The organism is Kitasatospora sp. NPDC001119, assembly GCF_053598475.1.
This window is the reverse complement of sequence record NZ_JBSFKI010000001.1, coordinates 56669-114339: the sequence shown is the minus strand read 5'-3', so window position 1 is coordinate 114339 and position 57671 is coordinate 56669. Positions and strand designations below refer to the sequence as shown.

General features: G+C 73.2%; 46 protein-coding genes, 1 tRNA gene, 1 pseudogene and 2 riboswitches (2 of these 50 running past the window's edge). Of the genes and pseudogenes, 26 read left to right on the top strand and 22 right to left on the bottom strand.

Annotation, left to right across the window (positions count from 1 at the left end; all coding sequences use genetic code 11):
* Both ACWDD9_RS00490 and ACWDD9_RS00485 read right to left on the bottom strand, forming a co-directional pair.
* Positions 1 to 615 carry the 5' end (the start) of a recombinase family protein gene (locus ACWDD9_RS00490; RefSeq protein WP_387969616.1) on the bottom strand. Its footprint begins 981 nt before the window's first position, so 615 of the gene's 1596 nt are visible here — the first part of the coding sequence; its start codon is at positions 613 to 615; its stop codon lies beyond the left edge, outside the window.
* A gap of 64 nt (positions 616 to 679) precedes the next feature.
* Positions 680 to 1027 (bottom strand): annotated as a pseudogene (locus ACWDD9_RS00485) (GTP cyclohydrolase); the annotation flags it as partial.
* 331 nt (positions 1028 to 1358) lie between these two features.
* On the opposite strand from ACWDD9_RS00485, the gene gdhA reads away from it, so the two are divergent.
* The 3 genes from gdhA to ACWDD9_RS00470 all read left to right on the top strand — a co-directional run bounded on the left by gdhA (position 1359) and on the right by ACWDD9_RS00470 (position 4804).
* Complete coding sequence (gene gdhA / locus ACWDD9_RS00480) at positions 1359 to 2753, top strand: NADP-specific glutamate dehydrogenase (RefSeq protein WP_049659022.1); 1395 nt, start codon at positions 1359 to 1361, stop codon at positions 2751 to 2753.
* Positions 2754 to 2924: 171 nt separating this feature from the next.
* Positions 2925 to 3800 carry an AraC family transcriptional regulator gene (locus tag ACWDD9_RS00475; RefSeq protein WP_449810392.1) on the top strand — a complete coding sequence of 292 codons (876 nt, stop codon included), beginning with the start codon at positions 2925 to 2927 and terminating at the stop codon, positions 3798 to 3800.
* Between the two features lie 239 nt (positions 3801 to 4039).
* Entirely contained in the window at positions 4040 to 4804 is a 765-nt protein-coding gene (locus ACWDD9_RS00470; protein WP_449810391.1) for a VOC family protein, read from the top strand.
* On the opposite strand, the gene lnt is transcribed toward ACWDD9_RS00470, so the two are convergent.
* The 3 genes from lnt to ACWDD9_RS00455 form a co-directional block, all read right to left on the bottom strand.
* On the bottom strand, positions 4780 to 6378 hold the full coding sequence (gene lnt, locus ACWDD9_RS00465) for an apolipoprotein N-acyltransferase (RefSeq protein WP_449810390.1): 1599 nt from the start codon (positions 6376 to 6378) through the stop codon (positions 4780 to 4782). The two genes, ACWDD9_RS00470 and lnt, sit on opposite strands and share 25 nt — an antisense overlap.
* 221 nt (positions 6379 to 6599) lie before the next feature.
* Positions 6600 to 10223 carry a cobaltochelatase subunit CobN gene (gene cobN / locus ACWDD9_RS00460; protein ID WP_049657984.1) on the bottom strand — a complete coding sequence of 1208 codons (3624 nt, stop codon included), beginning with the start codon at positions 10221 to 10223 and terminating at the stop codon, positions 6600 to 6602.
* On the bottom strand, positions 10220 to 10480 hold the full coding sequence (locus tag ACWDD9_RS00455) for a hypothetical protein (protein WP_147409322.1): 261 nt from the start codon (positions 10478 to 10480) through the stop codon (positions 10220 to 10222). The genes cobN and ACWDD9_RS00455 overlap by 4 nt, the downstream gene beginning before the upstream one ends.
* Before the next feature lie 47 nt (positions 10481 to 10527).
* A riboswitch (cobalamin riboswitch) is annotated at positions 10528 to 10613 on the bottom strand.
* 226 nt (positions 10614 to 10839) lie between these two features.
* Between ACWDD9_RS00455 and ACWDD9_RS00450 the strand changes: the two genes are divergently transcribed.
* From ACWDD9_RS00450 to ACWDD9_RS00440, 3 genes are read left to right on the top strand one after another with little or no spacing between them, the layout of a single operon-like run.
* Positions 10840 to 12159 carry a hypothetical protein gene (locus tag ACWDD9_RS00450; RefSeq protein ID WP_449810389.1) on the top strand — a complete coding sequence of 440 codons (1320 nt, stop codon included), beginning with the start codon at positions 10840 to 10842 and terminating at the stop codon, positions 12157 to 12159.
* Positions 12156 to 12782, top strand: coding sequence for a precorrin-8X methylmutase (locus ACWDD9_RS00445; RefSeq protein ID WP_449810388.1), 627 nt, complete (start codon positions 12156 to 12158; stop codon positions 12780 to 12782). Before ACWDD9_RS00450 ends, ACWDD9_RS00445 begins: the two co-directional genes overlap by 4 nt.
* Complete coding sequence (locus ACWDD9_RS00440; protein ID WP_449810387.1) at positions 12779 to 14296, top strand: precorrin-2 C(20)-methyltransferase; 1518 nt, start codon at positions 12779 to 12781, stop codon at positions 14294 to 14296. Before ACWDD9_RS00445 ends, ACWDD9_RS00440 begins: the two co-directional genes overlap by 4 nt.
* Positions 14297 to 14393: 97 nt before the next feature.
* On the opposite strand, the gene ACWDD9_RS00435 is transcribed toward ACWDD9_RS00440, so the two are convergent.
* Entirely contained in the window at positions 14394 to 16133 is a 1740-nt protein-coding gene (locus ACWDD9_RS00435) for a TIGR03767 family metallophosphoesterase (RefSeq protein WP_449810386.1), read from the bottom strand.
* Positions 16134 to 16468: 335 nt separating this feature from the next.
* Here ACWDD9_RS00435 and ACWDD9_RS00430 point away from each other — a divergent pair, with 335 nt between their 5' ends.
* Complete coding sequence (locus tag ACWDD9_RS00430) at positions 16469 to 17689, top strand: cobalt-precorrin-5B (C(1))-methyltransferase (protein WP_380738652.1); 1221 nt, start codon at positions 16469 to 16471, stop codon at positions 17687 to 17689.
* A gap of 147 nt (positions 17690 to 17836) precedes the next feature.
* A complete protein-coding gene (locus ACWDD9_RS00425) occupies positions 17837 to 19366 on the top strand; it encodes a UDP-N-acetylglucosamine 1-carboxyvinyltransferase (protein WP_049649821.1) in 1530 nt (509 codons plus the stop codon).
* A 158-nt stretch (positions 19367 to 19524) separates the two neighbouring features.
* Here ACWDD9_RS00425 and ACWDD9_RS00420 read toward each other — a convergent pair whose 3' ends face one another.
* The 5 genes from ACWDD9_RS00420 to ACWDD9_RS00400 all read right to left on the bottom strand — a co-directional run bounded on the left by ACWDD9_RS00420 (position 19525) and on the right by ACWDD9_RS00400 (position 23366).
* Positions 19525 to 20028 (bottom strand): DinB family protein, encoded by a 504-nt coding sequence (locus tag ACWDD9_RS00420; RefSeq protein WP_449810385.1) that lies wholly within the window; start codon positions 20026 to 20028, stop codon positions 19525 to 19527.
* Between the two features lie 51 nt (positions 20029 to 20079).
* A complete protein-coding gene (locus ACWDD9_RS00415; RefSeq protein WP_049649819.1) occupies positions 20080 to 20817 on the bottom strand; it encodes a cobalt-precorrin-6A reductase in 738 nt (245 codons plus the stop codon).
* Positions 20817 to 21578, bottom strand: coding sequence for a precorrin-4 C(11)-methyltransferase (gene cobM, locus ACWDD9_RS00410; RefSeq protein WP_074004354.1), 762 nt, complete (start codon positions 21576 to 21578; stop codon positions 20817 to 20819). Before cobM ends, ACWDD9_RS00415 begins: the two co-directional genes overlap by 1 nt.
* The gene (gene cbiE / locus ACWDD9_RS00405) at positions 21575 to 22861 is read right to left on the bottom strand and encodes a precorrin-6y C5,15-methyltransferase (decarboxylating) subunit CbiE (RefSeq protein ID WP_449810384.1); all 1287 of its coding nucleotides are present in this window, start codon (positions 22859 to 22861) and stop codon (positions 21575 to 21577) included. Before cbiE ends, cobM begins: the two co-directional genes overlap by 4 nt.
* Positions 22862 to 22922: 61 nt before the next feature.
* Positions 22923 to 23366 carry a gamma-glutamylcyclotransferase family protein gene (locus ACWDD9_RS00400; protein WP_079272471.1) on the bottom strand — a complete coding sequence of 148 codons (444 nt, stop codon included), beginning with the start codon at positions 23364 to 23366 and terminating at the stop codon, positions 22923 to 22925.
* Between the two features lie 132 nt (positions 23367 to 23498).
* Between ACWDD9_RS00400 and ACWDD9_RS00395 the strand changes: the two genes are divergently transcribed.
* Complete coding sequence (locus ACWDD9_RS00395) at positions 23499 to 24611, top strand: EamA family transporter (protein WP_449810383.1); 1113 nt, start codon at positions 23499 to 23501, stop codon at positions 24609 to 24611.
* Positions 24612 to 24698: 87 nt separating this feature from the next.
* Here ACWDD9_RS00395 and ACWDD9_RS00390 read toward each other — a convergent pair whose 3' ends face one another.
* The 5 genes from ACWDD9_RS00390 to ACWDD9_RS00370 form a co-directional block, all read right to left on the bottom strand.
* Positions 24699 to 25262, bottom strand: coding sequence for an EF-hand domain-containing protein (locus tag ACWDD9_RS00390; protein WP_049649817.1), 564 nt, complete (start codon positions 25260 to 25262; stop codon positions 24699 to 24701).
* 136 nt (positions 25263 to 25398) lie between these two features.
* On the bottom strand, positions 25399 to 27114 hold the full coding sequence (locus ACWDD9_RS00385; RefSeq protein ID WP_449810382.1) for a dipeptide ABC transporter ATP-binding protein: 1716 nt from the start codon (positions 27112 to 27114) through the stop codon (positions 25399 to 25401).
* 14 nt (positions 27115 to 27128) lie between these two features.
* Positions 27129 to 28121: an ABC transporter permease gene (locus ACWDD9_RS00380; protein WP_049649815.1), complete on the bottom strand. Its 993-nt coding sequence runs from the start codon at positions 28119 to 28121 to the stop codon at positions 27129 to 27131.
* A gap of 121 nt (positions 28122 to 28242) precedes the next feature.
* Positions 28243 to 30000, bottom strand: a complete 1758-nt coding sequence (locus tag ACWDD9_RS00375; RefSeq protein WP_449810381.1) for an ABC transporter substrate-binding protein — start codon at positions 29998 to 30000, stop codon at positions 28243 to 28245.
* Positions 30001 to 30117: 117 nt separating this feature from the next.
* Entirely contained in the window at positions 30118 to 31098 is a 981-nt protein-coding gene (locus ACWDD9_RS00370; protein ID WP_049649813.1) for an ABC transporter permease, read from the bottom strand.
* A gap of 304 nt (positions 31099 to 31402) precedes the next feature.
* Positions 31403 to 31499, top strand: a riboswitch (ZMP/ZTP riboswitch).
* Positions 31500 to 31518: 19 nt separating this feature from the next.
* Between ACWDD9_RS00370 and ACWDD9_RS00365 the strand changes: the two genes are divergently transcribed.
* Complete coding sequence (locus ACWDD9_RS00365) at positions 31519 to 32976, top strand: glycine hydroxymethyltransferase (protein ID WP_449810380.1); 1458 nt, start codon at positions 31519 to 31521, stop codon at positions 32974 to 32976.
* Between the two features lie 132 nt (positions 32977 to 33108).
* Here the strand turns inward: ACWDD9_RS00365 and ACWDD9_RS00360 are convergent, their stop codons facing one another.
* The 4 genes from ACWDD9_RS00360 to ACWDD9_RS00345 all read right to left on the bottom strand — a co-directional run bounded on the left by ACWDD9_RS00360 (position 33109) and on the right by ACWDD9_RS00345 (position 37494).
* The gene (locus tag ACWDD9_RS00360) at positions 33109 to 34536 is read right to left on the bottom strand and encodes an aldehyde dehydrogenase family protein (protein WP_049649811.1); all 1428 of its coding nucleotides are present in this window, start codon (positions 34534 to 34536) and stop codon (positions 33109 to 33111) included.
* Between the two features lie 107 nt (positions 34537 to 34643).
* Positions 34644 to 35108, bottom strand: coding sequence for a DUF6624 domain-containing protein (locus ACWDD9_RS00355; protein WP_449810597.1), 465 nt, complete (start codon positions 35106 to 35108; stop codon positions 34644 to 34646).
* Positions 35109 to 35455: 347 nt separating this feature from the next.
* Positions 35456 to 37093, bottom strand: a complete 1638-nt coding sequence (locus ACWDD9_RS00350) for an APC family permease (protein ID WP_117492546.1) — start codon at positions 37091 to 37093, stop codon at positions 35456 to 35458.
* A gap of 316 nt (positions 37094 to 37409) precedes the next feature.
* A tRNA-Leu gene (locus tag ACWDD9_RS00345) sits at positions 37410 to 37494 on the bottom strand.
* Positions 37495 to 37887: 393 nt separating this feature from the next.
* On the opposite strand from ACWDD9_RS00345, the gene ACWDD9_RS00340 reads away from it, so the two are divergent.
* A complete protein-coding gene (locus ACWDD9_RS00340) occupies positions 37888 to 38406 on the top strand; it encodes an ATP-binding protein (RefSeq protein ID WP_449810379.1) in 519 nt (172 codons plus the stop codon).
* A 126-nt stretch (positions 38407 to 38532) separates the two neighbouring features.
* On the opposite strand, the gene idi is transcribed toward ACWDD9_RS00340, so the two are convergent.
* Positions 38533 to 39186 (bottom strand): isopentenyl-diphosphate Delta-isomerase, encoded by a 654-nt coding sequence (gene idi / locus ACWDD9_RS00335; RefSeq protein ID WP_079272473.1) that lies wholly within the window; start codon positions 39184 to 39186, stop codon positions 38533 to 38535.
* Between the two features lie 589 nt (positions 39187 to 39775).
* Here idi and ACWDD9_RS00330 point away from each other — a divergent pair.
* From ACWDD9_RS00330 to ACWDD9_RS00260, 15 genes are all read left to right on the top strand, one after another.
* Positions 39776 to 40531 (top strand): phosphocholine cytidylyltransferase family protein, encoded by a 756-nt coding sequence (locus ACWDD9_RS00330; RefSeq protein ID WP_049649809.1) that lies wholly within the window; start codon positions 39776 to 39778, stop codon positions 40529 to 40531.
* On the top strand, positions 40519 to 41580 hold the full coding sequence (locus ACWDD9_RS00325) for an iron-containing alcohol dehydrogenase family protein (RefSeq protein ID WP_049649808.1): 1062 nt from the start codon (positions 40519 to 40521) through the stop codon (positions 41578 to 41580). The genes ACWDD9_RS00330 and ACWDD9_RS00325 overlap by 13 nt, the downstream gene beginning before the upstream one ends.
* Positions 41581 to 41671: 91 nt before the next feature.
* Positions 41672 to 42409, top strand: coding sequence for a CDP-alcohol phosphatidyltransferase family protein (locus tag ACWDD9_RS00320; protein WP_049649827.1), 738 nt, complete (start codon positions 41672 to 41674; stop codon positions 42407 to 42409).
* Positions 42406 to 43305, top strand: coding sequence for a glycosyltransferase family 2 protein (locus ACWDD9_RS00315; RefSeq protein ID WP_074004362.1), 900 nt, complete (start codon positions 42406 to 42408; stop codon positions 43303 to 43305). Before ACWDD9_RS00320 ends, ACWDD9_RS00315 begins: the two co-directional genes overlap by 4 nt.
* A 155-nt stretch (positions 43306 to 43460) precedes the next feature.
* On the top strand, positions 43461 to 44402 hold the full coding sequence (locus ACWDD9_RS00310; protein ID WP_049649806.1) for an ABC transporter permease: 942 nt from the start codon (positions 43461 to 43463) through the stop codon (positions 44400 to 44402).
* Positions 44395 to 45204, top strand: coding sequence for an ABC transporter ATP-binding protein (locus ACWDD9_RS00305; RefSeq protein ID WP_234348229.1), 810 nt, complete (start codon positions 44395 to 44397; stop codon positions 45202 to 45204). The genes ACWDD9_RS00310 and ACWDD9_RS00305 overlap by 8 nt, the downstream gene beginning before the upstream one ends.
* A gap of 272 nt (positions 45205 to 45476) precedes the next feature.
* A complete protein-coding gene (hpnC, locus tag ACWDD9_RS00300) occupies positions 45477 to 46442 on the top strand; it encodes a squalene synthase HpnC (protein WP_117492544.1) in 966 nt (321 codons plus the stop codon).
* Positions 46443 to 46483: 41 nt separating this feature from the next.
* Positions 46484 to 47341 carry a presqualene diphosphate synthase HpnD gene (gene hpnD, locus ACWDD9_RS00295; protein WP_375876312.1) on the top strand — a complete coding sequence of 286 codons (858 nt, stop codon included), beginning with the start codon at positions 46484 to 46486 and terminating at the stop codon, positions 47339 to 47341.
* A gap of 127 nt (positions 47342 to 47468) precedes the next feature.
* Positions 47469 to 48902, top strand: coding sequence for a hydroxysqualene dehydroxylase HpnE (hpnE, locus tag ACWDD9_RS00290; RefSeq protein WP_449810378.1), 1434 nt, complete (start codon positions 47469 to 47471; stop codon positions 48900 to 48902).
* A gap of 209 nt (positions 48903 to 49111) precedes the next feature.
* Complete coding sequence (locus ACWDD9_RS00285) at positions 49112 to 50200, top strand: polyprenyl synthetase family protein (RefSeq protein WP_063780402.1); 1089 nt, start codon at positions 49112 to 49114, stop codon at positions 50198 to 50200.
* Positions 50201 to 50264: 64 nt separating this feature from the next.
* The gene (gene shc, locus ACWDD9_RS00280) at positions 50265 to 52289 is read left to right on the top strand and encodes a squalene--hopene cyclase (RefSeq protein ID WP_049659813.1); all 2025 of its coding nucleotides are present in this window, start codon (positions 50265 to 50267) and stop codon (positions 52287 to 52289) included.
* Positions 52286 to 52966: a 5'-methylthioadenosine/S-adenosylhomocysteine nucleosidase family protein gene (locus ACWDD9_RS00275; protein ID WP_449810377.1), complete on the top strand. Its 681-nt coding sequence runs from the start codon at positions 52286 to 52288 to the stop codon at positions 52964 to 52966. The genes shc and ACWDD9_RS00275 overlap by 4 nt, the downstream gene beginning before the upstream one ends.
* A gap of 2 nt (positions 52967 to 52968) precedes the next feature.
* A complete protein-coding gene (hpnH, locus tag ACWDD9_RS00270; RefSeq protein WP_049649487.1) occupies positions 52969 to 53997 on the top strand; it encodes an adenosyl-hopene transferase HpnH in 1029 nt (342 codons plus the stop codon).
* A 138-nt stretch (positions 53998 to 54135) separates the two neighbouring features.
* Positions 54136 to 56046, top strand: coding sequence for a 1-deoxy-D-xylulose-5-phosphate synthase (gene dxs, locus ACWDD9_RS00265; RefSeq protein WP_049649488.1), 1911 nt, complete (start codon positions 54136 to 54138; stop codon positions 56044 to 56046).
* Positions 56036 to 57436 (top strand): aspartate aminotransferase family protein, encoded by a 1401-nt coding sequence (locus ACWDD9_RS00260; RefSeq protein ID WP_449810376.1) that lies wholly within the window; start codon positions 56036 to 56038, stop codon positions 57434 to 57436. The genes dxs and ACWDD9_RS00260 overlap by 11 nt, the downstream gene beginning before the upstream one ends.
* A gap of 109 nt (positions 57437 to 57545) precedes the next feature.
* On the opposite strand, the gene ACWDD9_RS00255 is transcribed toward ACWDD9_RS00260, so the two are convergent.
* Positions 57546 to 57671, bottom strand: partial view of a DUF6343 family protein gene (locus ACWDD9_RS00255; protein WP_416873001.1) — the 3' end only. Its footprint extends 147 nt past the window's final position; only the last 126 of its 273 coding nucleotides appear in the window; the start codon falls outside the window, past its right edge — the gene reads right to left on this strand; its stop codon occupies positions 57546 to 57548.

Sequence of the window (57671 nt, the reverse complement as noted above, 5' to 3'; positions counted from 1 at the left end):
GGCCGCGATCTTCCGCTGCGACTTCCCTTGGGCCGCCTCGTTGTGGATGCGCTCAACGACCGGCCACCACTTGTCGCCCTTGAGCTTCCGCTTCTTTGTGACCTTGAGCCCGTACGGCACGGTGGCGAGCCACTTGCCCGCGTCGCGCTGTTCGGCCTTGGTGTCCCGTACCTTCTCGGACAGGACGCGGCTGTATTCACGGTCGCGCTCGGCGTCTTCAATGATCCGGCGACGGTCCTCGGGACGCTCGGTGTCGAGGCCGTTGATATCGAAGACCAGCCGCTTGCCGGGGCTGTCCAGGATCTTCAGCACGTCGCCCGCGCCCTTGCGGCTGTACCGCGAGGAGTCGTAGGCCCAGAGGCAGTGCGATTCACCTTCGAGCAGCGCGTGAACCGCATCATCGAAGTCCGGCCGCTTCACGCCCGGCTTGTAGGCGGACAGGTTCTCGCGGTAGATCCGGCGGATCGTGTAGCCGTTGCGCTTACCCCAGGCGCGGCCCCGGGTCTCCTGGGACTTCAGGGACAGGATGTCGCGGGCTGCCGTCCCTCGGACGATCTGCGACTTCCGCAGGAGAAGGTCCAGGTAGCGGACCTGATCGTCTGCCGTGCGCGCCATGCTCTCACTCTCCGGTCAGCGGCGCGCACCCGCACCCGGGGAGGTGGCAGTCTGGTTACGCGCTCTGGAGGGCGTAGGCGTCCAGCTTGTTGTAGAGCCCGATGCCGCGGCCCTCCTGCCGCAGGTAGAGCAGGTACCCGCCGGCCTCGCTGATCCGCTCCACCGACTCGCGCAGCTGCGGCCCGCAGTCGCAGCGGTCCGAGCCGAAGACGTCGCCGGTCAGGCACTCGGAGTGCAGTCGCACCAGGGGCGTGCCGCCCTCGGGGACCGTGCCGAGCGCGAGCGCCAGGTGCTCGGCGCCGTCGGTGAGGCCGTGGAAGGTGGAGACCTCCGCGTCGGCGCGGTAGCCGTCGGGGAAGGTCAGCGGGATGCGCACACGCGAGCGCACCGTGGCGGCGCCGGGCTGCGGCATGGGTGGGCCTCCGTGGATCGGGGGTGGGCCGGGCCGGTTCGGCGCGGACCGGGGTGGACGCGGTCGGACCCGGACGGGTCGTGGTGCGTCGGAGGTCGACCGTACTAGGTAGTTCCAATTTGAACAACTGGCGGCCGCTGGGGCCCGGCTCGACCACCGGGGCGCACAACACCCCATCAGCCCCGGCTGTTCCCACCAGGGCTTCCAGCATGTGGATGGTGCGGGACCCGCGGTGTGGACACTGCGAGACTGGCGCCGTTTCCTGGGCACGTCCCTCAGGCCCGTCGGGACACTGCGCACGCCCATCGACGACCACGGAAGGGTCCTGAAGATGTCGACGACCCCTGCCACCCCCCACACCTCCGCCCCGGGCTCCTTCGAAGCCGAGCAGCGCGCGATAGAGGCGCTCTACGCGGACGTGGTCCGCCGCAACCGGGGCGAGGACGAGTTCCACCAGGCCGTCCACGAGGTGCTGGAGACCCTGGCGCCGGTGCTCGCCCACCGCCCCGAACTCCTCGACGCCCGGATCATCGAGCGGATCTGCGAGCCCGAGCGGCAGCTCATGTTCCGGGTGCCGTGGACGGACGACTCCGGTGACATCCACGTCAACCGCGGCTTCCGGGTGGAGTTCAGCAGCGCCCTCGGCCCGTACAAGGGCGGGCTGCGCTTCCACCCCTCGGTGAACCTCGGGATCGTCAAGTTCCTCGGTTTCGAGCAGATCTTCAAGAACGCGCTCACCGGCCTGCCCATCGGCGGCGGCAAGGGCGGCTCCGACTTCGACCCCAAGGGCCGTTCGGACGCCGAGATCATGCGGTTCTGTCAGTCCTTCATGACCGAGCTGTACCGCCACCTCGGCGAGTACACGGACGTGCCGGCCGGGGACATCGGCGTCGGCGGCCGGGAGATCGGCTACCTCTTCGGCCAGTACAAGCGGATCACCAACCGGTACGAGAGCGGCGTGCTCACCGGGAAGGGCCTCGGCTGGGGCGGTGCGCAGGTCCGTACCGAGGCCACCGGCTACGGCTGCGTCATGTTCACCTCCGAGATGCTGCACAGCCGCGGCGAGAGCCTGGACGGGCGCCGGGTGGTCGTCTCCGGCTCCGGCAACGTCGCCGTCTACGCCATCGAGAAGGCGCAGCAGCTCGGCGCGACCGTGCTCACCTGCTCCGACTCCTCCGGCTACGTGGTGGACGAGAAGGGCATCGACCTCGACCTGCTCAAGGAGGTCAAGGAGGTCCGGCGCGGCCGGGTCTCCGACTACGCCCGACTGCGCGGCGGCCACGTCCGGTTCGTCGAGGGCCCGGGCGTGTGGGGCGTGCCCTGTGACGTCGCGCTGCCCTGTGCCACCCAGAACGAGCTGGTCGAGGCCGACGCGCTGGCGCTGGTGCGCAACGGGGTGCTGGCCGTCGCCGAGGGCGCGAACATGCCCACCACCCCGGAGGCGGTGCGGGTGTTCCAGGAGGCCGGGGTGGCCTTCGGTCCGGGCAAGGCGGCGAACGCGGGCGGCGTCGCGACCAGCGCCCTGGAGATGCAGCAGAACGCCTCGCGCGACTCCTGGACCTTCGAGCACACCGAGGAGCGGCTGGCCGGGATCATGAAGCACGTCCACGACTCCTGCTTCACCACCGCCGAGCGCTACGGCCACCCGGGCAACTACGTGGTCGGCGCGAACATCGCCGGCTTCGAGCTGGTCGCGGACGCGATGCTGGCCCAGGGCCTGATCTGAGCCGCTGACGGCCGTCGCCCGGCGATCGGTCAGGCACCAGGCACCAGGCACCAGGTACCAGGCACCCGGCGATCGGAGCCCGGCACCCGACCGGAGCGGGCACCGATTGTCGGGTGCGGCAGGGTGGGTCCTTCCTACGGTGAAGGTCAGCAAGGGAAGGACGGGGTTGGCGTGCTGGAGCACCTGAACCGGGCGATGGACCGGATCGAACACGACCTGGACCGCGAGGTCGACGTGGCCGAGCTGGCGCGGATCGCGATGACGTCGGAGTACCACTTCCGGCGGCTGTTCTCGATGCTCGCCGGGATGCCGCTGTCGGAGTACGTCCGGCGTCGGCGGCTGACCGTCGCCGGGGCCGAAGTCCTGGACGGCGAGCGGACGTTGCTCGACATCGCGGTCCGGTACGGGTACTCCTCGGGGGAGGCGTTCGCCCGGGCGTTCCGGGCCATGCACGGAGTCGGGCCGGGCGAGGCCCGGCGCGACGGCGCGGTGCTCGTCTCCCAGCCCCGGATGTCCTTCCGACTCATCGTGGAGGGAAGCAGCAGTATGGAATACCGGATCGTCGAGAAGCCGGACTTCCGGGTCGTCGGCAGGAAGGCCAGGGTCACCCTGATCTACCTGGGGATCAACCCGGGGATCGCCGAGTTCATCAAGGGCCTCGGCAAGGAGACGGTCGAACGGATCGCGGAGCTGTCCGGGGACGACCCGGCCGGGATCCTGTCGGTGAGCGACGACTTCTCGCCGAACCGCGAGGAGGGCTCCGAACTCGACTACTGGCACGCGGTGGTGGCGCGCGACGGGGCCGCCGTCCCGGCGGACCTGGATGTGCTCGACGTCCCGGCCGGCACCTGGGCGGTGTTCACCAACTCCGGGCCGTTCCCGCAGGCCCTGCAGGAGATGTGGGCGGACGTGGCCGGCCAGTGGTTCCCGTCCAACCCGTACGAGGCCCGGCCGGGTCCGGAGATCCTGCGGGTCAGCCCGGTTCCGGGCACGGCCGACGCCGAGGCGGAGCTGTGGATCCCGGTGGCGAGGGCCGTGCGCGGCTGACGGGCGAAGGCTGACAGCCGACAGCTAACGGATAACAGCGAACAGATAACAGATGACAGCTGACAGATTTCGAAATCTGTCAGCTGTCATCTGTCATGTGTTCGCCCGCCCGCCTCGCCGCCCGTTCGGCCCACCCCGCCCGCCAAGCTCCGCCCCGCCCCGCATGCTGGGCCTGGAGGTGCGGGGGCCGAGGCGCCGAAAACCCGGGAGTTCCCGAGCAAGCTGCGAGGACAGACGCCATGAAGCAGACCTCCGTGACCACCAACGCCCCCTGCTGGACCGAGCTGGGCACCTCCGATCCGGCCGCCGCCCGGGCCTTCTACACCGAGCTCTTCGGCTGGCAGGCGGACGACACGGCCCGCCCCGGGGAGGGCGACTACACCCAGATGCTGGTCCGGGGCGTCCCGGCCGCCGCCATCACCCCGCGCTACGCCCCGCAGCAGCCGATCGCGTGGACGGTCTGCATCGCGGTCGCCGACGCCGACGCCACCGCCGCGAGGATCAAGGAGTGCGGCGGCCTGGTCCGGAAGGACCCCGGCGACGTCTTCGACTTCGGCCGGTTCTCGGTGGCCGCCGACCCGTCCGGCGCGGTGTTCATCCTCTGGCAGGCCCGCGCCTTCCGGGGCGCCGGGGTGTTCAACGAGCCCGGTGCGCTCGGCTGGGTGGAACTGCTCACCCGCGACCCGTCCGGCGCGCTCGCCTTCTACCCGGAGGTCTTCGGCTGGTCCGTCGCCCCGTCCGAGCACTACCCCCAGTGGGGCCTGGATGGACGGGACTTCGGCGGCATGCTGACGATGGACGACCGCTTCCCGTCCGAGGCGCCGCCGCACTGGCTGCCGTACTTCGCGGCCGCCGACGTGGACGGCACCGTCGGCCGGGCGGTGGCGCTCGGCGGGGACGTGCTGACGCCCGCTACCGGCATGCCGGGCGGCCGGCGGATCGCGGTGCTGCGCGACCCCCAGGGCGCCGCGTTCGGCGTCTACACCGCCGGCACCGAGGGCTGACCGGCACGCCGCAGGGCGCGCGAGCGCCGCCACCCGGCGACGCCCGCGCCCGCCGCCCCCGCCGTGACCAGCAGCGCCCCCAGCGGCACCACGTCGCCGATCCGGTCGTACCAGGTCAGCGTCCCGGGCGCGGTGAGCGGCAGTCGGACGGTCAGCACGCCGGTGCCGTCGGTGCCGAGCCGGGCGAGCTCCCGGCCCTGGGCGTCGAAGGCGGCCGAGACCCCGGTCAGCGAGGCCTGGACGGCCGGTCGGCCGGTCTCGGCGGCCCGGATCGCGGCCAGCGAGACGTGTTGCTCGGGCGCCCAGGTGCGCTGGAAGGTCGAGGTCGAGGACTGGTAGACCAGCACCCGGGCGCCGTCCCGGGCGGCGGTGCGGGCCATGTCGGGGAAGGCCGACTCGAAGCAGATCAGCGCCCCGACCGGCAGCGGCGCGCCCGCCCGGTCGGTGGCGGGCAGGACGTGGAAGGACGTGCCGGGCGCCCGGTTCTCGCCCGCGGCCCGGCTGACCCCGGCGATCCAGCCGAGCACCGGCCGCAGCGGGATGTACTCGCCGAACGGCACCAGCCGGATCTTGCGGTAGCGGTCCACCACGCCGGCGGGGGAGACCAGCACCGCGTCCTTGGAGATCCGCCCGTCCGCCTTGCGCGCGTCCTCCCCGGCGACGACCTCGGCGCCGGTGGTCGCGGCGAGCCGGCGCAGGGTGTCCAGCGCGGCCGGGTCGCGGTCCAGGTCGGCGGTGGTGCTGCTCTCGCCCCACACGACCAGGTCCACCGGCTGTCCGACCAGTCCGGCCGTGATCCGCGCGCTCGCCTCGAAGCGGGCCTGGGGGTCCTCCACGATGCCGGGCTGGACCAGTGCCACGGTCACGGCCCCGTCCGCGGTGGGTGCCTCGCGCAGCGCGAACAGCAGCGGACCGGAGGCCAGGACCAGCACGACGGTCCCGGCCGCGACGGCCCGCGGCCGCCGGTGCACCGCGGTCAGCGCGATCAGCGCCCCGGTGTTCACCGCCGCCACCGCCGCGCTGACCAGCCAGATCCCGCCGGCCGAGGCCAGCCCGAGGACCGCCGGGTGCTGCCACTGGGTGGCGCCGAGCAGCGCCCACGGCCCGCCGAGCGCGGGCCAGGACCGCGCGTACTCGGTCGTCACCCAGACGGCCGGTACGACCAGCAGTGCGAGCAGGGCCCGACGGGCGGTCAGCCGGGGGTGCAGCAGCCGGTGCACGGTGTACCCGACGGCGCTCTGGAGCGCCCCGAACAGCACCGCGATCACCGGCAGCCCCGGCCCGACGGACGGGACCAGCCAGTACATCGCGGTCAGGATGAACCCCGCGCCGAACCACCAGCCGCGCACCGCCGCCTCCCGGCCCGACGGCGCCCGCTGCATCAGCAGCAGTCCGGGGACGAGCGCGACCCAGGCCAGCCAGGCCTGTCCGGGCGCGGGGAAGGCGAGCACCGGAACCGCTCCGGCCGCCAGCGCACCGGTTCGCGCGCGGTACCGGTGCGGCGCGTGCGGCTCCCGTTCCTTGGCGGCGGTCGTGCGCAGGGTCGGGCTGGCGGGAGCGGAGCGACGCGACATGACCCGTATTGTCCGCTTGACGGGCGTACACCACCAGTACGCCGTTCAGCCGAACGGGTGACAAGAGCCCCATGTTCGGAACCAGTGGTCCCGGCCGTACCAGTGGCCTTGCCAGAACGGGCGATCGGAGGGGTGGCCCCAAGGAGGAGCGGCCCCGAGGAGGGCTGCCCCAAGGAAGTGCGGCCCCGAGGGGGCCCGCCCCTCCGATCACCGTGCGCGGCCTACTCCTCGCCGCCCTCCAGGTCCCCCTCGGTCTCCAGGAACGCGGCCTGCAGCTGCTCGATCAGCTCCGGGTCCGGCTGCTCCCACAGCCCGCGGCTCGCCGCCTCCAGCAGCCGCTCGCTGATCCCGTGCAGCGCCCACGGGTTGGCGCCCGCGAGGAACTCCCGGTTGACCGGGTCGAGGACGTACTCCTGGGTCAGCTTCTCGTACATCCAGTCCGCGACCACGCCCGTGGTGGCGTCGTAGCCGAACAGGTAGTCCACCGTCGCGGCCATCTCGAAGGCGCCCTTGTAGCCGTGGCGGCGCATCGCCTCGATCCAGCGCGGGTTGACCACCCGGGCGCGGAAGACCCGGGCGGCCTCCTCGGTCAGGGTGCGGGTGCGGACCGTCTCCGGCCGGGTCGAGTCGCCGATGTAGGCGGTCGGCGCCTTGCCGGTGAGGGCCCGTACGGTGGCCACCATGCCGCCGTGGTACTGGAAGTAGTCGTCCGAGTCGGCGATGTCGTGCTCGCGGGTGTCGGTGTTCTTCGCGGCGACGGTGATCCGCTTGTACGCGGTCTCCATCTCCTCGCGGGCCGGGCGGCCGTCCAGCCCGCGGCCGTACGCGTAGCCGCCCCAGACCGTGTACACCTCGGCCAGGTCGGCGTCGGTGCGCCAGTCCCGGCTGTCGATCAGCTGGAGCAGGCCCGCGCCGTAGGTGCCCGGGCGGGAGCCGAAGACGCGGACGGTGGCCTTGCGCTCGTCGCCGTGCACGGCGAGGTCGGCCTGGACGTGGGCGCGCACGTAGTTCGACTCCGGGGCCTCCTCCTGGGCGGCGGCCAGGCGCACCGCGTCGTCCAGCAGGGCGACCACGTGCGGGAAGGCGTCCCGGAAGAAGCCGGAGATGCGCAGCGTGACGTCGATGCGCGGGCGGCCCAGCTCGTCCAGCGGGATCGGCTCCAGGCCGGTGACCCGGCGCGAGGCGTCGTCCCAGACCGGGCGGACGCCGAGCAGGGCGAAGGCCTCGGCGATGTCGTCGCCGGCGGTGCGCATCGCGCTGGTGCCCCAGAGCGAGAGCCCGACCGAGGGCGGGTACGCGCCGTCGTTGTCCGAGCGGTAGCGCTCGACCAGCGAGGAGGCGAGCGCCTGGCCGGTCTCCCAGGCGAGCTTGCTGGGGACGGCCTTCGGGTCGACGGAGTAGAAGTTGCGGCCGGTGGGCAGCACGTTGACCAGGCCGCGCAGCGGCGAGCCGGACGGGCCGGCCGGGACGAAGCCGCCCTGGAGCGCGTGCAGCACGGCGTCCAGCTCGTCGGTGGTGGCCGCGAGCCGCGGCACCACCTGGGCGGCGGCGAAGTCCAGCACCGCGCGGACGGCCTCCTGGACGGCCTCCGGCAGTTCGGCGGTCACCTTCTCGACCGCCTCGGGCGCCCAGTCCTCCGCCTCCATCGCCTCGACCAGGGCGCGGGCCCGGGCCTCGGCCGCGTCGGTGGCGCCCAGGGTCAGCGCCGCCTCGTCCAGGCCGAGCGCCTCGCGCAGGCCGGGCAGGGCGCTGACGCCGCCCCAGATCTGCCGGGCGCGCAGGATGGCGAGCACGATGTTGACCCGGTCGGTGCCGGTCGGCGCCTGGCCGAGGACGTGCAGACCGTCACGGATCTGGGCGTCCTTGACCTCGCAGAGCCAGCCGTCGACGTGCAGCAGGAAGTCGTCGAAGCCGTCGTCCTCGGGGCGCTCGTCCAGGCCGAGGTCGTGGTCGAGCCGGGCGGCCTGGATCAGGGTCCAGATCTGGGCGCGGATCGCCGGCAGCTTGGCCGGGTCCATCGCGGCGATGTTGGAGTGCTCGTCCAGCAGCTGCTCCAGGCGCGCGATGTCGCCGTAGGAGTCGGCGCGGGCCATCGGCGGGACGAGGTGGTCGACGAGCGTGGCGTGGGCGCGGCGCTTGGCCTGGGTGCCCTCGCCCGGGTCGTTGACCAGGAAGGGGTAGACCAGCGGCAGGTCGCCGAGGACGGCGTCCGGGCCGCACTCCGCGGACAGCGCGGCGGTCTTGCCCGGCAGCCACTCCAGGTTGCCGTGCTTGCCGAGGTGGATCACCGCGTGGGCGCCGAAGCCGCCGTCCTCCTGGGCGGCCTGGATCCAGCGGTAGGCGGCCAGGTAGTGGTGGCTCGGCGGCAGGTCGGGGTCGTGGTAGATGGCGACCGGGTTCTCGCCGAAGCCGCGCGGCGGCTGGATCAGCACGAGCAGGTTCCCGGAGCGGATCGCGGCCAGCACGATGTCGCCGTCCGGGTTCTGCGAGCGGTCGACGTACAGCTCGCCGGGGGCCGGGCCCCAGTGCTCCTCGACCTGCTCGCGCAGGCCCTGCGGGAGGGTGGCGTACCAGCGGCGGTAGTCGGCGGCGGGGATGCGGACCGGGTTGCGGGCCAGCTGCTCCTCGGTGAGCCAGTCCTGGTCGTAGCCGCCGGCCGCGATCAGGGCGTGGATCAGCGGGTCGCCCTCGTGGCCGCCCTCGCCGTCGTCGAACGCGGGGAGGTCGTCCCCGAGGTCCATGCCCTCCGCGCGCAGCCGCTCCAGCAGCCGCACCGCGCTGGCCGGGGTGTCCAGGCCGACGGCGTTGCCGACCCGGGCGTGCTTGGTCGGGTACGCGGACAGCACCAGGGCGAGGCGGCGCTCGGCGGCCGGGACGTGCCGCAGCCGGGCGTGCTTGACGGCGGTGCCGGCGACGCGGGCGGCGCGCTCCGGGTCGGCGGCGTAGACGGTCAGGCCGTCCTCGTCCAGCTCCTTGAAGGAGAACGGGACGGTGATCAGGCGGCCGTCGAACTCCGGGACGGCGATCTGGGTGGCGGTGTCCAGCGGGGACAGGCCGTCGTCGCTGGCCTCCCACTGGGCGCGCGACCAGGTGAGGCAGAGCGCCTGGAGGATCGGGCGGTCGAGCGCGGCCAGCGCGCCCGCGTCCCAGGCCTCCTCGTCCCCGCCGGCCTGGGCGTCGGCCGGGCGGGTGCCGCCGGCGGCGAGCACGGTGGTGACGATCGCGTCCGCCTCGCCGAGCGCGGCCAGCAGCTCGGGCTCGGCGCCGCGCAGCGAGGCGCAGTAGTAGGCCCTGGCCCGGGCGCCCTGGTCCTCGACGGCCCGGCAGAGCGTCTCCACGAAGGCGGTGTTGCCGCTCATGTGGTGGGCGCGGTAGTAGAGCACCGCCACCGTCGGACCCTCGGACGTACGGGCCTCGCGCTCCAGCGGGCCCCAGGCCGGGGCGGAGGCGGGCGGGGCGAAGCCGTGGCCGGTCAGCAGCACGGTGTCGGAGAGGAAGGCACCCAGCTCGGCCAGGTTGGCGGCGCCGCCGTGGGCCAGGTAGGCGTGCGCCTCGGCGGCGATGCCGGCCGGGACGGTGGACAGCTCCATCAGCTGGGCGTCGGGGGCCTGCTCGCCCGTCAGCACCACCACCGGGCGGGGGCCGGCCAGCAGCGCGTCCAGGCCCTCCTGCCAGGCGCGGCGCCCGCCGAGCAGGCGGACCACGACGAGCTCGGTGCCCTCCAGCAGCGCGGGCAGGTCCTCGGGGGTGAGCCGGGCCGGGTTGCCGAGGCGGTAGCGCACCGGCCCCTCGGAGGCGCGGGCGCTGAGCAGGTCGGTGTCGGACGTCGACAGCAGCAGGATCATGTGAAGGCCCTCCCGGCCTCGTCGGTGGCCGGGGTGGCCGGGATCTGGGCCGGGGCGGCCGCTGGGGTGGCACGGACGGCCGCGCGGTCGACCGGGGTGGTCGCGGCGCGGGCCGGGGCGGTCGCACGGTCGACCGGGGTGGTCGTGGCGGCGGCCGGAACGGGCATGACGGCGGTCGGGACAGCCGCGGTGGCGGTCGGGACGGCCGTGGTGGCGGCCGGGGACGCGGGCGCGGGCATGCGACAGCGCTGGAACATTTCTGCCTTCCTCGGGGTCCGCGCCCCGGGCCGGTGGAGGACGGCAGGAGTTCCTGGCTCCCGCGGCCGACCGGTCTACCGGTGAACCGCGGTCACAGTGGCGGGACCGCACCGGGTTCGCACCGGTTTCCTCCCCTGCGCCGTCGCTGGCGTGCGGACGGTCCGTGAGGGACCGCCCGCCAGCATCGTACGGGGTGCGGCTGACCTGGGGGAGGGTGAGCTTTCGGACGTCCGGCCGACGGGGCTCGGATGTCCGGCGGACGGGGGCTCGGGGTGTCCGGCAGGTGCGGCGGGGGCGGGGCCGGGGTGTGATGCAGCGGACGGAGGCAAGCGATCGGATCATCTGTATGCTCGCCGCCATGCCACCGACACCCGACGCCACCGCGCCGGGCGCCGCAGGACCCGACCGGGAGGTGCCCGACCGGGGGCGTGCGGACGCCTGTCCCGGAGCGCTTCGTCTGCATACGGCCGACGATGGCGCCCTCGCCCGGATCCGCCTGCCCGGCGGCCTGCTGACGGACCGTCAGGCTCTCGCGCTGGCCGAGGCCGCCGAGGCCCTCGGCGACGGCGAGCTGGAGACCACCTCGCGCGGCAACGTCCAGCTGCGCGGCCTGGCCCCGCACTGCGCGGCCGAGCTCGCCGACCGGCTGCGCGCCGTCGGGCTGCTGCCCTCGGACACCCACGAGCGGGTCCGCAACATCGTCGCCTCGCCGACGGCCGGACTGGACACCACTGCCGAGGGAGCCGTCGGCAACGCCGATGTGCAGTCCTGGGTACGGGAGTTGGACGCGCGGCTGTGCGCCGCCGACTGGGCGGCCGGGCTGTCCGGCAAGTTCCTGTTCGCACTGGACGACGGGCGGGGCGACGTCGCCGCGCTCGACGCCGATGTGACATTGGTCGCAGGCCCGGACGGCACGCGGCTGCTGCGCCTCGGACGCGACGGACGCGGACACCCGGTCGAGGCCGGGCGGGAGGTCACGGCCGTGCTGGACGCGGCCCGCTCCTTCCTGGCGGCGCTGCGGACGCATGGGCGCAAGGCCTGGCACCTGCGCGAGGTCCCCGAACTGCTGCCGGCCGGCACGGTGCCGCTGCCCGCCTTCGCCGGCAGCGCGCCCGCCGTCGGCGCGCTGCGCGGCGGGCTCTCGGTGGGGCTGCGGTTCGGCCGGGCGAGCGCCGGGCAGTGGCGGACGCTGGTCGCCGCCTCGGCCGGTGAGCTGCGGCTGACCCCCTGGCGCGGGGCGGTGCTGCCCGGCGCCCCGGCCGACCGGCTGCCAGGGCTCGCCGCGGCCGGCTTCCGCACCGAGCCCGGCTCGGCCTGGGAGCGGGCCACCGCCTGCACCGGGCTGCCGGGCTGCGCCAAGTCGCTGGCCGACGTCCGTACGGACGCGGCTCGGGCGCTGGACGCCGGTGCCGCGGTGAGGACCGGTGCCGGCCCCGATGGTCTGCTGCCCGTCCACTGGTCGGGCTGTGAACGGCGCTGCGGCCATCCGGCCGGGCGGTGGGTGGACGTGCTCGCCACGGGGCGCGGCTACCGGGTGACGGTGAACGGGGCGAACGCCGACGTGCCGGGGCCCGATGCGGCGAAGGCCCATGAGATGAACGCCGTTGTGACGAACGCCGTTGTGACGAACGAGGAGATGGCCGAGGCGGTCGCCGAGGCCAGGAGGACCACGAAGTGATCGAGTACGAGAAGGACGGCGCGTCCATCTACCGCCAGTCCTTTGCCACCATCCGCGCGGAGGCCGATCTGGCCGCCCTCCCGGCGTACGTCTCCCAGGTCGCGGTGCGGATGATCCACGCCTGCGGGATGGTCGACCTGGTCGAGGACCTGGTGTACTCGCCCGGTGTGGTCGCCTCCGCGCGCGCCGCGCTGCACGCGGGTGCGCCCATCCTCTGCGACGTCAACATGGTCGCGAGCGGCGTCACCCGTCGGCGGCTGCCGGCCGACAACGAGGTGATCTGCACCCTCACCGACCCCTCGGTGCCCGAACTCGCCCGCACGATGGGCAACACCCGCAGCGCCGCGGCCATGGAGCTGTGGCTGCCCCGGCTGGAGGGCGCGGTGGTCGCCGTCGGCAACGCCCCGACCTCGCTGTTCCGGCTGCTGGAGATGATCGAGGCGGGCGCACCGCGACCGGCCGCGGTGATCGGCGTCCCGGTCGGCTTCATCGGCGCCGCCGAGTCCAAGCAGGCCCTGGCCGAGCACCCGTCCGGCCTGGAGCACCTGGTGGTGCGCGGTCGGCGCGGCGGCAGCGCGATGGCCGCCGCCGCCATCAACGCGATTGCGAGCGAAGAAGAGTGACGGACCCTCAGATCACCACGGGTCGGCTGTACGGCGTCGGGCTCGGCCCGGGCGACCCGTCGCTGGTGACCGTCCGCGCCGCCGAACTCATCGGCAAGGCCGACGTGGTGGCCTACCACAGCGCCCGGCACGGCCGGTCCATCGCACGGTCGATCGCCGAACGGTATCTGACGGACGGTCAGATCGAGGAGAAGCTGGTCTACCCGCTCACCGTCGAGACCACCGACCATCCGGGCGGCTACCGCGGCGCGTTGGACGACTTCTACGAGGAGGCCGCCGCCCGGCTGGCCGCCCACCTGGACGCCGGGCGCGACGTGGTCGTCCTCGCCGAGGGCGACCCGCTCTTCTACGGCTCCTACCAGCACATGCACAAGCGGCTCGCGCACCGCTACCCGACCGAGGTGGTGCCGGGCGTGACCTCGCTCAGCGCGGCCGCGGCCCGGCTCGGGCAGCCGCTGACCGAGGCCGAGGAGACGCTCACCGTCATCCCCGGCACGCTGCCCGAGGAGGAGCTGACGGCGCGGATCGCGGCCGCCGACTCGGCCGTGATCATGAAGCTGGGGCGCACCTTCCCGACCGTCCGCCGGGCCCTGGAGCGGGCCGGGCGGCTGGCGGACGCGCAGTACGTGGAGCGGGCCTTCATGGCGGGGGAGCGGATCGCGCCGCTCGCCGAGGTCGACGGCGACACGGTGCCGTACTTCTCGGTCGCGGTGCTGCCGAGCAAGGTCGCGCCGCTGGAGCCGGAGGTCCGGCTGTCGGACGGCGTCGGCAGCGTGACCGTGGTCGGCACCGGGCCGGCCGGGCCGCTCTGGCTGACCGCCGAGGCGCGCGGCGCGCTCTCCGAGGCCACCGACCTGGTCGGCTACACCACCTACCTGGACCGGGTGCCGGAGCGGCCGGGGCAGCGGCGGCACGGCTCGGACAACAAGGTGGAGTCGGAGCGCGCCGAGTTCGCCCTGGAGCTCGCCCGGCGCGGGCACCGCGTCGCGGTGGTGTCCTCGGGTGACCCGGGGGTGTTCGCGATGGCCACCGCCGTGCTGGAGGTCGCCTGCGAGGAGGCCTACCGGGACGTCCCGGTGCGGGTGCTCCCCGGGATGACCGCCGCCCACGCGGCCGCCTCCCGGGCCGGCGCCCCGCTCGGGCACGACTACGCGACGGTGTCGCTCTCGGACCGGCTCAAGCCGTGGGACGTGGTGGCGAAGCGGCTGCGGGCCGCGGCCGAGGCGGACCTGGTGCTCGCCCTGTACAACCCGGGCTCGAAGTCCCGGACCACCCAGGTCGGGCTCGCCCGGGACCTGCTGCTGGAGTACCGGGCGCCGGAGACCCCGGTGGTGATGGCCCGCGACGTCGGCGGCCCGACCGAGCGGGTGCGGATCGTCCGACTGGGCGAGCTGGACCCGGCGCTGGTCGACATGCGGACCATCCTGCTGATCGGCTCCTCGCAGACCCGGGCGGTCGAGCGGGGCGGCGGCGTGGAGGTCGTCTGGACGCCGCGGCGGTACCCGGAGGAGTGACAGGTGACAGATGACAGCGAACAGATTTCATCATCTGTTCGCTGTCATCTGTTCTCTGTTCGCTGGTATCCGTTCCCTGTTCTCCGGCTGCCGACCGCTACCGGGTCGGCTTGGTGAGCAGCAGCTCCGTGTTGTGGTCCCCGCCCGCGCCCAGCAGCGCCGCCGGGCGGCCGTTCGGGTCGTTGTACGACAGCTCGCGGTAGAGCGCCGCGAGGTTGGCGTCCGAGGTGCCGCCGAAGTCCGTCCCGTACGGGGCGGAGGACTCGATCAGCGTGGTGAACAGCGAGAGCGTGCCGTCCCCGTTGTCCGCGATCTCGATGATCCGCCCGTGCTGCGGGTAGTCGATGTGCGAGGCGGTGTTGATCTCCCAGAACGCCCGCTCCGGCACCGCGTGGCCATGCGGCGTGATCTTGTTCATGTGGGTGTGCCCGTTCACCCACGCGACCACGTTCGGGTAGCGCTGGAGCAGCGCGACCAGCTCGTTGCCGTCGTGCCGCCCCTCGAAGATGTTGCGCGGGTCCGGCAGCAGGTTGCCCATCGTGCCGCTGGTGTGGTGGCTGAAGAGCAGGATCAGCTCGTCCGTGCTCCCGCCGGTCACCTTGCGCCCGTCGGCGTCGTACCAGTGCCCGCTGTGCGCCTGCAACTGCTGCTCCAGCCAGCGCAGTTGCGCGGTGCCCAGCGAACCGTCGGCGAACCCGGCCTGGTTGGTGGTGTCCAGGCTGATGCCGACCACCTTCTCCGAGATGCGGAAGGTGTAGTAGAGCTTGCCGCTGTTCGCCATGTCCGAGGTGAAGCCGTGCCCGTACGGGCCGGCGCCGGTGACCGCCGGGTTCAGGTGGGCCTTGGCGAAATCCTTGAGCGTGAACGGCCGGCGGCGCTCGTCCGGGGTGACCTTGCGGACCAGGTCGCCACTGGCGATCAGCTTCGCCAGCAGCAGCACGGCGCCCGCCGGGTCGCGGCGCAGCGAGTCCGTCAGCTGGGCGGCCGTGGCGTCGTCGCAGCCCTCCAGCTTGTACTGGCCGGTGTACAGGTCGTTCAGCAGCCCGAGGTCCGGCAGCGAGCCCTCGATGCTGTCGTCGTGGTTGCCGACCGTGGTGTACCAGGGCGTGCGCAGGCCCGGCGCGTCGAAGGGGCGGCCGGCGGCGGACAGGAAGCCGGCTATCTGCGGGAAGCCCTTCGCCTTGTAGCCGTCGTTGTAGGAGAGTTCGGGGTTCCAGTAGGCGGCGTTGCCGGAGTTCTGCACGCCCTCGTAGCGGCTGAGGTCACCGGTGTTCTGGGCCAGCCGTCCACCGCCCATGACCTTGAGGTACCAGTCGAGTTCGGCGAGCTCGTGGTTGTCGGTGTTGTCGCCGGTGGCCATCACCATGCTGAACGGCATCCCGGTGTAGGGGCCGCCGGCGAGCGAGTTGACCCGCTCGACGAGGGCCGAGACACCGCGGGCGTTCAGGGCCTCCTGCGGCCGGTACGCGCTGCCGTTGAGCTTGGCCAGGTACTCGAAGCGCACCGGGGACTCGGTGTCCACCAGGTGCAGGTCGCTGAACTGGACGAAGCTGGCCAGCCCGGTCCGGCGGTCGTCCCGCCCGGTGGTCGCCGACGCCAGGTCGCCGCGCACCACCAGCGGCCAGCCCGGCCCGGCCGTCAGCCGCTTGTAGCCGCCGGTGCCGACCGGCGTGGCCACCTGCTCCAGCGTGGTCCCGGTGACCCTGACCGCCCGCGCGGCCGTCGTCGCCAGGGCCTGGTCGCGCGCCGCGGCCGAGGCGAACTGCGCGCCGCCCAACGACAAGGCCGACCAGGCGGCGGCCACCGACGTACCGGTGAGGAACGTACGCCGACTCATCCCTGCCACAAAAACCCCCACATGCTGGTGGCCCGGCGGGGCAGTCGACCCCGGCCGGGCCCACGTCTGTCATGAACCCGCTTCTGGCGGACCGCCAGATTACTCACTGGTAGCCGCGGCGGGCGAGGCCCGTGCGGAGAACTCTTCGGGAACGCGGGACGGCGCGACCCTCCGCAACTCGTGCACGAGGGGTTCCACCGAGCGGGGCGAGGCGCGGCCGCCGCCACCCCGGTCGGGCCCCACCAGGGCCGGTGGGGGAAAATCGGCGACGGCGTCCGGTGCGGCCGCCGGAGCGGAGCAAGGACGGCGCGGGCGCCGTCGGAAACGGGGCGCAGGTGGCCGCAGCGGGATCCGAGGCGGGAGCCGGGGTCGGCGCCGGAGCGGGCGGCCGGGCCGGCCAGCTGAAGAGCAGCGGCCTGCGGCCCGGCTGGACGACGGGCGCCTGCGCCACCGCCGCCACCAGGGCCGCGTACACCGCGCTGCTCACCGGCGAGTTCCCGGACCCGGTGGTCATCACCCTCCCCAAGGGGCAGCAGCCCGCCTTCGCCCTCGCGGCCGAGCAGCTGACCGTCGCCGAGCAGCCGACCACGGCCGAGGAACTCACCGCAGCCGAGCAGCCGACCGGCCCCGGCGGGCGGATCACCGCCATGGCCGGGGTGGTCAAGGACGCGGGCGACGACCCCGACGTCACCCACGGCGCGCTGATCCGCTCGACCGTACGGTCCGGCGAGCCCGGCACCGGGGTGGTGTTCCGGGCCGGCCCCGGGGTGGGGACGGTCACCAAGGCCGGCCTGCCGCTGCCCGTCGGCGAACCCGCGATCAACCCGGTGCCCCGACAGATGATCCGGGACGCCGTCGCCGAGGTGGCCGCCGCGCACGGCGGCAGCGGGGATGTGGTGGTCGAGATCGCGGTCGACCACGGCGAGGAGATCGCCCGCTCCACCTGGAACCCCCGGCTCGGCATCCTCGGCGGCCTGTCCATCCTCGGTACGACCGGGGTGGTCGTCCCCTACTCCTGCTCGGCCTGGATCGACTCGATCCGCCGCGGCGTGGACGTGGCCCGCGCGGCGGGGCGCACCCATGTGGCCGGTTGCACTGGCTCGACCTCGGAGAAGGTCGCGGTCGCGGAGCACGGGCTGCCCGAGGACGCGCTGCTGGACATGGGCGACTTCGCCGGTGCGGTGCTCAAGTACCTCAAGCGCCACCCGGTGCCCCGGCTGACCATCGCGGGCGGCTTCGCCAAGCTGTCCAAGCTCGCGGCCGGCCACCTCGACCTGCACTCGGCGCGCTCCCAGGTGGACAAGGGCTACCTGGCCGGACTGGCCCGCCGGGGCGGCGCGGACGAGGCGCTGGCCGAGGCGGTCGCGGGCGCCAACACCGCGCTGGAGGCCGTGCAGTTGTGCCGTGCGGCCGGGGTGCCGCTCGGGGACCTGGTCGCCGAGGCGGCCCGGGCGACGGCGCTCGGCGTGCTGGTGGGCTCGCCGGTCGCGGTGGACGTCATCTGCATCGACCGCGCGGGCACCGTCGTCGGCCGGGCGGAGCCGCTCGGGCCGTGACAATGTCACGGGTGTCACGACGGCGCGACAACATCGCCCGGTGACGTGAAGAACTGACGCCCAAACAGGGCAAGAATCGGACAAATGGAGCAGTAGGACGGCCCCCCGGTTCTGTCACCATCTCAACCATGAGATATCGTCTGGCGAGTGACAGGCGACTACCTCACCCGCATCGGCACCCTCATCCGTACCGCGCGCCAGCACCGCGGCTGGTCCCAGGCGCAGCTCGGCGAAGCCCTCGGAACCAGCCAGAGCGCGGTCAACCGTATCGAACAGGGCAAGCAGAACGTCAGCCTTGAGATGATCGCCCGCATCGGCGAAGCCCTCGACAGCGAGATCGTCTCCCTCGGCTACTCCGGCCCGATGCACCTGCGCGTCGCCGGCGGCACCCGGCTCTCCGGCGCGATCGACGTCCGCAGCAGCAAGAACGCCTGCGTGGCGATCCTCTGCGCCTCGCTGCTGACCACCGGCCGCACCACGATCCGCAGCGTCGCCCGGATCGAAGAGGTCTACCGCATCCTCGAGGTGCTCACCAGCATCGGCGTCAAGAGCCGCTGGATCAACGAGGGCCGCGACCTCGAACTCACCCCGCCCGCCGAGCTCGACCTCGCGGCGATGGACGTCGAGGCGGCCCGCCGCACCCGCAGCGTGCTGATGTTCCTCGGCCCGCTGATGCACCGCGCCCAGCGCTTCGCCATCCCGTACGCCGGCGGCTGCGACCTCGGCACCCGCACCGTGCAGCCGCACCTGACCGCGCTGCGCCGCTTCGGCCTGGAGGTCGCCACCACCGGCGGCGCCTACCACGCCTCGGTCGAGCCGGGCACCCCGCAGGACCGCCCGATCGTCCTGACCGAGCGCGGGGACACCGTCACCGAGAACGCCCTGCTGGCCGCCGCCCGGCACGACGGCGTCAGCGTCATCCGCAACGCCTCGCCCAACTACATGGTCCAGGACCTCTGCTTCTTCCTGGAGAAGCTGGGCGTGCGGATCGAGGGCATCGGCACCACCACCCTCACCGTGCACGGCGTCCCGGAGATCACCTGCGACGTCGACTACACCCCGGCCGAGGACCCGGTGGAGGCGATGAGCCTGCTGGCCGCCGCCGTCGTCACCTCCTCCGAGCTGACCATCCGCCGGGTGCCGATCGAGTTCCTGGAGATCGAGCTCGCGGTGCTGGAGGGCATGGGCCTCGACTACGACCGCACCCCCGAGTACCGGGCCCACAACGGTCAGACCCGACTGGTCGACCTCACCGTGCGCCCCTCCAAGCTCACCGCGCCGATCGACACCATCCACCCGATGCCGTTCCCCGGCATCAACATCGACAACGTGCCGTTCTTCGCCGCCATCGCCGCGGCCGCGCACGGCACCACGATGATCCACGACTGGGTGTACGACAACCGCGCGATCTACCTGACCGAGCTGACCCGCCTCGGCGCCGACGTCAAGCTCCTCGACCCGCACCGCGTACTGGTCCAGGGCCCCACCCGCTGGCGCGCCGCCGAGATGATGTGCCCGCCGGCCCTGCGCCCCGCCGTGGTCATCCTGCTCGCCATGCTCGCCGCCCAGGGCACCTCCGTCCTGCGCAACGTCTACGTCATCAACCGCGGCTACGAGGACCTCGCCGAGCGCCTCAACTCCATCGGCGCCCGGATCGAGACCTTCCGCGACATCTGACCGACCGTCACACCGCTGGCCGGCCTCCCCCGTTGAGCCCGGCCAGCAGCACGGAAACCTCCAACCCGGTGTTCAGGTACTCCACGAACACCGGGTTGTCCAGTGCCCGGACGACGTGTTCCCTCCGAGTGCCCGGCGCTGTCCGGTGCCCTGCGGCGTTACTCGCCGGTGGTGCCGTCGAGGTGTTCGCGGAGGAGGTCGGCGTGGCCGTTGTGGCGGGCGTACTCCTCGATCATGTGGGTGAGGATCCAGCGCAGCGAGAAGACCTCCTCGCCGTAGTGGCCCAGGACGTCCAACGACTCCGCGGCGGCCACGAGTTCCCTGGCGTGGTCGCACTCGCGGCGCCAGATCGCGAAGGCCTCGTCGGGGTCGGCGGTCTCGGCGTCGAACTCGGCGAAGGAGCCGTCGGGGTGCGCCCAGAAGCCGCGCGCGTCCTCCTTGTTGAGGACGTTGCGGAACCAGCTGCGCTCCACCTCGGCGAGGTGGCGGACCAGCCCGAGCAGGGAGAGCCCGGACGGCTCCAGCACGCGGGCGCGGAGCTGCTCCGTGCTGAGGCCCTCGCACTTCATTGCGAGGGTGTCGCGCTGGTAGTCCAGGAAGCCTGCCAGTGTGGCGCGTTCGTCGGCGGTGCGGGGGGTCTGCGTGCGCTGATCATCGGTCATCGGGCCATCCTGCCCGCCATCCGACGGGCCCGCCGCCCAATTTCCCCGCTCCTAGCCCAGGTGCTCCAGCCAGCGCAGTGCGCCCGGGACGTCGGGTGCGACGGGGACGCCTTCGGGTACGGGTGGGCGCTCCACGATGATGACGGGCAGGCCCAGTCCGCGGGCGGCGGTCAGTTTGGGGGCGGTCGCGGCGCCGCCGCTGTCCTTGGTGACCAGGACGTCGATGTCGTGCCCGCGCAGCAGCGCCTCCTCGCCCTCGATCGTGAACGGGCCGCGGTCCAGCAGGACTTCGAACGAGGGCGGCAGCGGGGGCTCGGGCGGGTCCACCGAGCGGGCGAGGAAGTGGACGCCGTCGAGGTGGGCGAAGGCGGCGACGCCCTGCCGGCCGATGGTGAGGAAGACCCGTTCCCCGCGCCGGGGCAGCAGTTCGGCGGCCGCGGCGAGCGAGGGGGCGGGGAGCCAGTGGTCCCCGTCGACGCGGGTGAAGCCGGGGCGGCGCAGCACCAGCAGGGGGACGCCGGTGGCGGCGGCCGCGAGGGCGGCGTTGTGCGAGATGCCGGCGGCGAACGGGTGGGTGGCGTCCACCACCGCGTCCACGCGTTCCGTGCGCAGCCAGTCGGCCAGGCCCTCCGGTCCGCCGAAGCCGCCGATCCGCACCTCCCCGGCGGGCAGCCGGGGTCGGGCGACCCGGCCGGCCAGCGAGCTGGTGACCCGGAGGGCGGTGGGGGCGAGTTCGGCGGCCAGCGTCCGCCCCTCGGTGGTCCCGCCGAGGACCAGGACGTGTCGCATCACGCCCCGCAGGGCTCGTGCGGGCGCTCGCGGTCCGCCGAGTAGAGGTGGCTGTCGCGGAACTGCTCGGCGGCCAGGGTGCGGCCGACGATGATGACGGCGGTGCGGACCACGCCCGCGGCCTTGACCTGTTCGGCGATGTCGCCGACGGTGCCGCGCAGCACCAGCTCGTCGGGGCGGCTGGCCATCGCGACGACGGCGACCGGGCAGTCGGCGCCGTAGTGCGGGAGCAGCTGCTCGACCACGTCGTCCACGTACCCGGCGGCCAGGTGCAGCACCAGCAGGGCGCCGCTGCGGCCGAGGGTGGCGAGGTCCTCGCCCTCGGGCATCGGGGTGGCGCGCTTGGCGATCCGGGTGAGGATGACGGTCTGGCCGACGGTCGGGACGGTCAGCTCCCGCTTCAGCGCGGCCGCGGCGGCGGCGAAGGCGGGCACGCCGGGGACCACCTCGTAGGGCACGCCGGCCGCGTCCAGGCGGCGCATCTGCTCGGCGACGGCGGAGAAGACGGACGGGTCGCCGGAGTGCAGCCGGGCCACGTCCTGGCCGGCCTCGTGCGCGGCGACCAGCTCGGCGGTGATCTGGTCCAGGTTGAGCTGCGCGGTGTCGATCAGCCGGGCGCCGGGCGGGCACTCGTCCAGCAGTTCGCGCGGGACGAGGCTGCCCGCGTACAGGCAGACCTCGGCGCGGGCCAGGATGCGCTGGCCGCGCAGGGTGATCAGGTCGGCGGCGCCCGGGCCGGCTCCGATGAAGTGGACGGTCACGAGGCGTTCTCCTGAAGGGGGTTGTCGGACGTGCGGGCTTCGGCGGTGCGGTCCTCGGCGGCACGGGCGTCGGGCTTGACGGCGGACCACTGGGTGACCGGCATGGCCTGCCGCCAGCCGGTGAAGCCGCCCACGGGGACGGCGTGGGCGACGGCGAGCTTGACGAGCTCCCCGCCGTGGCGCCGGTACCACTCGGTGAGCAGCGCCTCGGACTCCAGCGTCACGGTGTTGGCGACGATCCGGCCGCCGGGGCGCAGCGCGGCCCAGCAACTCTCCAGCAGGCCGGGCGCGGTGAGGCCGCCGCCGATGAACACGGCGTCGGGGGCGGGGAGTCCGGCGAGCGCGGCGGGGGCGGGTCCGGTCGCCACCCGGAGCCGGGGCACGCCGAGTGCGGCGGCGTTGCGGGCGATCCGCTCGGCCCGCACCGGGTCGCGTTCGACGCTGACGGCCCGGCAGTCGCGGTGGGCGCGCAGCCACTCGATGGCGATCGAGCCGGAGCCGCCGCCGACGTCCCAGAGCAGTTCGCCGGGGGAGGGGGCGAGCGTGGCGAGGGTCGCGGCGCGGACGTGGCGCTTGGTGAGCTGGCCGTCGCTCTCGTACGCGGTGTCGGGCAGGCCGGGGACGAGGGAGGTGCGGGGGCCGTCGCCGAGGTCGACGGCGATGACGTTCAGCGGGTCGCCGGGCGGGTGCGGCCAGCCGTCGGCGGGGCCGTCCAGGTGGCGTTCGGCCGGGGCGCCGAGCTGTTCGAGGACCCGCAGGCGGGCGGTGCCGTAGCCGCGGGCGGTGAGCAGTCCGGCGACGGCGGCCGGGGTGGCGGAGTCGGCGCTGAGCACCAGCAGGCGGCGGCCGGGGTGGAGGGCGAGGGAGAGGGTGTCCAGCGGTCGGCCGACCAGGCTGACGACCTCGGTGGCCTCCAGCGGCCAGCCGAGCCGGGCGCAGGCGTAGGAGACGGAGGAGGGGTGCGGCAGGACGCGCAGGCGCTCGGCGCCGACGGTCTCGGCGAGGGTGCGGCCGATGCCGTAGAACATCGGGTCGCCGCTGGCCAGGACGGCGGTGCGGCGGCCGGCGTGGGCGGCGAGCAGCCCGGGGACGGCGGGGCGCAGCGGGGACGGCCAGGGGACGCGCTCGGCGGCGACCTCGTCGCGGGGGAGCAGGTCCAGCTGGCGGGGGCCGCCGACGACGACCTCGGCCTCCCGCAGCACGGCCCGGGAGCCGACGGCGAGGCCGGGCCAGCCGTCGGCCCCGATCCCGACGACGGTGATCGGGGGTGGCAGCTCGGGCACCGGGTGGCTCCTCGTCGTTCGAATGGGCCAATGAGTGGGAAATCTGACTGGCCGGGGCAGCCTACCTGGCGGTCTGTCCCCCACCGGCTCCCCAGTCCCCCGACTCGATCAGCGCCGGCCGCTCCCGCAAGCGCGCCTCGGCCCTCGGCCCGGCGAGGTAGACCCAGGCCGCCCGCGGCTCGCCCGTCGCGGTCCGCACCGTCATCCGCCGCCGGACGTACAGCCCGGTCCCGTCGGCCCGGCACTCCTCCAGCCGGTCCAGGGCCTCCAGGGCTCCGGCGTACGCGCCAGGGCGTACGGTGACGAGCTCACCCACGATCCGACGTCCGGGCGCCGGGTCCGGCACCGCGTACGGGAAGCCGGGGCCCTCGTGCAGCGCGGCGCCCTCCAGCACGGCCGGGCGGACGTCGGCGCAGCGCCCGGCCAGGTGGACGGCATGATTGCGGCCGCCGCTGCGCAGGGTGCCGTACACGAAGAACGGCAGGGCCTCCTCGGATGCGGACACGGGTTCGACCTCCTCGCTGGGGAGCGTTCACGGTACGTCCCGCGGTCCGGTTCCTGATACCGACTGGCGCACCGGGCCGTCCATGCGCTGTCATGTCGGATGTTCGGCCAGTACCGTCCAAGGGGGACACACATGACACCGCCCGCTTCACCCTCCCAACCGGCCGCGACCCCCGGCTCAGCCCCCGACACCCCCGCCACCACCAAGGCCGGAGCCGAAGCCAGGACCGAGGCCGGGGCCAAGGCCGGGGCGAGCCCCGTCCCCCGCCTCGGCGGCGCGGTCTGGCTGGCCCTCCTCGTGGTCTACATCGTCTGGGGATCGACCTACCTGGCGATCCGGGTCGCGGTCGAGACGATGCCCTCCTTCCTCTCCGCCAGCGCCCGCTTCCTCACCGCCGGCCTGCTGCTGGCCGGCTACCTCCTGGTGCGCCAGGGCCCGGCCGGTCTGAAGGTGACCCGGCGCCAGCTGGCCTCCTCCGCCCTGGTCGGGCTACTGCTGCTGACCGGCGGCAACGGGCTGGTGGTCCTGGGCGAGACCTCCGTCCCCTCCGGCCTGGCGGCCCTGCTGGTGGCCGCGGTCCCGCTGTGGATGGTGGTGCTGACGGCGTTCGGCGGCGATCGCCCGAAGCCCGCCGAGCTGGCCGGGGTGCTGCTCGGACTGGTCGGCCTCGGAGTCCTGTCGGCCCCCGCGATCGGCGGGTCGATCGAGCCGGGCGGCGTGATCCTGATCATCGGCGCCACCCTGCTCTGGGCGACCGGCTCCTTCGTGAGCAAGAAGATCCCGATGCCCGGCAACGTGCTCGCCGCGAGCGCCTACCAGATGCTGGCCGGCGGCCTCGGCGACCTGCTGGTCGGAGTGGGCCGCGGCGAGCAGCACGGGGTGGACCTCGGGGCGGTCTCCGGCCGGTCCTGGCTGGCCCTCGCCTACCTGGTGGTGTTCGGCTCGCTGCTCGCCTTCACCGCGTACGCCTGGCTGCTGCGCTCCGCCCCGCTGACCCTGGTGGCCACGTACGCGTACGTGAACCCGGTGGTCGCGGTGCTGCTGGGCTGGCTGATCCTGGCCGAGCCGCTGACCGGCCCGACCCTCGCGGGCGGCGCGATCGTGGTGGCGGGCGTCTGCCTGGTGGTGAGCGTCAGCCGGCGTCCGGGCCGCTCATCGAGCGCCGGGAGCCGAGCCCGTCCGGCGGAAACGGCCGATCCGGTCGATCCGTCCAGGTCGGTGAAGGGGCCGTCCGCCCGTAGCTGAGCACGACGTCCGCACGCCCGAAGACGTCCTCGGTGGTCCGCCCCCGCGTTTCCGGCTCGCGGGGGCGGACCACCGAGGACGTACGGCTCAGAAGGCGTACGGCGGTTTGCCCGTCCACCAGTTGCCGGGCGCGTCCGGGTCGCGGCTGGTCCAGAACTCGACGATCGCGTTGGTGAACTCGGCCGCGGAGAGCACGCCGTCGCCGTCGGTGTCGAGGTGGCGGAAGGCCTCGTCGGCGTCGTCGCGGGACAGGCCGGCGAAGTGGCCGCGCTGGAAGACGAAGAACTCGCCGGCGTCCACCGTCCCGCTGCGGTCGGCGTCGGCGACGGAGAGGAAGGCCCCGGCGAGCGCGCCGAGGATCTCCTGGGCGGCCTCCGGGTCGTCGGCGAGCGAGCCGGTCGAGGCGACGAACTGCTGCCGGGTGATCGCCTCGGTGCCGGCGGGCAGCCGGGCGAGGTGCAGGTCGTGCCAGGTCGTCAGGTAGGCCCGGACTATCACGGCCTCCGCCTCGGAGCCCTCCTGGTGGCCGAGCGAGCGGGCCACCGAGAGGCCCATCAGGACGTGGTCCCGCTCGGTCAGCAGCCCGTCGCCGTCGGCGTCGAGGTGATCGAAGCCGTGATTGATCTTTGCGATGAGCAGGTCGTCCGACAAAAGTGCCCCCTCGATTGGTGATTCCTTGCCCGGGTCTCCTACGTCACATGGCCTGCACGCTAGCGCCTCGAACCGGACCGGCGCAGCCGAACGACCTGCTGCTTCACCCGCCGGGCCTCGATGATCATCGGTCACCTCAGTGCACCGCCGCCAGCAGTTCCCTCGTGTACTCGGTGTGCGGCGCCGCGAACAGCTGGTCCCGGTCGGTGGACTCGACCAGTCGGCCCCGGTGCATCACCGCCACCCGGTCGCAGAAGTGCCGGACCACCGCGAGGTCGTGGGAGACGAACAGGAAGGCGACACCGAGCCGTTCGCGCAGCTCCATCAGCAGGTTGAGCACCTGGGCCTGCACCGACACGTCGAGCGCGGAGACCGGCTCGTCGGCGATGATCAGGCGCGGCTGCGGGGCCAGCGCGCGGGCGATGCCGATCCGCTGGCGCTGCCCGCCGGAGAACTCGTGCGGGTAGCGGTCCAGGTGCCGGGCCTCCAGGCCGACCTGCTCCAGCAACTCGGCGGAGCGCTCCCGCCGTTCGGCCTGGTCCAGCGGGGTGTGCAGGCGCAGCGGGGTGTCCAGGGTCTGGGCGACGGTCCGGCGCGGGTTGAGGGAGGCGTACGGGTCCTGGAAGACCAGCTGGATCTCCCGGCTGAGCCGCTTCCGCAGCTCCCGGTCCGGTCGGGTGACGTCCTGGCCGTCGTACAGCACCCTTCCGCCGGTGGGGCGTTGCAGCCCGGCCAGGACCCGTGAGGTGGTGGACTTGCCGGAGCCGGACTCGCCGACCAGCCCGAGCGTCTCGCCGGGCGCGATCCGCAGGCCGACGCCCTCGACCGCCCGGACCGGTTCGGCCCGCAGGCCGGGGAAGCGCCGGCGTCCGGGGAAGCGCACGGACAGGTCGTCCACCTCGACCAGCCACCGCTCGGGGCGCTCGACGGTCCGCGGCCGGAACGTCCGCGACGGGGCCGGCTCGTCGACCGTCGGCAGGGCGGTGCCCGGCACCGAGTCCAGCCGGAGCGCCGCGCCCACCAGCGCCCGGGTGTACGGCTCGCGCGGTGCGGCCAGCAGTTCGGCGGTCGGCGCGGATTCGACCTCGACCCCGCCGCGCAGCACCAGCGTGCGGTCCGTCGTCCCGGCGACCACGCCCAGGTCGTGGCTGACCAGCAGCACCGCCGTCCCGTGCTCGCGCTGCAACTCGCCGAGCAGGTCGAGGACCTGCCGCTGGACGCGGGCGTCCAGGGCGGTGGTCGGCTCGTCCGCGATGAGCAGCCGGGGGTCGTTCATCAGCGCCATCGCGATCATCACGCGCTGGCGCATGCCGCCGGAGAACTGGTGCGGGTAGTCGCGCGTCCGGGCCGTCGGGATGCCGACCCGGTCGAGCATCTCGGCCGCCCGCCGGCCCGCCTCGGCCCGGCCCGTGCCCGGGTGGTGCAGCCGGTACATCTCGGCGAGCTGGGCGCCCACGCCGTGGAAGGGGCTGAGCGAGGTGAGCGCGTCCTGGAAGACCAGCGCCGCCTTTCCGCCCCGCACCCCGCGCAGCGCGGACTCCCCGGTGCCGACGACCTCCTGCCCGTCGAGCCGGATCGAGCCGGTGACGGTGGTGGTGCGCGGGTCGTGCAGGCCGAGGACGGCGAGCCCGACGGTCGACTTGCCGGAGCCCGACTCACCGACCAGGCCCAGGACTTCACCCGGGGCGAGGTCGAAGGAGAGGCCCTGGACGGCGGTCACCGGCGCACCGCCGCGCGGGTCGGCGAAGGAGACGGTCAGATCGCGGACGCTCAGCACCGGCCCGACGGTCTCCGCCGCCGTGCTCTCCACCTCTGCGGTCCGCACGCCGGCCCCCGGAACAGTGGAATTCATCGAAGGGCTCCCCATCAGTTCAGCCGGACACGCGGGTCGAGCCAGGCGACCGCGAGGTCGGCCAGCGCGACGAACAGCACCATGAAGCAGGCGGCCAGCAGCACCGCGCCGACCACGGCGGGCAGGTCCTGCCCGGCGACGGCCTCGGCGGCGAATCGCCCGACCCCGTTCAGCCCGAACACCGTCTCGGTGATCACGGCTCCGCCGAGCAGCACCCCGGCCTCCAGCCCGATCAGCTGCACCAGCGGTCCGGCGGCGCCGCGCGAGGTGTACTTGAGGTGGGCGCGCAGCCGTCCCAGGCCCTTGCCGCGGGCCGTGCGGACGTACTCCTCGTTCATCGTCTCCAGCAGCTGCGAGCGCGAAAGCCGGGCGAACACCGCGGAGTTGACGAAGCCGAGGACGAACCAGGGGAGCAGCATCCCGCCCGCCCAGGCGGCCAGGTCGTCGGCCGGCGGGGTGTAGGAGGGCAGCGGCAGCAGCCCGGTGGAGTAGACCAGCAGCCACTGTGCGACGTACCCGAGGAAGTAGATCTGCAGGCTGGCGCCGACCAGGGTGAAGCCGGACAGCAGCCGGTCGGTCCGCCGCCCGTGCCGCAGCGCGGAGACGAACCCGGTGCCGAGGCCGAACACCAGCAGGACGGCGAGCGCCCCGGCGGTCAGCGAGAGGGTGACCGGCAGGTGGTCGGCGAGGGCCTCGCTGACCGGCTGGTGCAGCCGGTAGGAGTAGCCGAGGCAGGGGGCGTCGCAGTGGATGGTCGAGCCGTCCACGTCGCCGATGTCCCGCCCGGCGACGACCCCGGCCAGGTAGTCGGTGTACTGGGTGAGCAGCGGCTGGTCCAGGCCCATGCTCTGGCGCACCGCCGCGACCTGCCCGCTGTCGCAGCGCGGGCCGCAGGCGGCGCGGGCCGGGTCGGCGGGCGCGGCGTAGAAGAGGGCGAAGGCGGCGGCGGAGACCGCGACCAGGACCGCGAGGGCCTGGGCGGTCCGCCGCAGGACGAAGGAGAGCATGGCCGATCCGGGGTCGACGTGACGGGGGGAGGCGTGCGAAACGGACGTGTACGGGGCTGAGGCGGAACTGGGGCCCGCCACCGCCACCGCGCACGGGCGGCGGGAGCGGGCCCCGGTCGGCTCAGGACTTCAGGTACAGCCAGGCCAGCGAGACGGTCCCGTAGATCGGGTGGATGAACGCCCCGCCGACGTTGCTGCCGCGCAGCTGGTTGACCGTCGGGTAGGCGAACGGCAGCACCGGCACGTCCTTCATCACGGTCTGCTCCAGCGCGTACAGCTCCTTGGCCTTGGCGCGCGGCTCGCCGATCTGGTTGATCCGGTCGATCTCCTTGTCGACCTCCGGGTTGCGGTAGAGCGCGGAGTTGATGTCGCTGCCGGCCCGGCCGTCGAAGGAGAACGGGATCAGGGTGGACGGGGTCGGCCAGTCGACCGAGCTGGTCTCCTCGAACAGGTCGTACGGGGCGCCGTCGCGGTGCACCTCGTCGAGGAAGGCCTTGGGGTCGATCGGCTTGGGCACGACGGTGATGCCCGCCTTGCCGAAGCCCTCGACCAGCACCTGGGCGACGCGCTGCCCGGTCGGGGTGTTCCGGTACGCGTAGGTCAGGCTGCCGGGCGCCTGCTTGGCCTTGGCGAGCTGGGCCTTGGCGGCCTCCGGGTCGCCCTCGGGCTTGACCGGGTAGAGGTCGTACTTCTGCCAGTCGATCAGCGCGGGCGAGCTGAGCGTGGTGGCCAGTTCGCCGGTCCGGGCGCCGCCCTGGACCTGGCGGGCCTGCTGGCGCGGGTAGGCCAGGTGCAGCGCCTTGCGGACCTCGACGTCCGACACCCGCTGGTTGTTGATCATCAGCTGGGTGACGAAGGCGCCCTGCCGGCCGGAGACCACCAGCTCCTTGGCCTTCGGGTCGGTGTCGGTGGTCTGGTACAGCTCGGCGGAGAGGGTGTCGGCCGCGGTGGTGGCGTTGGCGCCGCCGTCCCGCCCGGAGAGGATCTCCTGGTTGAGGTTGAGCGCCTCCTTGCCGTACGTGAAGACGAACTTCTCCGGGTACTGGCTGCGGATCGGGTCCGTCTCGGGCTTCCAGGCCGGGTTGCGCTCCAGCACCATGCGGGTGTTCTGGACGTGCTCGACGATCTTGTACGGGCCGGTCGCGAACGGCAGGCGGTCGTAGTCCGTCCCGGTGTCCTTGTCCCGGCGCACCGGGGAGGAGGAGGACTGCGCGGCCATGTACGGGACGTCGGCCTGCGGCTGCGGGAAGTGGAAGACGAGGGTGCGCTCGTCCGGCGTCTCGATCGCGTCGAGGTCGCCGGCCTGCGGGCCCGCGTACTTGGTGCGCGCCGCCTCGTAGCTGGCCTCGCCCGTGAGCCACTGCGGCCAGTACGGCGGGCCGACCTCGTAGCCCTTGCCGAAGGTGCGCTCGATGCCGTACTTGACGTCCTGGGCGGTGATCGGCTGCCCGTCCTCCCAGGCGACGCCCTGCTTGAGCTTGTACGTCCAGGTGCGCCCGCCGTCGGCCGGGGTGCCGGTGTCGGTGGCCAGGTCGCCGACCAGCTTGGCCTTGCCGTCCACGACCTGGTACTGGGTCAGCTGGCGGCCCCAGAGCAGCGAGGCGTTGTAGGCGGCACCCGCGTAGACCTTCTGCGGGTCGAGGTGGCGGAACTCGACGCTGTTGTACACGTTCACGGTGCCGCCCGCACGGGCGCCCGGGGCGGCCGGGGCGGGGCCGGCGCTCTCCTGCTCGCTGCCGAGCACGGCGGTCAGCGGGGAGGTCTCCTTGGCGGAGGCCCCGGCGCCGCCGGAGCCGGTGGTGCTGCCCGCGCCGGCCGAGCAGGAGGTCGCCAGCAGGGCGGTGGCGATGACGGCGAGGGACGGTCTGGTCCAGCGCATGGCGAATCTCTCCTTGCCCCGGCGGTCGTGCCGGGACGGGCTCGGGTGATGGTGGGGAGGGGGGTGAAGGGTCTTGGGAGCGGCGAGAAGAAGGGGCCTCGGGAGGGCCGAGGGGCCTCAGCGGGCGGTGCCGGCGCGCGGGTCCAGCGCGTCCCGGACGGCGTCGCCGAGCAGGTTGAAGGCGATGACGAACAGCAGCAGCGCCACGCCGGGGAACACCATGTAGGTGGGGTCGGCCTGGAAGACCTCGGAGCCGCGCGCGATCATCCGCCCCCAGTCCGGGACCGGCTCGGTGACGCCGACGCCGAGGAAGGACAGCGCGGCCTCGGAGGCGACGAAGGTCGGCACCGCCATGGTGGCGTGCACCAGCAGCTGCGAGCGCACATTCGGCAGGAGTTCGTGGACGACGACATGGAATCGGCTCGCGCCCTGGGCCCGTGCGGACTGCACGAAATCCCTTTCCCGGAGCGAGCGGACGGTGGCCCGCAGGGAAAGCGCGAGCGGAATCCAGCCGAACGCCGAGAAAACCAGGATCAGCACCAGGAACTGCATCCACTCCGGTTCCGCGGTGCCCGGGTCGACCAGCCGGGACTGGATCACCGGGCTGAGCGCGAGCAGTAGGAGCAGCGTGGGAAAGGCCAGCAGCACATTGGCGAGGAATCCGAACAACCGGTCGGTGATCCCGCCGAGGTAGCCGACCGCGACGCCGACCAGCACGCCCAGCGTGGTGGTCACCACGGCGGCCGCGAAGGCGATCAGCAGCGAGGTGCGGATGCCGTACAGCAGCTGGGTGAACACGTCCCGGCCGAGGCCGGGCTCCAGGCCGAACCAGAAGTCCCCGGAGATGCCGCCGTTCGGCAGCATCGGCAGGCCGCTGTCGCTGAGCAGGCCCGGAGCGTTCTGGCCGTAGTGGTCGACCGGGTTCTTCCCGTAGAGCGCGGCGACCAGCGGGGCGCCGAGGGCGAGCAGCAGGAACAGCACCACCACCGCCAGAGCGGAGGCGCCGACCCGGTCCCGCAGGATCCGGCGGAGCGGGCCGGGGTCGGCGGCGGGCACGGGCCCGGCCGCGGTGCCTGGGACGGTGTCGACCACTGCCATGAGGCGTAACCCCCGAATTCTCCGCCGCCCCATGGGTGAGGGTGCGCTGGTGTGTATTTCCGGTACGGCCTCCGGGGGTTTCCCGGCGGCTGTTCGAGCGCCATTTGATCGGATGCGTCCGAGGTTCCGCAAATCACCTTTGGCGGACGTTCGGGTCATTCCTTTCGAACTGTTTCGGGAAATGTGGCGGCTTCATTTCGCTGAAACACTCGCGTTGCAAAAGAACGGACATACCATGCCGAAGCGGACTGCCCGTTCCGCATTCTGAGACCTCCGCCACAGTCCCTCCGGTGTTGGTACGATCCCGGTGGGCCGCAACTGGCGCGTAGGGATGGAATCAACCATCGGGAAGCGGCCCCGTGAATCCTCACGTGAACTTGCCGAGCGCCTGGGCCCCCGCATCCCCACCAGGAGACCGCCATGGCCCAGCAGCCCCACACCGCCGCCTCCGCCGCGGCCGACACCGCCTTCCGCAGCGCCCTCGACGTGGTCGCCGGCGTCGAACCGCGGATCGCCGCCGCGATCGGACAGGAGCTGGCGGACCAGCGCGGCTCGCTCAAGCTCATCGCCAGCGAGAACTACGCCTCCCCAGCCGTCCTGCTCACGATGGGCAACTGGCTCAGCGACAAGTACGCCGAGGGCACCGTCGGCCGCCGCTTCTACGCGGGCTGCCGCAACGTCGACACCGTCGAGGGCATCGCCGCCGAGCACGCCCGTGAGCTGTTCGGCGCCGACCACGCCTACGTCCAGCCGCACTCCGGCATCGACGCCAACCTCACCGCGTTCTGGGCCGTCCTCTCCCAGCGGGTCGAGAGCCCGGCGCTGGAGCGCGCCGCGGTGCGCAACGTCAACGACCTCACCGAGGAGGACTGGGCGCGGCTGCGCCAGGAGCTCGGCAACCAGCGGATGCTCGGCATGTCCCTGGACACCGGCGGCCACCTCACCCACGGCTTCCGGCCCAACATCTCGGGCAAGATGTTCGAGCAGCGCAGCTACGGCACCGACCCGGCCACCGGCCTGATCGACTACGACGCGCTGCGCGAGACCGCCCGCGAGTTCCGCCCGCTGATCATCGTGGCCGGCTACTCCGCCTACCCGCGGCTGGTGGACTTCCGCCGGATGCGCGAGATCGCGGACGAGGTCGGCGCGACCCTCATGGTCGACATGGCGCACTTCGCCGGCCTGGTCGCGGGCAAGGTGCTGACCGGCGACCACGACCCGGTCCCGCACGCCCACATCGTCACCACCACCACCCACAAGTCCCTGCGCGGCCCGCGCGGCGGCATGGTGCTGTGCCAGTCCGAACTGGCCGAGCACGTCGACCGCGGCTGCCCGCTGGTGCTCGGCGGCCCGCTCTCCCACGTGATGGCCGCCAAGGCGGTCGCCCTCGCCGAGGCCCGCCGCCCCGAGTTCCAGGCCTACGCCCGCGCCGTCGTCGCCAACGCCCGGGCGCTCGCCGAGGGCCTGCTGCGCCGCGGCGGAAAGCTGGTCACCGGCGGCACCGACAACCACCTGGTCCTCGCCGACGTCTCCGGCTACGGCCTGACCGGCCGCCAGGCGGAGGCGGCGCTGCTCGACTCGGGCATCGTCACCAACCGCAACTCCGTCCCGCAGGACCCGAACGGCGCCTGGTACACCTCGGGCGTCCGCCTCGGCACCCCGGCCCTCACCACCCGCGGCCTCGGCACCGCCGAGATGGACGAGATCGCCGACCTGATCCACACCGTCCTGCGCGCCACCGCCCCCGCCACCACGGCCAAGGGCTCCCCGTCCAAGGCCGCGTACACCCTGGACGCAGCCCTCCGCGACGCCACCGCCAAGCGCGCCGCCGACCTGCTCGCCCCGTACCCGCTCTACCCGGGCGTCGACCTGGTCTGACGGCGAACGGCGAACAGATGACAGATTTCGAAATCTGTCATCTGTCATCTGTTCGCTGAAAGTTGTCAGCCGTCAGCCGTCAGCCGTCAGCCGTCAGCCGTCCGTCGGCCCCCGCCCCGTGCTCCGGGTCCGCTAGTACTGCAGGGACTTGTACTGCAGGAACTCCTCCAGCCCGTGCCGGCCCAGCTCCCGGCCGAGGCCGGAGCTCTTGTAGCCGCCGAAGGGCGCGAGCGGGTTGAAACGGCCGCCGTTGAGGTCCACCTGGCCGGTGTCGAGGCGGCGGGCGAAGGCGGCGGCGGTGTCGGTGTCGCGGGCCCAGACGCCGCCGGCCAGACCGTACGGGGTGCCGTTGGCGAGTTCGGCGGCGTGGTCCTCGTCGCGGTAGCTGAGGATCGCCAGGACCGGGCCGAAGACCTCCTCCTGGGCCACCGTCATCTCCGGGGTCACGTCGGCGAGCACGGTCGGGCGGACGTAGTAGCCGGTGGCGGGTTCGGTGACCGGCTCCGAGCCGCCGACGACCAGCCGGGCGCCCTCGGCCAGCGCGCCGTCGATGTAGCCGCGCACCTGGGCCAGCTGCCTGGCGTTGACCAGCGGGCCGATCCGGGTCTGCGGGTCGGTCGGGTCGCCCGGCCGGTACCGGGCGGCGACCTCCTCGGCCCGGGCGACCGCCTCCTCGTACTGGTCCTCGTGCACCAGCAGGCGGGTCAGCGCGTTGCAGGTCTGGCCCGAGTTGGCGAAGACGTTGGCGACGTTCGCCTTGACCGCCCGGGCCAGGTCGGCGCCGGGCAGCACCACGTTGGCCGACTTGCCGCCCAGCTCCAGGGAGACCCGCTTCAGCCCCCGGCCGGCCGTCTCGGCGACCTGCCGGCCGACGGCGGTGGAACCGGTGAACGAGACCAGGTCCACGTCCCGGTGCCCGACGAGCGCCGCACCCGCCACCGCCCCGGTGCCGGTCACCAGGTTGAAGACGCCCGCCGGGAACCCGGCCGCGTGCACCAGCCGGGCGAACAGCCGGGCCACCAGCGGGGTGTCCTCGGCCGGCTTGAGGACCACCGGGCAGCCGGCCGCCAGGGCCGGGACGGTCTTGGCGACGATCTGGTGCAGCGGGTAGTTCCACGGCGTGATCGCCGCGACCACCCCGGCCGGCTCGGCGTGCACCACCGAGTTGCCGATCCGCTCCTCGAAGGGGTGCTCGGCGAGCAGGGTCAGGTAGGAGGTCGCCACGGCGAGCGGCAGCCCGGCGTGCACGGCGCCGGCGAAGCCGACCGGGGAGCCCAGCTCGGCGACGACCGTCTCGGTGATCTCATTCTGCGCGGCGGCGATCCCGTCCCGCAGCCGGGTCAGCAGCGCCAGCCGCTCCTCGGGGGTGGTCGTGCCCCAGGCGCGGGCCGCCCGGCGGGCCGCCGTCACCGCCGTGTCGACGTCGGTCGTGCCGCCGGCCGGCACGGTGGCCAGCACCTGTTCGGTCGCCGGATTCAGTACGGTGATCGACCCGGCGTCCCCGGAGGGCCGCCACTCGCCGTCGATGTACTGGTCGCTGTACTCCGCGTACTGCCGCACCGATCGTCCTCTCGTCCGCCCTTCAACTAGCAGCGCTAGCCGAAGGTCAGTCAATGCGGCCCGGGCGGCCGCGCGCAAGAGTCAATCCCGACCGGCGGACCTGACGGTTACTTCGGAGCGAACCGCGCGGTGTACTCGTCGAACGGCTCGATGCCCACCTCCGCGCGCCGCTCGTCCAGCCGCTCCGGCTCCTCGCACGGCCACGGCACCGGACGGCCGTCGGCCACCGCGCCGATCTGCGTCCCGTAGCGCTGCTCCCGGCCCTCGTTGACCGCCAGCCGGTCCTGGAGGAAGGCCAGGTCGCGGGCGCTCGCCTCACCCCGGGCGACGGCCTCGCCCATCAGTGCCGCCGCCCGCCGCTGGACGTCGAGCTGCCGGTCCGCGTGCTGCGCCACCAGCCACGCCGCCCGGGCGGCCTCGGGGCCGACGGTGTGCTCGGTCGGCCAGCCGTGCGCCGCCATGATCTCCGCGAGCCGGTCCCCGTGCTGGGCGGTCAGCCGCCGCCAGGCCGCCTGCTCGGCCAGGTCGGGGCTGTTCGCCAGCCGGGCGGCCGCGCCGTCCTCGGCCATCATCGCGACCAGCTCCCGCGCGAGGACCGGATCCTGACCGTACCGCTGTGCTTCCGTCACGTCGACGACGCTCCCTGTAGCCGGGCCCTCCTGCCGAGGACCGCCCGCCACCACGCTAGGCGCGGAGAACGCGACGAAGATCGTCCCCGAAGACGGTGACCCGGGGGTGCCGCCCACGGCAGAATGGATGCACACCGGGAACGAAGCGCACCACGCACACGGGAACGAGGCGCACCGCGCACGCGCCAACGGAGCGCTCCACGCACGCGGCGACGGAACGCACACTCCCGCGAGAGACGCCGAAGGGCCGGTCGGAGGAATCCGACCGGCCCTTCACCGTGTGACGAGGATCAAACCCGGGACGGCTCCGCCGCCTCGGCGCCCTCGGCCGCCAGCATCTCCTCGCGGACCGCGGCCAGCGAGGGGTTGGCCCAGGCGCTGGCGACGCCCCAGTAGTAGAACGCCAGCCCGATCGCGGCGACGATCAGCAGGTCCCAGCCCTCCGGCAGGTAGCCGTGCCCGCCGAAGTCGGCGCTGCCCGCCCAGGAGACGCCGGCCATCACGAACAGGTACGCGACCATCCAGGCGCCCGCCTTCAGGTGCGGCTTCAGCACGGCGAACGGCTTGCGCAGCTCGTACCAGGCCCAGATCGGCAGACCGGCGGCCATCAGCAGGATGACCTTGCCGGTGAGCGGCCAGCGGGCCCAGTAGAGCACCAGCGAGCCGAAGATCATCGCGATCGGGGCGATCACCGGCATGGCGCGCAGCCGGACCGGCCGCGGCAGTTCGGGGGCCAGGCGGCGCAGCGCCATCACGGCGACCGGGCCGGTGATGTACGAGATCACGGTGGCCACCGAGACGATCTCGGCCAGCGAGCCCCAGCCGCGGAAGACCGCGAGGAACATGAACGCGACCACCAGGTTGAGCACCAGCGCCGGGCGCGGGATGCCGGTCTTGGCGTCGACCCTGCCGAAGATCTTCGGCAGGTGGCCGTTCTCCTGCACGCCGTGGATCATGCGCGAGGTGGTGGCGGCGTAGATCATGCCGGTGCCGGAGGGGGAGATGAAGGCGTCCGCGTAGAGCGTGATCGCGAGCCAGTTGAGGCCCCAGGCGATGGCCAGGTCGGCCAGCGGCGAGGTGTAGGAGAGGTTGCTCCAGCCGTTCGCCAGGTCGCCGCCCGGGATGGCGCCGAGGAAGGCGATCTGGAGCGCGACGTAGATCACCAGGGCGATCAGGATCGAGCCGATGACGGCCTTCGGCAGCGACTTGCCGGGGTTCTTGGCCTCGCCGGCCAGGTTCAGCGGGGACTGGAAGCCGTTGAAGGCCCAGACGATGCCGGAGACCGCGACGGCGGTGAACACCGAGCTCCAGCCGTTCGGCGCGAAGCCGCCGTGGTCGGTGAAGTGCGCCGAGTCGAAGTGCGCGAAGAGCAGCGCACCGGCGGTCACCGTCGGGACGACGACCTTGAAGACGGTGATCGCGGTGTTGGTCTTGGCGAACAGCGTGATCGCGAACCAGTTGAGGGCGAAGTAGACGAGCAGCAGCACGCTGGCCAGCGCCACGCCGCTGAGGGTCAGCTCCTTGCCGTCGTACAACCCCTGCGCCCAGCCGAAGTGCCAGGAGCTCATGTACTGCACGGAGGCGGTGGCCTCACCCGGGATGACCGAGACGATGGCGATCCAGTTGGCCCAGGCCGCCAGGTAGCCGGCCAGCGAGCCGTGCGAGTACTGGCCGTACCGGACCATGCCGCCGGCCTTGGGGAACATCGAGCCCAGCTCGCTGTAGGTGAGCGCGATGGTCAGCGCCACCGCGGCACCGATCACCCAGGCGAGGATCGAGGCGGGTCCGGCGAGCTTGGCGGCCCGCTCGGCACCGAACAGCCACCCGGAGCCGATGATCGACCCCAGCCCGACCGCGGTCAGGCTGATCGTTCCGAGCGATCGGCGGTAGTTCTGGTGTGATGCCGTCGACGATTCGGGCTCACTCAACGTATCGGTCCTCTCGCTCGTGGTTCATCGGGTGGTGTCGGTGTTTTTGCGATTTTGCGTCGGTATTTCGGACAAACGGAGAGCAGCCTAAGGTCCAAAAAGGGGCGAAAACCTCAGAGGAAGCTCAAACCATCCGATTGTTGCCATCTCGTGTCCGGCGTCCGGGCCGATGCGGACCGGCGAGGAGACGGACGCCACAGCGCCAGGGAGGGCGGTGGCCAGGGACGGCGACCGGGGCCGGCCCGGGGGAAAGGGGCGGCCCGAAAAACGAAATTCCCCGTGGAAGCCTTTCGGCCTCCACGGGGAATTTCGGCTGTGTCCGAGGGGGGACTTGAACCCCCACGCCCGATAAAGGGCACTAGCACCTCAAGCTAGCGCGTCTGCCATTCCGCCACCCGGACTGGGTGTGTGCTTCGGGGGCTTTTTCCTCGCCCCCTCGGCGACAGAGAGAACATTACCAGGGTTCTGGAGTGCTTCTCACCTGCGCTTCCTCGGGGCCGCGCCGACCGACATCCTGGTCGGGCCGCTCCGGGGTCACGGGGCCGCGGCGCACCGCCCGCACAGGTTGGTACGGCCTGTGAACGCGCTCGAATCCGGCCCGAACCGGTGGGGTCCGCGAAGGAACCGGTCGACTCCCGCACCGCCCGCGGTCGGTTGCGGCCGGAAGCGGTCCGACACGGGCAACTTGTCGACGGTGCCGCACCCGCCGCGACGGCTCTCCTAGCCTCTGTGGACCGAGGGCGCCATGAAGCGGATCGCCTGATTCCCGGGTCGCGGACGAAGGGCGGCTGGACGTGGAGCAGATCAGCGGAGCGGCGAAGGCCGAACCGAGACGCGGCAGGCGGGGGGAGGGCCCGGTCGGGGCCACGGCCTCCGCGGGCCCCGCCGAGGGCGTGTGGCGCTTCCCGGTGCCCGCCACCGAGGCCTCGGTGCCGCTCACCCGGCACGCGGTGCGCGACCGCCTGCTGGCCCAGGGCATGACCGGGGTGCGCTACCAGGAGCTGGTGGACGACCTGCTGCTGATCGTCTCGGAGCTGGTGAGCAACGCGGTGACGCACGCCGCCGAGCTGTCGCCCGAGGTGGTCACCGAGCTGTCGCTGCGCCGGGCCTGGGTGCGGGTGTCGGTCGAGGACGGGGACCCGTACCGGCCGAAGGCGCTGGAGAACGACACCGGACGCACCGGCGGGCGCGGCCTGCTGCTGGTGAAGAGCGTCACCCTGCAGGCCGGTGGGGTGTGCGACGTCGAAGACACGGGGGAGGGCGGCAAGGTCATCTGGGCCTCGCTGCCCGTTCCCCCGGGGCCCGACCACTGACCGGCCGGGCCGGACGCCGGACCGACGGCCGACACCTCCGGACCGCCGGTCGGGACGGCCGGACCACCGGCCGGGGCGGGCGGACCACCGGCCGGGGCGGGCGGACCACCGGCCGGGGCGGGCGGACTACCAGTCCCGCCCGGCGATCTCCCGGATGCCCGGCAGCGCGGCCTCGAAGACCGTCTCGAACCAGACCGAGAACGGCCGCTCCGCCCGCAGCTCGCGCAGCTCCTGCGCGGTCACGAAGGCGAAGTCGTCCACCTCCTCCGGGGCGGGCTCGACCGGCGCGGTGACCAGTCCCACGAACAGGTGGTTCCACTCCCGCTCGATCAGCCCGGACGCCTCGTCCGGCAGGTCGTAGCGGACGGTGCCCGCCTCGCACAGCAGCGCCGGTGCGACACCCAGCTCCTCGGCGGTGCGCCGGGCGGCGGCGACGAACGGCGGCTCGTCCGGGTACGGGTGGCCGCAGCAGGTGTTCGACCAGACGCCGGGGGAGTGGTACTTGCCGAGGGCCCGGCGCTGGAGCAGCAGCCGGCCCTGGCGGTCGAACAGGAAGACCGAGAAGGCCCGGTGCAGCCGGCCCGGCTGCTGGTGGGCCCAGAGCTTCTCGCCGGTGCCGATCGTGACGCCCGCGTCGTCGACCAGTTCCAGCAGGATCTCGGTTCCGACGGGGGCGGACCCGGTGGCCCGGGGGTCGACCGTCACATCGGTCTCCACGTCGAGACCGGTGTCGATCTCGGCCGCGAAGTGCGTGGGATCGGTCGGAAGACTCTGGGGCATGGGGCCTCTTTCGGGAGCGGGAGCAACGGGAGCATCGGGTGTCTCCGACACACCGGGCGGAGTGCGGCGGACACAGCGGGGGCACCGGCGCCGGCGTCGGCATCCAGTCTGCCGTATGGGTGGCGGTCGGCAGGGGTCCCACGCACAACCGGGCGGATCATGACCCGGAGGAGTCGGAAACCGTCCAGAGAAGGGTCCGGGATGCCCTCGTAAGAGTCACAGAATTCGCAGAACCGTTCGGCGTGCGTTCGGAGCCCGTTCGACCGGCCCGGCGCCTCCTCACGGCCTCCCCGCACCGTCCCGCAGGCGGCGCCCGGGCGGATCCGGTGCGGCCCCCGGGCGGCCCGACGGCCGTTCGACGGGCCCTCGGCGGCCGCCCTTCCGCCGCCCCGCCGCCGCCCCTGGGCAGGGCGGGCGCGTTCTGGCCGGTGGCCCCGGTCGCCTACCATCACATACGACACGGTGCCCGGATCTGTGCCGGCACCGGCGCGCCGCCGCCCGGCCCGGTCGAACACCGGACCGGGGGTCCCGGTGGCGCCGCCGCCCCCGGCACGGCCCCGCGCACAGCACGACGGATCAGGAGACCCGCATGATCGGCCTCGTTCTGGCAGCCGGCGCCGGCCGCCGGCTGCGCCCGTACACCGACACCCTGCCCAAGGCGCTGGTGCCGGTCGACGGGGAACGGACCGTCCTGGACCTCACGCTCGGCAACTTCGCCGAGGTCGGTCTGCGCGATGCCGCGATCGTCGTCGGCTACCGCAAGGAGGCGGTGTACGACCGCAAGGACGCCCTGGAGAGCAAGTACGGCGTCAAGCTCCACCTCGTCGAGAACGACAAGGCCGAGGAGTGGAACAACGCCTACTCGCTCTGGTGCGCCCGAGACCTGTTCGCCGAGGGCCTGCTGCTCGCCAACGGCGACACCGTCCACCCGGCCTCCGTCCAGCGCACCATGCTGGAGGGCAACCGGCGCCTGACCGACGCCGGCGCCGCCCCCGGCATCCTGCTCGCCCTCGACACGGTGAAGAAGCTCGCCGACGAGGAGATGAAGGTCGTCGTAGACCCGGCCACCGGCATGCGCCGGATCACCAAGCTGATGGAGCCGGCCGAGGCGAGCGGTGAGTACATCGGCCTCACGGTGATCAACCCGTCCGCCGCCGCCGACCTGACCGACGCGCTGCGCGCCACCTACGAGCGCGACCCGCAGCTGTACTACGAGGACGGCTACCAGGAGATGGTGAACCGCGGCCTGCGGATCGACGTCCAGCCGATCGGCGAGGTCTCCTGGGTCGAGGTCGACAACCACGACGACCTGGCGAAGGCGCGGGAGATCGCGTGCCGGTACTGACCCGACTGGTCCCGTCGCCGCTGTTCGTCGAGATCCGCCCGGGCGCGCTGGACGCGCTCGGCGGCATCCTCGCGGACCAGCGGCTGTCGGCCTCGGGCCGGATCGCGGTCGCGATCAGCAACGGCTCCGGCTCGGCCATGCGCCGCCGCCTGGAGCCGGCCCTGCCCGGCGCCGACTGGTACAACGTGGACGACGGCAGCCTGGACAGCGCGGTGCGGCTGGCCGAGGCGATGCGCGGCGGCCACTACGACGCGATGGTCGGCCTCGGCGGCGGCAAGATCATCGACGCCGCCAAGTACGCCGCGGCCCGGGTCGGCCTGCCGCTGGTCGCGGTCGCCACCAACCTGGCCCACGACGGCATCTGCTCGCCGGTCTCCACCCTGGACAACGACGCCGGCCGCGGCTCCTACGGGGTGCCCAGCCCGATCGGCATCGTGGTCGACCTGGACGTGATCCGGCAGGCCCCGCAGCGCTTCGTGGCGGCCGGCGTGGGCGACGTCGTCTCCAACATCTCCGCGTGCGCGGACTGGGAGCTGTCGCACGCGGTGACCGGCGAGCCGGTGGACGGTCTGGCCGTGGCGATGGCCCGCTCGGCGGGCGAGAACCTGCTGCGGCACCCGGGGAGCACCCAGGACCAGGACCTCCTGACGGCGCTCGCCGAGGCCCTGGTACTGTCCGGCATCGCGATGAACATCGCGGGCAGCACCCGGCCCTCGTCGGGTGCCTGCCACGAGATCTCGCATGCCCTGGACGTGCTGTATCCCAAGCGGTCCGCCCAGCACGGCGAGCAGGTCGGCCTCGGCGCCGCCTTCGCCAGCTTCCTGCGGGGCGAGCGCGAGCTGACCGGCCTGATCGTGGAGCGCCTGGCGAGCCACGGACTGCCGGTGACCGCGGCTCAGATCGGCTTCACCGAGGCGGAGTTCACCGAAGCGGTGCACTACGCTCCGAACACCCGACCGGGGCGCTTCACCATCCTCGAACACCTCGACCTCTCCCCTTCCGCAATCAGGGACGCGTACGCCGACTATGTCCAAGCCGTCAACAGCTGACCCCTCCACCGCGGGCGCCGAACGGCCCCCGGTGGACCTGACCCGCCGGCCCTCGATCGAGGAACTGCGCGCGGTGATCCACCCGGAGGGCATGCTCCAGCGCCGCAGTGCCGAGCACTGGGCCGGTCGCCTGTACATGCGGAAGATCTCGCTGCGGATCACCCGGGTGCTCTCCACCGTGACGGCGATCACGCCCAACGGTCTGACGTACCTGATGATGGTCACCGGCATCCTGGCCGGCGCCGCGCTGGTCCTGCCGGGCATCGCGGGCGCCGTCCTGGGCGCCCTGCTGATCCAGGTCTACCTGCTGCTGGACTGCGTGGACGGCGAGGTGGCCCGCTGGCGCCGGCAGACCTCGCTCACCGGCGTCTACCTGGACCGGGTCGGCCACTACATGTCCGAGGCGGCGCTGCTGACCGGCCTCGGCCTGCGCGCCACCGACCTGCTGCACCGCGAGGGCACCGGGTCGCACTGGGAGTGGGCCTTCCTCGGCACCCTGGCCGCGCTCGGCGCGATCCTGATCAAGTCCGAGACCGACCTGGTGGACGTGGCCCGCGCCCGCAGTGGCCTGACGGCCGTCGAGGACAGCGCCTCGGTGCCGCGTTCGGCCTCCGTCGCCAAGGCCCGCCGGGCGGCCTCCTTCCTGAAGTTCCACCGCCTGGTCGGCGCGGTCGAGGCCTCCCTGCTCATCCTGGCCGCCGGCGTCGCCGACGCCGTGCACGGCGGACTGCTCTTCACCCGGCTCGCGGTGGTCGTCCTGGCCGCGATCGCGATGCTCCAGACCGTGCTGCACCTGCTGAGCATCGTCCTCTCCAGCAGGCTGCGATGAGCGCGCGGGGCACCGCGGAGGACTTCCGCCTCGGCGCCGTGATCATCACCATGGGCAACCGGCCCGCCGAGCTCAACGCCCTGATCGAGGCCGTCCGCGCCCAGGAGGGCCCGGCGGTCGAGCTGGCCGTGGTCGGCCAGGGCGTGGAGCTGCCCCCGCTGCCGGAGGGCGTGCGCACCGTCGAGCTGCCGGAGAACCTGGGCATCCCGGGCGGGCGCAACGTCGGCATCGAGCTGTTCGGCCGGGACGGCGCGGAGGTCGACGCCGTCCTCTTCCTGGACGACGACGGCAACCTGCCGCGCACCGACTCGGCCCGCCTGCTGCGCGAGGCCTTCACCGCCGACCCGGAGCTGGGCATCGTCTCCTTCCGGATCGCCGACCCGGACACCGGTGTCACCCAGCGCCGGCACGTCCCCCGGCTGCGCGCCAGCGACCCGCTGCGCTCGTCCCGGGTGACGACCTTCCTGGGCGGCGCGAGCGCGGTGCGCTGCAAGGTGTTCGAGCAGGCCGGGCAGCTGCCCGCCGAGTTCTTCTACGCCCACGAGGAGACCGACCTCGCGTGGCGCGCGCTGGACGCCGGCTGGGCCATCGACTACCGGGCGGACGTGGTGCTGCACCACCCCACGACCTCGCCCGCCCGCCACGCGAGCTACTTCCACAACGTGGCCCGCAACCGGGTCTGGCTCGCGAGGCGGAACCTTCCGGCCCTGTTGGTGCCTCTCTATCTGGGAACCTGGTTCCTGCTGACCCTGGCCCGCCGCCCCTCCCCGGAGGCGCTGAAGGCCTGGTGGGGCGGGTTCCGGGCGGGCTGGCGCGAACCCTGCGGTGCGCGGCGGCCCATGCGGTGGCGTACCGTCTGGCGACTGACCAGGCTGGGCCGACCTCCGATCATCTGATCACATCTGATGGCATCCGCATCGGATGATCGATCGCTGCGGCCGGTGCCCACACACCGGCCGGCTCCCCCGAGATCCCAGTGGATCCCCATCGGCGCACGACCGGCGGACCCCGCCGACCGGCCGCCCCGACCGATCCCGCGTGAAGGACGAATGTGTCGACAGTGAGTGAACCCGTCAGCCTCTCGGCCCCCAGGGGGGCGGACGCGGGCCTGACCCCCAAGCAGCTTGCGGACAAGTACGGTCTGGCGGTGAGCGGCGCCCGTCCCGGCCTGTTCGCCTACTCCAAGCAGCTCTGGGCCCGGCGCCACTTCATCTGGGCCTTCGCCACCGCCCGCCTGGTGGCCCAGTACACCAACGCCAAGCTCGGCCAGCTGTGGCAGGTGGTGACCCCGCTGCTCAACTGCGCGGTGTTCTACCTGGTCTTCGGCGTGATCCTGGCGAGCAAGCAGGGCTTCCCGGACAACACCTACATCGCCTGGCTGTGCATCGGCGTCTTCGTCTTCCAGTTCACCCAGAACGCGGTGCAGGCCGGCACCCGGGCGATCTCCGACAACCTCGGGCTGATCCGGGCGCTGCACTTCCCCCGGGCCAGCCTCCCGATCGCCTTCACCGTGATCCAGCTCCAGCAGCTGCTGATCTCGATGGTCGTCCTGGTCGTCACCGTGCTCGCCGCCGGCATCACCCCGGGCCGGACCTGGCTGCTGATCATCCCGGCGCTGCTCCTGCAGACGCTCTTCAACACCGGCATCTCCCTGGTGATGGCCCGGCTCGGCTCCCGGACCAGCGACATCTCCCAGCTGATCCCGTTCGTGATGCGCGCCTGGATGTTCCTGTCCGGTGTGATGTTCAGCATCCAGGACAAGATCACGCACTGGCCGCACTACATCCAGACGCTGATGTCGCTCAACCCGGCGTCGATCTACATGGACCTGCTGCGGCACGCCTTCGCGCCGGTCATCTACAACCCGCACCAGCCGGTGCACCAGACCCTCCCGCCGCACCAGTGGGCGTACGGCCTGGCCTGGGGCGTGGGCATGTTCGTCGTCGGATACGTCTTCTTCTGGAAGGCCGAGGAGGAGTACGGCCGTGGCTGACATCGACCTGAGCAACAACGACACCGTCACGGACGCGGACGTCGCCCGCGAGCCCACCGTCGTCGTCGACGACGTGCACATCGTCTACAAGGTGCACGGCGCCGGCTCCGGCAAGGGCAGCGCCACCTCGGCGCTGAGCCGCATCATCAGCCGCAAGCGCGCCTCCGGCGTGCGCGAGGTGCACGCGGTCAAGGGCATCAGCTTCACCGCGTACAAGGGCGAGGCGATCGGCCTGATCGGCTCCAACGGCTCCGGCAAGTCGACCATGCTGGCCGCCATCGCCGGCCTGCTGCCGACCGAGAAGGGCGGCATCTACACCAACGGCCAGCCCTCGCTGCTGGGCGTCAACGCCGCGCTGATGAACGAGCTCACCGGTGAGCGCAACGTCGTCCTCGGCTGCCTGGCCATGGGCATGACCCCGGCCCAGGTGAGGGCCCGCTACCAGGACATCGTCGAGTTCTCCGGCATCAACGACAAGGGCGACTTCATCTCCCTGCCGATGCGCACCTACTCCTCCGGCATGGGCGCCCGGCTGCGCTTCTCGATCGCCGCCGCGAAGACCCACGACGTGCTGCTGATCGACGAGGCCCTCGCCACCGGCGACCAGGCCTTCCAGCAGCGCAGCAAGCGGCGGATCGACGAGCTGCGCAAGTCCGCCGGTACGGTCTTCCTGGTCAGCCACGACAACAACTCGATCCGCGAGGTCTGCGAGCGGACCATATGGATCGAGGCCGGCGAGCTGGTCATGGACGGACCCACCGAGGAGGTCGTGAGCCGCTACGAGCGCGGCGAGCGACCGTAGTCCCCGTCACACTCCCGCGGGGCCGGTTCCGGAGCTTCCGGAGCCGGCCCCGCGCCTTTCCCGCCGCCCGGCGCGGAGGCGAGCGCCCGGTGCCCCGGCGGGGCGCTCTTCTCCGGCGCGCCCGGGCGTGTCAGCCTGGTGGTCGCGGGGGCGGTGTGCCGTGCGTGACGCCCGCGCTCGGACGCGTGTCCGAGTCGGACCGGTCGTGCCAAGCGGTGTAGAACGGGGGAGTGACAGCAGTGTCGGCTTCGGCCCAGCCCAGAGATACGCCGGTGAACGGTTCCGCAGGACAGACCCTGGACAAGGCGGGCGCGGAGAACTTCCCCGTCGCCCCGTTCTTCCTGCCCGCGGCCTGGCGCGACGACCTGATGGCGGTGTACGGCTTCGCCCGCCTGGTCGACGACGCCGGCGACGGCGACCTGGCCGACCCGGCCGCCACCGCCCGGCTGCTCGGGGTCGAGCAGACGCCCCCCGCCACCCCTTCGGACCAGTCCGGCCCGCCGGCTCCGCAGGAGACCGCCTTCCGGCTCGCCCTGCTCGACGGACTGGAGCAGGACCTCGACCGGGTCTTCGAGACGGCCCTGCGCACCGCCGGCGGCTCCGGAGCGGCCGGCGCGGACCGCCCCCGCCACCCGCTGATGAGCGCGCTCGTCCCGCTGGTCGACCGGCACGGCCTCACCCCCGAACCGTTCCGCCGTCTGATCGAGGCCAACCGGGTGGACCAGACCACCTCCCGCTACGCCACCTTCGACGACCTGATCGGCTACTGCACCCTCTCCGCCGACCCGGTCGGCCGCCTCGTGCTGGCCATCGCGGGCGTCTCCACCCCCGAGCGGACCGAACTCTCCGACGCCGTCTGCAGCGGCCTCCAGGTGGTCGAGCACATCCAGGACGTGGCCGAGGACCTGGCCCACGGCCGGATCTACCTGCCCGCGGAGGACCTGGCCCGCTTCGGCGTCACCGAGGCCGACCTGGCCGCGCCCTCCGCCGACGGCGCGGTGCGCGAGCTGATCGCCTTCGAGGTCGAGCGGGCCCGCACCCTGCTCGACCGCGGCGCACCATTGGTAGGTACGGTTCGGGGGAGGCTTCGACTGCTCCTGGCGGGATTCACCGCAGGCGGCTATGCGGCCCTGGCGGCCGTCGAGGACGCCGGGTACGACGTGCTCGCCCAGCAGGCGAAGCCGGACAAGCGCCGCCTCGCAGCGAAGGCGGCGGCCATCTTCGCGAAGGGAAGGTGAACGCCCGCGTGGCGGCATCACCACTGGCGTCGGCCCAGGTCATGGCGGCGTACCGGTACTGCGAGGCAGTCACCGGACTGCAGGCGCGCAACTTCAGCTACGGCATCCGGTTGCTGCCAGAACCCAAGCGGTTGGCCATGTCGGCCCTGTACGCCCTGGCCCGCCGGGTGGACGACATCGGCGACGGCGACCTCCCGGACGACCGCAAGGCCGAGGCGCTGGTGCGCACCCGGGAGCTGGTGGACGAGGTCCGCTCCGGGGTGGTCGCCGACGACGACACCGACCCGATCAAGGTCGCCCTGGCCGACGCGGCCCGGCGCTTCCCGATCCCGCTCGGCGGTTTCGACGAGCTGATCGACGGCGTCGAGATGGACCTCAAGGGCGCCGAGTACCAGACGTACGACGAGCTGAAGGTCTACTGCCGCTGCGTGGCCGGCGCGATCGGCCGGCTCTCGCTGGGCGTCTACGGCTGCGACGACCCGGAGCTCGGGGCGCGCTACGCGGACACCCTGGGCCTGGCGCTGCAGCTCACCAACATCCTGCGCGACCTGCGCGAGGACGCCCTGACCGGCCGCACCTACCTGCCCGCCGAGGACCTGGTCCGGTTCGGCTGCGAGCAGGGCTTCGCCCTGCCCGAGCCGCCGGTCGGCGCGGACTTCACCGGCCTGGTGGCCTTCGAGGCCGCCCGCGCCCAGGCCGCCTTCGAGGAGGGCCTGCGGCTGCTGCCGATGCTCGACCGCCGCAGCCGTGCCTGCACCGCCGCGATGGCCGGGATCTACCACCGGCTGCTCGGCCGGATCGCCGCCGAACCGGAGTCGGTCCTGCGCGGCCGGGTCTCGCTGCCGGGCTGGGAGAAGGCGTACGTGGCGCTTTCCGGGCTCGCCGGGGGGCGTTCTTGATTCTCGCAACAGTTCTGTCACGCTGTGTCAGCTGGGAATCACGTGTGGGTAGTTCCATGTTGAACAAACGAGGATCTTCTTCAGGGACCGCCCGCGGGCGGTCCACCGACCGCGAGGGGGAGGGCCGATGACCGGGCGAGCCGATGCCGCGCGCCCGGCCGCCGTGGTGGTCGGCGGCGGCCTCGCCGGGATCACCGCCGCGCTGCGCCTCGCCGAGGCGGGCCACCGGGTCACCCTCGCGGAGGGGCGGCCCCGGCTCGGCGGCCTGGCCTTCTCCTTCCAGCGCGGCGAGCTCACCGTCGACAACGGCCAGCACGTCTACCTGCGCTGCTGCACCGCCTACCGCGGCCTGCTGGAGCGCCTCGGCGCCTCCCGGCTGGTCCACCTCCAGGACCGCCTCGACATCCCGGTGCTCTCCGTCACCGGGCCGCCGGAGGCCCCGGTGCGCACCCTGGGCCGACTGCGCCGGGCCGGCCTGCCCGTCCCGCTGCACCTGGCCGGCAGCCTGGCCCGCTACCCGCACCTGTCCCCGGCCGACCGCGCCCGGGTGGTCCGCGGCGCGCTCGCCCTGCGGGGCCTGGACCTCGCGGACCCGGCCCTGGACGAGGTCTCCTTCGGCGACTGGCTGCGCCGCAACGGGCAGAACGCCGCCACCCAGGCCGCCCTGTGGGACCTGGTCGGCGTCGCCACCCTGAACGCCCGGGCCGACCAGGTCTCGCTGGCGCTCGCCGGGATGGTGTTCAAGACCGGCCTGCTCTCCGACCCGGGCGCCTCGGACATCGGCACCGCCGCCGTCCCGCTCGGCGTGATCCACCACGACCGGGCGCTCACCGAACTGGAGCGGGCCGGCGTCCGGGTGCTGCTGCGGTCCCGGGTGGCCGAGCTGAAGCCGGCCGCGCCGCAGCACGCCGTCCGGCTGGAGGGCGGGGAACTGCTCACCGCCGACACCGTGGTGCTGGCCGGCGCCCAGGACAGCGCGGCCGCGCTGCTGCCGCCGAACGCGGTCCCCGGGCAGGAGCGGCTGGCCGGCTTCGGCACCGCGCCGATCCTCAACGTGCACGTGGTCTACGACCGCAAGGTGCTGCGCCGGCCGTTCTTCGCCGCGCTCGGCTCCCCGGTCCAGTGGGTCTTCGACCGCACCGCGCACTCCGGCCTGGCCGCCACCCCGACGGGCCGGGCCCACCCGGGCGCCCAGTACCTGGCGCTGTCGCAGTCCGCCGCGCAGGACGAGATCGACCTGCCGGTGGCCGAGCTGCGCGGCCGCTACCTGCCCGAGCTGGGCCGGCTGCTGCCGGCCGCGGCCCAGGCCGAGGTGCTGGACTTCTTCGTCACCCGGGAGCGCACCGCGACCTTCGACCCGGCGCCGGGCAACGGGGCACTGCGCCCCTCGGCCCGCACCGAGGTCCCCGGCCTGCTGCTGGCCGGCTCGTGGACGGCCACCGGCTGGCCCGCGACCATGGAGGGCGCCGTGCGCAGCGGCCACGCCGCGGCCGACGCCGCGCTCGCCGCGGTCGGCACCCGGACGCCGGTGGACCGCGGCGACGGGAGGTGGCCCAGGTGACGGCGGGCCCCGCCGCCGGAGAGCCCGCCAGAGCCGACGGGCGTACCGTCGAGCGCACCGGCGCATCCACCGGGAGCGGCCCGGCCGGCCGTACCGGCACCACCGGCGCTGCTGGAACCACCGGCACCGGCACTCGATTCGACACCAGCCGCACCGACAGCGCCCGGCCGCCCCGTGCGGCCCGGCACCACGAGGAAGAGGGAACGCACGTGGAGTCACGCACCGGCTACGCCGTCGGAGGCACGGCGCACGCCGAACCGGTCTCGGTGCCGGAGCTGCTCGCCCGCAGCCGTACGCTCTGCACCCCGCCGCTACGGGCCGCCGTCGCCCGACTGGCCGCACCCATGGACACCGTCGCCGCCTACCACTTCGGCTGGATCGACCGGGACGGCACCCCGGTGACGGGGGACGGCGGCAAGGCCGTGCGCCCGGCGCTGGCGCTGCTGTCCGCCCGGGCCACCGGCGCGGCGGCCGAGGTCGGCGTGCCCGGTGGGGTCGCGGTTGAACTGGTGCACAACTTCTCCCTCCTCCATGATGATCTGATGGACGGTGACGAGACCCGACGGCACCGGGCCACCGCCTGGACGGTCTTCGGGCCGGCCCAGGCGATCCTGGTCGGCGACGCCCTGGCGACGCTCGGCACCGAGGTGCTGCTCGACGCCGCCGTGACCGGCGGGGCGAGCGCCACCGACGCCGCGCGCGCCGTCCGGCTGCTCACCACGGCGACCCGCCGGCTGATCGACGGCCAGGCCATGGACGTCGCCTTCGAACAGCGCGACAGCGTCACGGTCGCCGAGTGCCTGGAGATGGAGGGCGGCAAGACGGCGGCACTGCTGGCCGCCGCCTCGGCGATCGGCGCCGTCCTGGCCGGCGCCGACGACAAGGTCTCCGACTCGCTCCAGCGCTACGGCCACCACCTGGGCCTCGCCTTCCAGGCGGTGGACGACCTGCTCGGCATCTGGGGCGCCACCGAGGTCACCGGCAAGCCGCACTGGGGGGACCTGCGCCAGCGCAAGAAGTCCCTTCCGGTCGCCGCCGCCCTGGCCGAGGGCGGAGCGGCCTCGCGCCGGCTCGCCGAAGAGCTGGCCGACCCGAAGGGACGCGGGGAGGAGAGCGAGCCCGAGCTCGCCGCCCGCGCCGCGCTGATCGAGGACGCCGGCGGCCGCGCCTGGACCCGGGAGGAGGCCCGCCGCCAGCACACGACTGCCCTCGCCGCCCTGGACGAGGTGCCCATGACCGACGAGGTGCGGGAGCACTTCGTCGCACTCGCCGAATTCGTGGTGGTACGAGAGAGGTGACGTTACGTTGACAGCAACCGCGGACGGCCGGCTCGACCCTGAGTACGATTCCGAGCCGGTCGCGGTGGGCGACCGCCCCCCGGCCCTGCTGGGCACGGGGCGGTGGCAGCCCGAGGACACCGACCAGCCGCGGCCGGCCGGTGAGACGGACCACGGACCGGCCGACGCGCGGGAGGCCCTGGCCCGCGCCACCACCCACCTGCTCTCCCTGCAGTCGTCCGAGGGCTGGTGGAAGGGCGACCTGGAGACCAACGTCACCATGGACGCCGAGGACTTACTGCTCCGCCAGTTCCTGGGAATCCGCACCGAGGAGCAGACCCGCGCCACCGCCGAATGGATCCGCTCCCAGCAGCGCGAGGACGGCACCTGGTCCACCTTCCACGGCGGGCCGCCCGAGCTGTCCACCACCGTCGAGGCGTACGTCGCCCTCAAACTGGCCGGGGACGACCCGGAAGCCCCGCACATGCTGGCCGCCGCGCGCTACGTCCGCTCCGCCGGGGGCATCGCGGCCGCCCGGGTGTTCACCCGGATCTGGCTCGCCCTGTTCGGCTGGTGGCCCTGGGAACGGCTGCCCGAGATGCCGCCCGAGATCATCTTCCTGCCCAGGTGGCTGCCGCTGAACATCTACGCCTTCGGCTGCTGGGCCCGCCAGACCATCGTCCCGCTGACGGTCGTCTCCTCCCACCGCCCGGTCCGTCCGGCGCCCTTCCCGCTCACCGAGCTGCACACCGACCCGAACGACCCGTACCCCCACCGGCCGCTCGCCCCCGCCACCACCTGGGACGGCCTGTTCGAACGCCTCGACAAGGCGCTGCACGCCTACCACCGCCGGGCCTTCCGCCCGCTGCGCCGACTGGCCCTCTCGCAGGCCTGCCGCTGGATCGTCGAACGCCAGGAGGCCGACGGCTGCTGGGGCGGTATCCAGCCCCCCGCCGTCTACTCGCTGATCGCCCTGCACCTGGAGGGCTACGAGCTGGAGCACCCGGTGATGAAGGCCGGACTCTCCTCCTTCGACCGCTTCACCGTGCACACCGAGGACGGCAAGCGCTGGCTGGAGGCCTGCCAGTCCCCGGTCTGGGACACCTGCCTGGCCACCATCGCCCTGGTCGACGCCGGGGTGCCGGCCGACCACCCGGCGCTGGTCTCCGCCGTCGACTGGATGCTCGGCGAGGAGATCCGCAAGCCCGGCGACTGGACCGTGAAGCGGCCCGGGCTCGCCCCCGGCGGCTGGGCCTTCGAGTTCGAGAACGACACCTACCCCGACATCGACGACACCGCCGAGGTGGTGCTCGCGCTGCGCCGGGTCGCCCACCCCGACCCGGCCAAGGTCGACGGCGCGGTGGACCGGGGCGTGCTGTGGAACCTCGGCATGCAGTCCAAGAACGGCGCCTGGGGCGCCTTCGACGTGGACAACACCAGCACGCTGCCCAACAAGCTGCCGTTCTGCGACTTCGGCGAGGTGGTCGACCCGCCGTCCGCCGACGTCACCGCGCACGTGGTGGAGATGCTCGCCGAGACCGGCCGCTCCCGCGACCCCCGGACCAGGCGCGGCATCGAGTGGCTGCTGCGCAACCAGGAGGCGGACGGCTCCTGGTTCGGCCGCTGGGGCACCAACTACATCTACGGCACCGGCTCGGTACTGCCCGCCCTGGTGGCGGCCGGCGTCCCCGACGAGCACCCGGCGATCCGCCGGGCGGTGCGCTGGCTGGAGGACCGGCAGAACGCCGACGGCGGTTGGGGCGAGGACATGCGCTCCTACGACGACCCGGCGCGCTGGGCCGGGCGCGGCGACTCCACCGCCTCGCAGACCGCGTGGGCGCTGATGGCGCTGCTCGCGGCCGGCGAGGGGCCCAAGGACCGGGCCAACCCGGCGGTGGAGCGCGGCGCGGAGTGGCTGGTGCGCACCCAGCTGCCCGAGGGCACCTGGGACGAGCCGCAGTTCACCGGCACCGGCTTCCCGTGGGACTTCTCCATCAACTACCACCTGTACCGGCTGGTCTTCCCGGTCACCGCGCTCGGCCGCTACCTCAACGGCGCCCCGGGCACGATCCGGGCCGACGGAACCCCGGCGATCGGGACGGCGCGGTGACCACCGCGCCCCTGCTGGTGCTCTGCGCCCTGGGCCCCGAGGTCTGGGCCCTGCGCGGCGGCGACTGGCGCGGTGCGACCGGAGGGTCCCCGGTGCTGGTGCGCACCGGGGTCGGCCGGCGCCGCGCCGGGCTGGCCGTCCGGCGCCTGCTCGGCTCCGCGCCCAGCGGCTACGGCGCCGTGGTGGTGGCCGGCTTCGGCGCCGCGCTCGGCCCGGGCGTCCTGCCCGGCGACGTGGTCGCCGCCGACGGCGTGCGCGATGCCGAGGGCCACCTGTACCCGCTCGACTCCGGCGCGGAGCTCACCCGGGCGCTGAAGGAGCGCGGCCTGACCGTGCACACCGGCGTGCACCACACCGCCGACCACGTGGTGCGCGGCATCGAACGGCGGGCGCTGCACCTCCAGGGCGCGCTCGCCGTCGACATGGAGGCCGCCGCCGTCCTGGCCGCGCTGCGCGAGGTCCGGCCCGTGCTGCCGGCGGCCGTCCTGCGGGTGGTGGTGGACACGCCCGAGCACGAGCTGCTGCGGCCCGGCACCCTCCCGGCCGGGGTGCGCGCCTGGCGGACCCTGCGGGCGACGGTACCCGCCCTCGTCGACTGGTACCAGCAGGAGCGCGCGCCCGGCTCCGTAGACCTGAACCACCCCACATCCTCGACGCTCCCCCAGGAGGCGAGCTAGCCATGGCCATGCCGTTGCGCCAGACCGTGCGGGTCGGCACCTACCTCATGCAGCAGAAGCTGCTCAAGCGCCGGGACAAGTTCCCGCTGATCGTGGAGCTGGAACCGCTCTTCGCCTGCAACCTCGCCTGCGAGGGCTGCGGCAAGATCCAGCACCCGGCGGGCGTCCTGAAGCAGCGGATGCCCGTCGCCCAGGCGGTCGGCGCGGTCCTGGAGTCGGGTGCCCCGATGGTCTCGATCGCCGGCGGCGAGCCGCTGATGCACCCGCAGATCGACGAGATCGTCCGGCAGCTCGTCGAGCGCCGCAAGTACGTGTTCCTCTGCACCAACGCGCTGCTGATGCGCAAGAAGATGGACAAGTTCACGCCCTCGCCGTACTTCACCTTCGCGGTGCACATCGACGGCATGCGCGAGCGGCACGACGAGTCGGTGGCCAAGGAGGGCACCTTCGACGAGGCCGTGGCCGCGATCAAGGAGGCCAAGCGGCGCGGCTTCCGGGTCACCACCAACAGCACCTTCTTCAACACCGACACCCCGCAGACCGTCATCGAGGTGCTGGACTACCTCAACGACGAGCTCAAGGTGGACGAGATGATGATCTCGCCCGCCTACGCCTACGAGAAGGCCCCCGACCAGGAGCACTTCCTCGGCGTCGAGCAGACCAGGGCGCTCTTCCGCGCGGCCTTCGCCGACGGCAACCGCAAGCGCTGGCGCCTCAACCACAGCCCGCTCTTCCTGGACTTCCTGGAGGGCAAGGCCGACTTCGAGTGCACCCCCTGGGGCATCCCCAACTACTCGCTGTTCGGCTGGCAGCGGCCCTGCTACCTGATGGCCGACGGCTACGTGCCGACCTACCGCGAGCTGGTCGAGAAGACCGACTGGAGCAAGTACGGCCGCGGCAAGGACCCGCGCTGCGAGAACTGCATGGCCCACTGCGGCTACGAGCCGACCGCCGTCCTCGCGACGATGGGCTCGCTGCAGCAGTCGCTGCGCGCCATCACCGAGACCGTCAACGGCAACAAGGGCCGCTGAGCGGGGAGCCGACCTCCGGGTCGGCACCCCGGCCCCGGGCCCCGCGCCCGGGGCCGGCTCCGCCCCCGCAGCCAGGCCGGCCCGCGCCCGGGCCGGGTGGAGGCACCACCGCACCGCTCCGAGTCGTGAGGTGAACCCATGTCACTGCTCTCCCGCGTCACGTCCCCGGCCGAGCTGCGCAAGCTCCCGGCCGTCGAACTGCCCCTGCTCGCCGACGAGATCCGCGACTTCCTGATCGAGGCCGTCACCCGCACCGGCGGCCACCTCGGGCCCAACCTCGGCGTGGTGGAGCTGACCATCGCGCTGCACCGGGTCTTCGACTCGCCGTACGACCGGATCGTCTTCGACACCGGCCACCAGAGCTACGTCCACAAACTGCTCACCGGCCGCCAGGACTTCAGCCGGCTGCGGATGCGCGGCGGACTCTCCGGGTACCCCGCGCGGGGCGAGTCCGAGCACGACCTGGTCGAGAACTCGCACGCCTCCACCGCGCTCTCCTACGCCGACGGCCTGGCCAAGGCGGCCCGGCTGCTCGGCCAGCACGACCGGCACACCGTCGCGGTGATCGGCGACGGCGCCCTCACCGGCGGCCTCGCCTGGGAGGCGCTCAACAACATCGCCGAGGCGCGCGACCGGCCGCTGGTCATCGTCGTCAACGACAACGAGCGTTCCTACGCCAGGACCATCGGCGGCCTCGCCAACCACCTGGCCACCCTGCGCACCACCCAGGGCTACGAGCGGTTCCTCGCCCTGGGCAAGGAGGCCCTGCAGCGCACCCCGCTGGTCGGCCAGCCGATCTTCGACGCGCTGCACGGCGCCAAGAAGGGGTTCAAGGACGCCTTCGCCCCGCAGGGCATGTTCGAGGACCTCGGCCTCAAGTACCTCGGGCCGATCGACGGCCACGACCTGGGCGCGGTCGAACAGGCGCTGCGCCAGGCCCGCAACTTCGGCGGACCGGTCATCGTGCACTGCCTGACCGTCAAGGGCCGCGGCTACCGGCCGGCCGAGCAGGACGAGGCCGACCGCTTCCACGCCGTCAACCCGATCGACCCGTACACCTGCCTGCCGATCTCGCCCAGCGGCGGCGTCTCCTGGACCTCGGTGTTCGGGGACGAGCTGCTCACCCTCGGAGCCGAGCGGCCGGACCTCGTGGCGATCACCGCGGCCATGCTCCAGCCGGTGGGCCTGGCCCCGTTCGCCAAGGCCTACCCGGAGCGGACCTTCGACGTCGGGATCGCCGAGCAGCACGCCGTCACCAGCGCGGCGGGGCTGGCCACCGGCGGACTGCACCCGGTGGTCGCGGTCTACGCGACCTTCCTCAACCGGGCCTTCGACCAGGTGCTGATGGACGTCGCCCTGCACCGGCTGGGCGTCACCTTCGTGCTCGACCGCTCCGGGGTGACCGGGCCGGACGGCGCCTCGCACAACGGCATGTGGGACATGTCGATCCTCCAGGTCGTCCCCGGCCTGCGGCTCGCCGCGCCGCGCGACGCGGAACAGCTGCGCGCCCAGCTGCGCGAGGCCGTCGAGGTCGGCGACGCCCCGACCGTGGTGCGCTTCCCGAAGGGGAACGTCGGGCCCGCGGTGCCGGCCGTCGAGCGGACCGGCGGGGTGGACGTGCTGCTGCGCACCGGGCGGGCGCCGGAGATCCTGCTGGTCGCCGTCGGCACCACCGCCTCCGCCTGCCTGGACGCGGCCCGGCTGCTGCTCGCCGAGGGCTTCACCGCGACCGTGGTCGACCCGCGCTGGGTCAAGCCGGTCGACCCGGTGCTGCCCGAACTCGCCGCAGCCCACCGGCTGGTGGTCACCGTCGAGGACAACGGCCGTACCGGAGGCGTCGGTTCGGCCGTCGCCCAGGCGCTGCGCGACGCCGACGTGGACGTGCCGGTGCGGGTGCTCGGCCTGCCCCAGGAGTTCCTCGGCCACGCCTCGCGCGGGGAGATCCTGGAGGAGGCGGGGCTGACCGGGACCGGGGTCGCCGCCCAGACCGCCGTCTTCGCCAAGAACCTGCTACCGACCCGAGGAGCGAACCCGCGCCATGCCGGCTGAACCAGACCGCCCCGCCTTCGACCTCGCCGCGCTGATCGCCGAACGCGGCGGCGAGCGCTACGAGTTGCACGGCCGCTACCTCAACCCGCAGCTGCCGCGGATGCTGCGCACCATCGGCTTCGACAGGTACTACGAGCGCGCCCGGGGCCAGTACTTCTACGACGCCGAGGGCAACGAGTACCTCGACATGCTGGCCGGCTTCGGCATCTTCGCGCTCGGCCGCCACCACCCGGTGGTGCGCTCGGCGGTCCAGCAGGTGATGGACCTCGACCTGCCGGACCTGGTCCGCTTCGACTGCTCACCGCTGCCCGGGCTGCTGGCCGAGCGGCTGCTGTCGTACGCGCCCGGACTGGACCGGGTGTTCTTCGGCAACAGCGGCACCGAAGCGGTGGAGACGGCGCTCAAGTTCGCCCGGTACGCCACCGGACGGAAGCGGATCCTGTACGCCGACCACGCCTTCCACGGGCTGACCACCGGCTCGCTCTCCGTCAACGGGGAGAGCGGCTTCCGCAAGGGCTTCGACCCGCTGCTGCCGGACACCGCCGTCCCGCTCGGCGATCTCGGCGCGCTGGCCAAGGAGTTGAAGCGCGGCGACGTCGCGGGGCTGATCGTCGAGCCGATCCAGGGCAAGGGCGTCCAGGCGCCGCCGCCCGGCTGGCTGCGGGCCGCCCAGGCGCTGCTCCACGAGCACCGGGCGCTGCTGATCTGCGACGAGGTGCAGACCGGCATCGGCCGCACCGGCGAGTTCTTCGCCTACCAGCACGAGGAAGGCGTGCTGCCGGACCTGGTCTGCGCCGCCAAGGCGCTGTCCGGCGGGTACGTGCCGGTCGGGGCGACGCTCGGCAAGGGCTGGATCTTCGAGAAGGTGTACTCCTCGATGGACCGGGTGCTGGTGCACTCGGCCAGCTTCGGGTCCAACGCCCAGGCCATGGCGGCCGGGCTGGCGACCCTGGAGGTGATGGGCGACGAGCAGGTGGTGGAGAACGCCCGCAAGGTGGGCGACTACTTCCGTGGACGGCTGACCGCGCTGGTCGACCAGTACGAGCTGCTCGCCGAGGTGCGCGGGCGCGGGCTGATGATCGGGATCGAGTTCGGCCGGCCCAAGTCGCTGAAGCTGCGCGCCGGTTGGACCGCGCTCCAGGCGGCGCGCAAGGGGCTGTTCGCGCAGATGGTGGTCGTGCCGCTGCTGCAGCGGCACCGCATCCTGACCCAGGTGTCGGGGGACCACCTGGAAGTGATCAAGCTGATCCCCCCGCTGATCATCACCGAGCGTGACGTGGACCGGTTCGTGGACGCCTTCACCGAGATCATGGACGAGGCCCACCGGGGGAGCGGGCTGATGTGGGACTTCGGGCGGACGCTGGTGAAGCAGGCGGTCGGCGGGCGCTGAGGCTGCCGGGGCCGCTGGGGTCGGGATCGTGGGTGCACGGTGTGGGAAGTCGACGGCACGGAGTGGGAAGTCGGCCGGGTCGACTTCCCACTCCGTGGGAGACACCGCGTCAGAGCTCGGTCCGGCGGCGCCGGATGACAACCACGAGATCGACGGCGGCGAACAGGGTGAGCAGGCCGCAGGCCACGGCGAAGCCGGTGAGGGTGCCCCGGCTGGGCGCGCCGTAGGCGGGCGA

Excerpts from the sequence above, each read along its gene's own strand:
- gdhA (WP_049659022.1), top strand. The coding sequence starts at position 1,359 with ATGTCGACGACCCCTGCCACCCCCCACACCTCCGCCCCGGGCTCCTTC.
- ACWDD9_RS00470 (WP_449810391.1), top strand. The coding sequence starts at position 4,040 with ATGAAGCAGACCTCCGTGACCACCAACGCCCCCTGCTGGACCGAGCTG.
- lnt (WP_449810390.1), bottom strand. The coding sequence starts at position 6,378 with ATGTCGCGTCGCTCCGCTCCCGCCAGCCCGACCCTGCGCACGACCGCC.
- cobN (WP_049657984.1), bottom strand. The coding sequence starts at position 10,223 with ATGATCCTGCTGCTGTCGACGTCCGACACCGACCTGCTCAGCGCCCGC.
- ACWDD9_RS00455 (WP_147409322.1), bottom strand. The coding sequence starts at position 10,480 with ATGTTCCAGCGCTGTCGCATGCCCGCGCCCGCGTCCCCGGCCGCCACC.
- ACWDD9_RS00450 (WP_449810389.1), top strand. The coding sequence starts at position 10,840 with ATGCCACCGACACCCGACGCCACCGCGCCGGGCGCCGCAGGACCCGAC.
- ACWDD9_RS00435 (WP_449810386.1), bottom strand. The coding sequence starts at position 16,133 with ATGAGTCGGCGTACGTTCCTCACCGGTACGTCGGTGGCCGCCGCCTGG.
- ACWDD9_RS00420 (WP_449810385.1), bottom strand. The coding sequence starts at position 20,028 with ATGACCGATGATCAGCGCACGCAGACCCCCCGCACCGCCGACGAACGC.
- ACWDD9_RS00415 (WP_049649819.1), bottom strand. The coding sequence starts at position 20,817 with ATGCGACACGTCCTGGTCCTCGGCGGGACCACCGAGGGGCGGACGCTG.
- ACWDD9_RS00395 (WP_449810383.1), top strand. The coding sequence starts at position 23,499 with ATGACACCGCCCGCTTCACCCTCCCAACCGGCCGCGACCCCCGGCTCA.
- ACWDD9_RS00385 (WP_449810382.1), bottom strand. The coding sequence starts at position 27,114 with ATGAATTCCACTGTTCCGGGGGCCGGCGTGCGGACCGCAGAGGTGGAG.
- ACWDD9_RS00380 (WP_049649815.1), bottom strand. The coding sequence starts at position 28,121 with ATGCTCTCCTTCGTCCTGCGGCGGACCGCCCAGGCCCTCGCGGTCCTG.
- ACWDD9_RS00375 (WP_449810381.1), bottom strand. The coding sequence starts at position 30,000 with ATGCGCTGGACCAGACCGTCCCTCGCCGTCATCGCCACCGCCCTGCTG.
- ACWDD9_RS00370 (WP_049649813.1), bottom strand. The coding sequence starts at position 31,098 with ATGGCAGTGGTCGACACCGTCCCAGGCACCGCGGCCGGGCCCGTGCCC.
- ACWDD9_RS00365 (WP_449810380.1), top strand. The coding sequence starts at position 31,519 with ATGGCCCAGCAGCCCCACACCGCCGCCTCCGCCGCGGCCGACACCGCC.
- ACWDD9_RS00355 (WP_449810597.1), bottom strand. The coding sequence starts at position 35,108 with ATGATGGCCGAGGACGGCGCGGCCGCCCGGCTGGCGAACAGCCCCGAC.
- idi (WP_079272473.1), bottom strand. The coding sequence starts at position 39,186 with ATGCCCCAGAGTCTTCCGACCGATCCCACGCACTTCGCGGCCGAGATC.
- ACWDD9_RS00330 (WP_049649809.1), top strand. The coding sequence starts at position 39,776 with ATGATCGGCCTCGTTCTGGCAGCCGGCGCCGGCCGCCGGCTGCGCCCG.
- ACWDD9_RS00320 (WP_049649827.1), top strand. The coding sequence starts at position 41,672 with ATGCTCCAGCGCCGCAGTGCCGAGCACTGGGCCGGTCGCCTGTACATG.
- ACWDD9_RS00315 (WP_074004362.1), top strand. The coding sequence starts at position 42,406 with ATGAGCGCGCGGGGCACCGCGGAGGACTTCCGCCTCGGCGCCGTGATC.
- hpnD (WP_375876312.1), top strand. The coding sequence starts at position 46,484 with ATGGCGGCGTACCGGTACTGCGAGGCAGTCACCGGACTGCAGGCGCGC.
- hpnE (WP_449810378.1), top strand. The coding sequence starts at position 47,469 with ATGACCGGGCGAGCCGATGCCGCGCGCCCGGCCGCCGTGGTGGTCGGC.
- hpnH (WP_049649487.1), top strand. The coding sequence starts at position 52,969 with ATGGCCATGCCGTTGCGCCAGACCGTGCGGGTCGGCACCTACCTCATG.
- dxs (WP_049649488.1), top strand. The coding sequence starts at position 54,136 with ATGTCACTGCTCTCCCGCGTCACGTCCCCGGCCGAGCTGCGCAAGCTC.
- ACWDD9_RS00260 (WP_449810376.1), top strand. The coding sequence starts at position 56,036 with ATGCCGGCTGAACCAGACCGCCCCGCCTTCGACCTCGCCGCGCTGATC.